This is a genomic window from Klebsiella sp. GL120222-02 (genome assembly GCF_003097195.1).
In the GTDB taxonomy this organism is placed as follows: Bacteria; Pseudomonadota; Gammaproteobacteria; order Enterobacterales; family Enterobacteriaceae; genus Klebsiella; species Klebsiella variicola.
The window spans coordinates 220,831-278,501 of the sequence record NZ_QEQO01000002.1 but is presented as its reverse complement, the minus strand read 5'-3'; the positions used below and the strand labels follow the sequence as shown (position 1 = coordinate 278,501).

Genomic DNA, 57,671 nt, shown 5'->3' with positions numbered 1-57,671 from the left:
CTCATTTTCTGCCCGCGCATCCCGGCGCTCCGGCCTTTTAACCTCAGCGACGAAGCCGCGTCATACTGGAGCCTGCGCCTGAGCGCGCTCAGCAGCCTGATTGGCTATGGCCTGATCGTCGCGGTGCCGATTATCTCCAATCAGGTGAATGTTCAGGTTGGCGCGCTGGCTAACGTCGTCATCATGCTGTGCATTACGCTGTGGGCGCTGTACCTGATTTTTCATAACAAGACCTTGATTACGCAGGGGCTAATCCATCTGGCCGACCGTTCGCTCTCCTTCTTTAGCCTGTTTATCCGCGCCTTCGCGCTGGTCTGGCACTGGCTGGCCTGCGCCTACTTTGTGGTGCTCTTTTTCTTCTCCCTGTTCGACCCGGGCAATAGCCTGAAATTCATGATGGGCGCCACCCTGCGCAGCCTGGCCATTATCGGCGGCGCGGCGCTGGTGTCCGGCATCCTGTCGCGCTGGATAGCCAAAACCATCACCCTGTCACCCGCCACCCAGCGCAATTATCCTGAGCTGCAAAAGCGGCTGAATGGCTGGATCTCCGCCTCGCTGAAGGCCGCGCGCATTCTCACCGTCTGCGTCGCCGTCATGCTGCTGCTGAGCGCCTGGGGCCTGTTTGACTTCCGCGAATGGCTGCATAACGATGCCGGGCAAAAAACGGTGGATGTGCTGATCCGCATCGCCCTCATCCTCTTCTTCTCTGCCATCGGCTGGACGGTGCTGGCCAGCCTGATCGAAAACCGGCTGGCCTCGGATATCCATGGTCGCCCGCTGCCCAGCGCGCGGGCCCGAACGCTGCTGACCCTGTTTCGCAACGCGCTGGCGGTGGTGATCAGCACCATCACGGTGATGATCCTGCTTTCGGAGATTGGGGTTAACATTGCGCCGCTGCTGGCGGGCGCCGGGGCGTTAGGGCTGGCGATTTCGTTTGGCGCGCAAACGCTGGTTAAAGATATTATCACCGGCATATTTATCCAGTTTGAGAACGGGATGAATACCGGCGACCTGGTCACCATCGGCCCTTTGACCGGCACCGTGGAACGAATGTCGATTCGCTCCGTGGGGGTACGGCAGGATACCGGCGCCTATCACATTATTCCCTGGTCCTCGATCACCACTTTTGCCAACTTCGTGCGCGGCATTGGCTCGGTAGTCGCCAACTATGATGTCGACCGTCATGAGGATCTGGATAAAGCCAGCCAGGCGCTGAAGGCGGCGGTGGACGATCTGCTGGCCCAGGAGGAGATCCGCGGCCTGATCATTGGCGAACCGTCGTTCGCCGGGCTGGTGGGGCTGAGCAATACCGCCTTTACGCTACGCGTCAGCTTCACCACCCTGCCGCTGAAGCAGTGGACGGTGCGCTTTGCCCTCGACACTCAGGTGAAAAAGCACTTCGATCGCGCCGGGGTTCGCGCCCCGGTACAGACCTGGCAACAGCTGCCGATGCCGGGCTCAGACAGCCCGGCCGCCGAGTAGTTAGAACGGACGGCGGCGTTTGGCGTCGTCCATAAAGCTCCAGGCGATAAAGCGGCTCTGCTTTTGACCCTGGGCCATCTCTTTTTTCACCACTTTCACGGCCCCAACCTCGGTCAGCAGGCGGTAGAGCGGCGGCAGATTATCGCCGCGCGACACCAGCGAGGTAAACCATTTCACCTGGCGGGCGAAGGCCTGACTTTCGCGGATCATCTGCGAGATAAAGGCCACTTCGCCTCCTTCGCACCACAGCTCCTGCTGCTGACCGCCAAAGTTAAGCGCGCTGTCGGCGCCGAGTCCGAGATTGCGGCGCTTGCGCTCACCGCCCGCCCGGGCGCTCTCTGCGGAGTCATGGAACGGCGGATTACACAGCGTGGCGTCATAGGTCTCGTTTTTGTGGATGACGCCGTGGAAGATGGCCTGGCTCTCTTTTTGCCGACGCAGACGGATCTGCCGGGTCAATCCGGGGTTGCCATTGACAATCGCCTGCGCGCTGGCGAAGGCTTCCGGGCTGATTTCGCTGCCGGTAAAGCGCCAGCCGTACTCGTGAACGCCGATCAGGGGATAGATGAGGTTGGCGCCGGTGCCAATATCAAGGATCGTGGCTTGCTTCGGCACCTCGCCACTATCCTGCGCCAGCAGATCCGCCAGATGATGAATATAATCGGCACGCCCGGGCACCGGCGGACAGAGAAAACCGTCAGGAATGTCCCAGTGTTTGACCGCGTAGAAATGCGCCAGCAGCGCTTTATTCAACGCCTTTACTGCCTGCGGATTGGCAAAATCAATGGTCTGCTCACCCAGCGGATTGAGCGTAATGTATCCCTGCAGGTCAGGATGCGCCTGGCAGAGCGCAGGCAGGTCGTAGCGTTGATGGTGGCGGTTACGCGGGTGTAACCCCGGTTTCTGGGCTTTCATGACAATCTCCTTTGAACAGCCGCGTAAGATACCCGTTGACGGCGGCGCGGTAAATAAGGGAGTCTGGATATCTCCTTTATCCGTGACAGGTGCAGCATGTACTTTTATCAACCTTCGCAGGGCCACGGCCTGCCGCACGACCCGCTGAACGCGATAATCGGGCCTCGCCCGATAGGCTGGATCGCCTCGCAGGACGCCGAGGGCCAGCGAAATCTGGCGCCATACAGCTTTTTTAACTGCTTTAACTATCGCCCGCCGATCATTGGTTTCGCCAGCAGCGGCTGGAAAGACAGCGTGCGAAATATCGTCGAAACAAAGGAGTTCGTCTGGAACCTGGCGACGCGACCGCTGGCCGTGGCGATGAATGAAACGTCTGCCTCGATCCCGCACCATGAGGACGAATTCGTGCGCGCCGGTCTCACCGCCGCCGCCAGCCGCCTGGTCAGCGCCCCCCGAGTCGCGGAGAGTCCGGTGAACTTTGAGTGCCGTCTGTCGCAGTGTATTCAACTCACCACCGCCGACGGTAACCCTGTTGATACGTGGCTGGTGCTCGGCGAAGTGGTCGCCGTGCATATTGATGAATCACTGCTGGACAACGGCATCTATCAAACCGCCCGCGCCCAGCCGATCCTGCGCGCCGGAGGTCCGAGCGCCTATTACAGTATTGATGATAGTCTGCGTTTTGACATGATCCGCCCTGACGCCCGCTAAATAATCTACCGGCCAGAGTACCGCTGCCCTGCGCCGGTAGCCTACAAAACGCCTTGTTTTGCATTAAAAATCCCCTATCGCACGGTCTGGAAAGACCTACACTTAAGCTATGTCCCATGCTGTTTATGAGGATATGCTGATGAAAATCATCTCGCTGCTATTCGCCGCTGCGCTCACCGCTCATGCCGCCGCAGCCTCTCCCCTGCCACCGACACCCGTACTGCCCTATGCCGGGCCGCTCCGCCCTGTCGGTACCGTCTCCGCCTCCGGTGCCAGCACCCTTGATGATCTGGTGGCCGCCCTCGCGGATAAGGCCCACCGCCAGGGGGCGATAGCCTGGCGGGTCAATGCCGCCAGCAGCGGTAACCGACTGCACGGTTCAGCTATAATTTATCAATAACCTTTCACAGGAGGCAGACGATGGCATCAGGTTGGGCAGGCGATGGGGCCGTTCAGGATCAGATCGACAGCACCATTGACGATGCGGTGGCTCGCGCGCGCCGTGAGCTTCCGCGCGGCGAAAGCAACAAATTTTGTGATGAATGTGGAGAGCCGATTCCGGAGGCCCGTCGACAGGCCATCCCAGGGGTCAGATATTGCGTGAAGTGCCAGCAGGAGAAAGATTTACATAACAATACATTTTCAGGATATAATCGCCGCGGATCCAAGGATAGCCAGCTACGCTGACTTTCCTTTACCGTTCATGACAGCCTTTCGCATTATCTTTTCGCGCACATTTTTTGGCGGAAAAAGTCGCAATATGTGCCCTTAAACGCGTCGGTCTTCCTCGCTACGCTTCGTGACGAAAAGAATGAGAAATAATTTATTAATAATCAGTAAATTATTAATCATTCAAAAAATTCGATGAAGACTGTGAATTTCCTTCGATTTTATCTCCCGCAAAAAAGCGTGATACTTATCACATCGACGGAACATCGTCCCCTGAACAGAACAACCTGCGAGAGATTAACTATGAAAAACATCAAATATGCTGCCGCTGCCATCGCTCTGACCGCCCTTTCCTTCGGCGCCTTTGCCGCCGAACCGGTCACCCCCGCTCAGGCAGAAAGCATGAATAAAATCGGTGTGGTGTCTGCGCAAGGCGCAACCACTTTAGATGGTCTGGAAGCAAAACTGGCTGCTAAAGCCGAAGCCGCTGGCGCGACCGGCTACAGCATTACTTCCGCTAACACCAACAACAAACTGAGCGGTACTGCGGTTATCTATAAATAATCGCTGTTCCCTCTGTAAGCCACTGAATTAACCCTGAAAAGACCTTTAATACCCTTGCCTTGCCCGTCCGAGCCACCGGACGGGCTTTTTTTTATCCTGCAGATCCGATCACCAGCAGTCGTTGACGCGGCTGAGGCCCTGCTCCAGGGTGGTGACTTCCCCGCTGGCCAGCAGACAACAGGCAAGCTGAATTTTCAACGAGTGGGGCACCGGTTCGACGCCGGCGACGCAGCGCTCGATCCAGCGCGCCGTGACCTCGGGATCTTTCGAGGCCGGCAGGACCACCGCCTCCGCTGCCGTCTCAGTCTGGCGTTCGTACAGCACCCGCACGCCCTGCTCATCGATCAGGCTGATCTGCGGGCAGCGCTGCGGGTTGGCATACACTTCGCCCTCGGTACCGTGCATCAACAGCGCGCGGCCACCGGTCTCACGAAAGAAGTTCGCCACCCGCGGAACATATTCCGGATGCGACACGCTGGAGAGACGCAATGCCTCCGCTTCGCCAAACGGTGTAGCCAGCTTGGCCAGGGTATGGGCGCTGTTGCGCACGCCCATCCGCCAGCGCATCGCCAGCTGTTTCTCCAGCGGCGGACAGAAAGCCCCCACCGGGATATACACCGGTTCATGGCCCTCCAGCTGCGCCTGAGCCTGTCCGGCGTGCCGGGTGGCCGGAATATCCAGCAGGGTAAAAATGGTCTCGGTCAGCACCCGGGTGGGATCGTGACTGACGCCGTGAACCACCACCGGAAACCCCAGCTTGTGCAGAAGCATCGCCAGCAGCGGCGTCAGGTTCGCCTGCTTGCGCGCGCCGTTGTAGCTGGGGATGACAATCGGCATCGGCTTGCCGGCCGGCGGGGTCAGGCGCAGCGTATGCTGCTGCATCGCCGCGTAAAACCCTTTCATCTCCGCTTCGCCTTCGCCTTTGATGCGCAGGGCGATTAATATTCCCCCCAGCTCCAGCTCCGGCACCTCGCCGTCCAGCATCCGCGCATAGAGCGCACGGGCGGTCTCTTCATCGAGGTCGCGGGCATGATTCTTACCGCGACCCACCTCTTTTATAATTTTGCTGTACTCCATGGCTCCCCCTGGTGCATCACGCGCCGGCGTCAGCGACGTTTGCGGCCTGACTGTTTTGCTGTCTGTTTTGCTTTCCGTTTTACTATAACCTCCGGGACGCCCGGCTGCTCTATGGGAAAAACAGGTAACGCGTTCAGTAGACGCGCGCCATAGTTTTTGGTCAACAGACGCTTATCGTAAATCACCACCTCTCCCCAGCAGTGATGGCTGCGGATCAGACGCCCCACCTGCTGAATAAGATTAAAGGAGGCGCTGGGCAAACTCTGTACCTCGAAAGGGTAACGATTAAGGCTTTTCAGCCATTCGCCTTCGGTGATCACCACCGGGCTGTCGATGGGCGGAAAGGCGATTTTATGGATATGTACCTGGCTTAGCAGATCACCCTTTAAATCCAGCCCTTCGGCAAAGGACTGCAGACCCACCAGCACGCTGCGCTCGCCGCTTTCCACCCGTTTGCGATGCAGCTCCACCAGCCGATAGCGCGGCTGGTCGCCCTGCACCAGCAGCATCAGGCGCAGATCGGTCACATGCTCCAGGAAGCGGTTCATCGCCCGCCCGCTGGCAAACAGCACCAGCATCCCGAGATGTTTCTTGCTCTCTACCTGCTGGCGAAAATAGGCCGCCATCTCGGCAATGTGCTGCTCTTCGTTATCCATCAGCGGTTCATAGCGCATTTGAGGAATAATAATTTTCCCCTGCTCCACGTGGTTGAACGGCGAATCCAGCGCCACGAAGCGGTCACCCGCTTTCTCCTTCAGACCACTCATCTCCTGCAGGCGCGAGAAGCTGTTTAGCGAGCGCAGCGTCGCTGACGTCACGACGATATGCGGTACGCTGCGCCACAGCAGCCGTTCCAGCTGATCGCTGACGCGGATGCCGACACAGTGGAACCAGACATGGATCTGGCCGTCGCGCACCACTCGCGTCGCCCATTTGGTTACCGGCGCGCCTGAGGATTGCGCCAGCGACGCCAGGCGCCATAGCTTGCTTTGGCTTTCAAACATGCCGAGCGCGCGGTTCATCTGCAGCAGCACCCGATGCAGGCGCACCACGTCATGGCTGCCGGTCTTTTCGCTGAGATCGTTAAGAAACAGCTCCGCCAGCCCGCGCAGCATCTCGGTGAGCTTCGCCAGCCGCTGGCAGATCTCCATCACCTCCTGCGGCAGTTCGCCCATCGGGAAGCGATGCTCCGCTTCCTGACCGGCGGGCATGTAGAGATTGAGAATATTATTCAACGACGCAATCAGCTCGAACAGCTCTTCGCAATGGCCGGTGAGCCGCTCCGGATTGGCCAGCGGCGGTGTGGTTTTCGGACGAAACTGCTCCATGCAGGTGGCGACCAGCTTGCAGAACAGATCCAGCTGCAGGCGAAACCAGGGGGCGGTGATCTCAGCGCTCATCTCCAGCGCGTCGCGGGCGACGTCCGGCAGATGATGGCCTTCATCGAGGACCAACAGCAGGTTTTTCGGCTCCGGCAGCACTGCCTCGCTCTCCATCGCCGCCATCACCAGCGCATGGTTGGCCACCACCACTTCCGCCTCCTGAATTTCCCGCCGTGCCACGAAGAACGGGCACTCGCGATAGTAGTGGCAGTTGCGGTTCAGGCAGCTGGCCTTATCGGTGCTCAGCCGGCTCCACAGCGCGTCATCGATGGCTTTATCGGTATGATCGCGCAGGCCGTCCCAGCGGTAGCTGTCGAGGTCCTGCTTCAGGGTCGCACACAGCTTCTGCTCGGCCTGGTTGTTCGGGGTGAGATCGTCATCGAGGAAGGCCAGCAGATCCTGCTGCGACGGCTCGGTGCTGGCCAGCGCCGTCAGGTTACGCGGACAGACGTAGCGCCCACGACCGAAGGCGGCGGTAAAGCGCAGGTCGGGAATAATTTTACGCAGCAGCGGCAGGTCTTTACTGTAGATTTGATCCTGCAGGGCGACGTTGGCGGTGCTGACCACCAGCGTTTTTTGTTCCTCCCGGGCGATGGCGATGCCCGGGATCAGGTATGACAGCGTTTTACCGACGCCGGTCGGCGCTTCGATAGCCAGATGCCTGCCCTCTTCCCCGGCGAGGGTTTTCGCCACATCGGCGATCATCTGCCGCTGCGGGGGGCGGGGAATAAAGTCCGGGATCTGTTCCTGAAGCGCCTTATACCAGGCGGCGATTTGCGCTTTCAGCGCAGCGGTCAAAGCCATGAGAAAACCTGAATACTGTATAAACAGCCACTATTGTGCCATTTTTGCCCGCCTGGAGGTATTGCTTTCTGCTGAGTGTGGAAGCGTGCTCGACAAATAGTGTAATGGAAAGAAAAAGGCCCGCCGCCGCGTAGCGGACAGACGGGCCTGAGCCGGGCCGCGTTATCGCGGCCGGGGCATCAGCGTGTTATTCGCCAGCCGGTTTACGCGGACGACGGCGGCGCGGCGGTTTGCCGTCCTGCGTACGCGCTTTCGGCGCCTCGCCGTCCTGACGGCGCGGGGCGCTGTTCTGGCTGCGCGGCTGTCCGCTGCGTCCCTGACCCTGGCCACCGCGTCCCTGACCTTGCCCACGACCGCCGCCGCGCTGCTGGCGACCGTTCTGGATAGGTTCGGCTTTAATGGACGGATCCGGCTCATAGCCGGCAATCGCGATGCGCGGGATCTCTTTTTTCAGCAGGCGCTCGATATCGCGCAGCAGCTTATGCTCATCCACGCACACCAGCGACAAGGCTTCACCGGTGGCCGCCGCGCGGCCGGTACGGCCGATACGGTGGACGTAATCTTCCGGTACGTTTGGCAGCTCGTAGTTCACCACGTGCGGCAGCTCTTCGATATCCAGACCACGGGCGGCGATATCGGTCGCCACCAGCACGCGAATGCCGCCGGATTTAAAGTCGGCCAGCGCGCGGGTACGCGCTCCCTGGCTCTTGTTGCCATGGATCGCCGCGCTGCGGATGCCGTCTTTATTAAGCTGCTCCGCGAGGTGGTTGGCGCCATGCTTGGTGCGGGTAAACACCAGCACCTGCTGCCAGTTGCCTTCGCCGATCAGCTGCGACAACAGTTCGCGCTTGCGGTTCTTATCAACGAAATGGACGTGCTGGGTGATCTGCTCGGACGCGGTGTTGCGACGCGCCACTTCCACTTCCAGCGGGTTGTGCAGCAGTTTCTCGGCCAGGCCCTTGATCTCGTCGGAGAAGGTCGCCGAGAACAGCAGGTTCTGTCGACGCGCCGGCAGTTTAGCCAGTACGCGACGGATGTCATGGATAAAGCCCATATCCAGCATGCGGTCCGCTTCGTCCAGCACAAGGATTTCCACGCTATCAAGGCTGACCGCGTTCTGATGTTCGAGGTCCAGCAGACGGCCCGGGGTGGCAACGAGGATGTCGACGCCACCGCGCAGCTTCATCATCTGCGGGTTGATGCTCACGCCGCCGAATACCACCAGCGAGCGAATATTCAGGTACTTGCTGTAATCGCGGACGTTCTCGCCCACCTGCGCCGCCAGCTCACGGGTCGGGGTCAGGATCAGCGCGCGCACCGGGCGGCGACCCTTTGCGTGCGGCTCTTTGTCAATCAGGCGCTGCAGCAGCGGCAGGGTAAAGCCCGCCGTCTTACCGGTACCGGTCTGGGCGCTGGCCATCAGGTCGCGCCCCTGCATTACTGCCGGGATCGCCTGCTGTTGGATAGGGGTCGGCTCAACGTAGCCCTGCTCAGCGACAGCGCGCAGGATATCGGGATTCAGGCCAAGGGAATCAAAAGACATAACAACTCCGAACCGCCCCGGCCCGGTGAAGGGCGTAGTTTTCAGGGAGATTATTGCGATAAGAGATGGCAAAAACCACAATGCCATGAAGGGGCGCAGTCTAGCAGATTTTGTGACAGGCCGCATAAAATCTGCAAAAGAATACCGCGCCTGGCTGGCGGGCATGAGAAGGCCGCTGAGCGCGCTCAGCGGCCTGGTGCGTCATGGCAAAGCGATTAACGCAGACGATACTTAAGTTTTTCAACGATCTTCGCGGTGGAGATGCCATAACGATCGTGAAGGGTCGGCAGCGCGCCGGCTAACAGGAACGCGTCGGGCAGCCCCACAGTATCCAGCTCACAGCGCACACCCTTACGCATCAACAGCGCGGCCACCGCCTCCCCCAGGCCGCCGACCGCGGTGTGGTTTTCCGCAGTCACCACCAGACGACCTGGCTTCGACGCCTGTTCAATAATCGCTTTTTCATCCAGCGGTTTGATGGTCGGCACGTGCAGGACTGCCACGCTGATGTTATCGGCCCGCAGCTTTTCAACCGCCTCCAGCGCGCGCATGGTCATCAGCCCGGAGGAGATGATCAGCACATCGTTGCCGTCCTCCAGCAGCTTTGCTTTACCCAGTTCGAACTGATAGTCGTATTTATCCAGCACCAGCGGCACCTTACCGCGCAGCAGGCGCATATACACCGGCCCCTGGTGATCGGCAATGGCCGGCACCGCCTGCTCTATCTCCAGCGCATCGCAAGGATCGACGATGACCATGCCGGGGATACCGCGCATAATCGCCAGATCTTCAGTGGCCTGATGGCTGGGGCCATAACCGGTCGTCAGGCCCGGCAGCGCCGCGCAGATCTTCACGTTCAGATGCTCTTCAGCGATGACCTGATGAATAAAATCATAGGCGCGACGGGTTGCAAAGGCGGCATAGGTGGTGGCGAAAGGAATAAATCCCTCCTTCGCCATTCCCCCCGCCGCCGCCATCAGCAGCTGCTCGGCCATGCCCATCTGGAAGAAACGATCCGGGAAGGCCTGGGCGAAAATATGCAGATCGGTATATTTTGACAGGTCCGCGGTCATGCCGACGATTTCCGGACGCTGCGCCGCCAGTTTTGACAGCGCGACGCCGAAGGGCGCAGAGATGGTCGCCTGGCCCTCATCGGCAATCGAGGCGATCATCGCCGACGTTTTTAAACGGGGTTGACTCTGTCTCATTACAGCACTCCTTCTGGTTTGTTAGCGTCCAGCACCGCAATCGCTTTTTGCCATTCGTCGGCATCGACGCGAATAAAATGGTTTTTATCGCGGGTTTCGAGGAACGACACCCCTTTGCCCATCAGCGTGTCGCATAAAATGACCCGCGGCTGGTTGCCGGAATAACTTTTCGCGTTGTCAAAGGCGGCCATCACCGCCGGCAGATCGTTACCGTCCACGCGCTGTACGTACCAGCCGAAGGCGGCCCATTTATCCTGCAGCGGCTCAAAGCCGAGGATTTTGCGTGAATCGCCGTCGGCCTGCTGTTTGTTGACGTCGACAAGGTTAATCAGGTTGCTCAGGCCATAGTGAGCCGCCGACATCGCCGCTTCCCAGGTCGAACCTTCGTCCAGCTCCCCATCGGACATGGAGTTGTAGACCCAGGCCGTGCTCTGTTTCTGCCGCAGCCCAAGCGCCATGCCGACGGCAATGGACAGCCCCTGTCCCAGCGAACCGCCGGACATCTCCATGCCTGGGGTGTAGGTCGCCATGCCGGACATCGGCAGGCGGCTGTCGTCGGAGCCGTAAGTTTCCAGCTCGGCTTCCGGGATAATGCCCGCCTCCAGCAGCGCGGCATAATAAGCGATAGCGTAATGGCCATGAGAGAGCAGGAAGCGATCGCGCCCCTCCCACTCGGGATCTTCCGGACGATAGGTCATGGCGTGGCTGAAGGCGGTGGCCAGCACATCGGCATAGCCCAGCGCCTGGCCGATATAGCCCTGCCCCTGCACTTCCCCCATTTGCAGGGCGTAACGGCGAATACGCCACGCCGCCGCGGCGACTTTTTGTGATTCGGTCATCTTCATCTGTTGCCTCGCTTAGTGAATTAACATGCCGCCGTTAACGTCCAGGGTGATACCGGTGGAGTAGGAAGAGAGGTCGCTGCCGAGGAACAGCGCAGCGCGCGCGATGTCTACCGCATCGCCGAGGCGGTTCATCGGGATCCCGGCAAGAATGTTGGCCGTCATGTCGTCGGTCAGCTTGCCGGCGGTAATGTCGGTCTGAATCAGCCCCGGGGTGATGCAGTTAACGCGGACGTTATCCGGGCCAAGCTCGCGCGCCATCGCCCGCGCCAGGCCCAGCACCCCGGCTTTTGCCGCGCTGTAGTGCGGGCCGCCGAAGATACCGCCGCCGCGCTGGGCGGAAACGGACGAGATGCAGACAATGCTGCCGGATTTTTGCGCCCGCATGGTGGGAATAACCGCCTGCGACATCAGCAGCGTACCGCGCAGGCTGACATCAAGTACCGCGTCATAGTTGGCGCGCTTGATCTCCATCAGCTTCAGCGGCTGGGTAATCCCGGCGTTATTCACCAGCACATCAACCCGGCCATATTTCGCCAGAATTTGTTCGATGGCCGCCTGTACCTGCACTTCGTCGGCGACGTTCGCCGCCAGGCCGAGATGGCCTTCGCCTAATGCCGCCGCCGCGGTTTTGCTGGCTTCACCATTGAGGTCGATAATGACCACTTTCGCGCCGTTGTCGGCGAATAATTTCGCGGTGGCAAAGCCCAAGCCGCGTGCTGAGGCCGCGCCAGTAATAATGGCGACTTTATCTTTTAATAACATAGTTTCACTCCATGACATTACGTCATATTAATTAACAGGATATATTTCCGTTATTGTGGTTCATCGAGGAAAAGAATCACCACCAAACCAATGGCGGCGCAGATACCAAAATAGGTAAATACAGAATTAAAACTCCCGGTTTTATCAAGTAAGAAACCGGCTGCCATCGGCGCGACAAATCCACCGAGGTTGCCGCCGCTATTAATTATGGAAGAGGCGATTGGATAGGTTTTGCTGTCCGAAACGGCCATACCGTAGGCGGTAAAAGCCGGCCAGCCGATATTCAAACAAAAACCGACAAAAAATAATCCAATACAGACCGCCAGGGTGCTTGCCGGGATATTCAGCATAATTAACATCATGACCACCGTTGACACGGCAGTAAACATCATGGTGGGTTTACGTCGGCGGCCCAGGACTTTATCTGAAATCCACCCGCCGCCAATCGCGCCAATAAAGCCGCCGATGCACGGCATACTGGCCACGAAACCCATACTCATTACATCAAAGCCACGCTCTTTGACTAAGTACAGCGGGATCCAGGTTAATAATCCGTACAGCACGCTAACCATCATAAAATACGCCAGGCAGTCACCGAGAATATTTTTTGAGGTGAATAAGCCTTTCGCCGTATCAATTGGCGCCATCTTCTTTACCCGAATGATTTTATCCAGCCAGGTGAATCGATCGGCAATTAATATATTTTCGCGTACGCTATTATTATGACTTTCACGCCCGGCATTAATCTCTGCCAGTTCACTTTGTGAAACAAATCCGCTTTCTGATGGCTTTGACTTCACCAATAGATACCAGGCTATCGCTGCCACAATCCCGGGTATCGCGAAGGAGAAAAAGACCCACCGCCAGCCCCAGGTCACCGCAATCCACACCGCCAGCGGCGGGACAATAATCGGCGCAAACATGGTCGCCGCGATGTAAACGCCGGTTGCCGTGGCTTTCTCTTTTGGTGGAAACCAGTTATTTATGGTGGAAGCCAGCCCCACCGGGCAAGGCCCTTCGCTTAGCCCCAGTCCCAGACGCACCAGCTTCAGGCCAAACACGGAGCTCACCGTGCCCATCAGCCAGGTAAAGGCGGAGAAGCCGAAAATGGACAGCGAAACCAGCCCCCGGGTACCGCGTTTGGCGATGAAAAAACCGGCCGGGATCTGGCTTACCGCATAGCCGAGGAAAAACATACTGGCGATGGCCCCGGCTTCAAAATTATTGATATGAAACTCATCAATGATAAACGGCAGAACCGCGCCAATATTGGTTCTGTCGGCGTAATTGATGGCATACACCAGGAAAATCATCGTCAAAACCACGAAACGATATTTCGTTTTCCTGGCGTCAGTACAGACTAGTGTATCTATACGTGACATAGGGTTTCCTCATCTTATACCTCATCCACTTCGCTGCCCGTTGCCGCTTCGGATCACCGCGTTTTCACTTTCCATACAGCAGCAAAAGATAAATATCTTTTCGCTCAGCTAAATAGGTGGTTAGGTGTTTTATAATGGCGATCTCAACGCATCGCCGTTTGTGATCAAGCCTGTGAGAGGAATATAACAACCCCAAAATGAAACGGTATTCAAAAAACCTCAATTATGATTGAGAAAAATTGAGTTAGTGACTTCCCGCAAATTTTTAGTCTTTACTGACACGCGCGCTTTTAACGAGATAAATTGTTAAGCCCATCACAAATTAAAATCATTTTTTTCCTTTTCCCTATGCTGGCTATCACGACTGCGCCACGCTATTCGCTATTTTCTTTTAGAAACGCCCTGCCCAGGATGCTGCCATGATTCAACCGCTGCCCAATAAAAATTTGCCGATGCCCTCTTTACGCAATATCCAGGCCTTTATTGAAGTCGCCGCTACCGGCAGCCTCAACCTGGCCGCAGAGAATCTCAATATTACCGCCTCGGCGGTCAGCCATCAGATAGCCAGCCTGGAGCACTTTCTGGGGAAAAAACTGTTCTCCCGCAGCAGTAAAGGCGTCATGTTAACGGCGGTGGGAGAAAAATATCTCAAAGAGGTCTCCGGGGCGCTGAATAAGATTGGCCAGGCCACCAGCCAGGTGATCAATGATATCCATCAGGATTATTTACGTATTCACTCGGCGCCGAGCTTCGGCCTGCTGTGGTTGATGCCTCGCCTGGATAAATTTCGCCAGGCGTGGCCGGAGTTAAAAATCAGCCTGACCTGTTCCTACGAAAGCATCCAGTTCTCCCGGGATAATATTGATATCGATATTCGTCACGGGCTATCACAGTGGCCAACGCTGTTGGTCAGAACCATTAAAAATGAGTGCGTCTTGCCCTACAGCGCAGCGTCTTATTTAGCCAGCCATCCTGTGCATGCGGTGGAAGATCTGCTGGCCTGCGATCTGATCCACTCCGACAGCACCTTAATTAACTGGAGCAGTTGGCTGTCGTGGCACAAGGTCCGCGGCTGGCATAAAAACTTCATTTTTAATTTCGACCGGTCGTACATGAGCATCGAGGCGGCCAGAATGGGGATGGGCGTGATCCTCGAAAGCAATCTGCTGGCCGGCGGGCACGTGCGTCAGGGGCAGCTGACGCCGGTATTTGACGACGAGCGGAGTATGCCGGTCGGCGCGCACCACTTCGTTCTTCCCCATGCCAATGAACAGAAGGAGAAGGTCCAGCGTTTCTTCGCCTGGGTCGCCGGGGAGCTGAAGGAGGAAGGGTTCCATATTTGATCCCGGCTGGTGGACAAACCGCCGATCGAGGCCTAAAGTTAATCAATCGATTGATTAACTTTTACCGAGCGCGATGACCAGTAAAGGCGAACAGGCAAAAAATCAGCTTATCGCGGCCGCTATCGCCCAGTTTGGCGAGTATGGTCAGCATGCCACCACCCGCGATATCGCCGCCCAGGCCGGGCAGAATATCGCCGCTATCACCTATTATTTTGGCTCGAAAGACGACTTATATCTCGCCTGTGCCCAATGGATCGCCGATTTTATCGGCGACAATTTTCGCCCACAGGCCGAAGCGGCGGAGGCCCTGCTCGCCGGGAAGTCGCCGGATCGCCAGGCAATACGCGCCCTCATTCTCAACGCCTGCCACAACATGATCCTGCTGCTGACCCAGGATGATACGGTCAACTTAAGCAAATTCATTTCCCGTGAGCAGCTGGCGCCGACCGCCGCCTACCATCTGATCCACCAGCAGGTGATCGCCCCCCTGCACCACTATCTCACCCGGCTGATTGCCGCCTGGACAGGCCGCGATGCCGGTGATACGCAAATGATCCTCCACACCCACGCCCTGCTGGGCGAGGTGCTGGCTTTCCGTCTTGGGCGTGAAACCATCCTGCTACGCACCGGCTGGACGCAGTTTGACGCGCAAAAGACCGAACAGATTTTCGAGGTCATTACCTGTCATATCGATTTCATTCTGCATGGGTTATCGCAAAGGAGTTTGGGCTGATGAAAAAACCCGTCGTCGTCATTCTGCTGATCGTGATTCTTCTCGCCGCGCTGGGCGGCGGCTGGTGGTGGTACCAGAGCAGCCGGCAGCAGCCGCTGACCCTGTATGGCAATGTCGATATCCGCACCGTCAACATGAGCTTCCGCGTCGGCGGCAGACTGGCTTCGCTGACCGTCGACGAAGGCGACAGCATCCGCGCCGGGCAAACTCTCGGCGAGCTTGATCGCGCGCCGTATGAAAATGCCCTGCTGCAGGCCCAGGCCAACGTCTCCACCGCCCAGGCGCAGTATGACCTGATGATGGCCGGCTACCGCGCGGAAGAGATTGCCCAGGCCGCGGCGGCGGTGAAACAGGCGCAGGCCGCTTACGACTATGCGCAAAACTTTTATCAGCGCCAGCTCGGGCTGCGCGCCAGCAGCGCGATTTCCGCCAACGATCTGGAGAACGCCCGCTCCTCACGCGACCAGGCGCAGGCAACGCTCAAATCGGCGCAGGATAAACTGCGTCAGTATCGCGCCGGTAACCGCCCGCAGGAGATTGCCCAGGCCAAAGCCAGTCTGGAACAGGCGCAGGCGGCGCTGGCCCAGGCCAAACTGGACCTGCACGATACCGTGCTCACCGCCCCTTCCGACGGTACGCTGATGACCCGCGCCGTCGAGCCCGGCACCATGCTCAACGCCGGCGGCACCGTACTGACGCTGTCGTTAACCCATCCGGTATGGGTCCGCGCCTATGTTGACGAAAAAAACCTTGGTCAGGCGCAGCCGGGACGTGAAGTGCTGCTGTATACCGACAGCCGGCCGGATAAGCCCTATCACGGCAAAATCGGCTTTGTCTCGCCAAGCGCTGAATTCACGCCGAAGACCGTTGAAACGCCGGATCTGCGTACCGACCTCGTTTATCGTCTGCGTATTGTGGTGAACGATGCCGACGGCGCCCTGCGCCAGGGGATGCCGGTGACCGTCTCCTTTAACCACGGGAACGGACATGAGTGAGGCCATCATTGCCTTAAACGGTCTGAGCCGCCGTTTTCCCGGAATGGACAGGCCAGCGGTGGCGCCGCTCACCTGCACGATCCACGCCGGCTACGTCACCGGGCTGGTGGGGCCCGACGGCGCGGGGAAAACCACCCTGATGCGAATGCTGGCCGGTTTGCTCAAGCCTGATGAGGGCCGCGCCAGCGTGATCGGCTTCGACCCGCTAAAAGACGACAGCGCCCTGCACGCGGTGCTCGGCTATATGCCGCAGAAGTTCGGCCTGTATGAAGATCTGACGGTGATGGAAAACCTGACCCTGTACGCCGACCTGCGCAGCGTCACCGGCGAGGCGCGGAAGAAAATTTTCGACCGTCTGCTGGAGTTCACCTCCCTTGGCCCGTTCACCGAACGGCTGGCAGGCAAGCTTTCCGGCGGCATGAAGCAAAAGCTGGGGCTCGCCTGTACCCTGGTGGGCGACCCGAAAGTACTGCTGCTGGATGAGCCCGGCGTCGGCGTCGACCCTATCTCGCGCCGCGAGCTGTGGCAGATGGTGCACGAGCTGGCCGGCGACGGCATGCTGATCCTGTGGAGCACCTCCTATCTCGATGAAGCGGAACAATGCCGCGACGTGCTGCTGATGAACGAAGGCAAACTGCTCTACCAGGGTGAGCCGACGGAGCTGACGCAAACCATGGCCGGGCGCAGTTTCCTCGTCTCCAGCCCACAGGAAAACAACCGCCGTCTGCTGCAGCGGGCGCTGAAACTGCCGCAGGTCAGCGATGGCGTGATCCAGGGCAAATCGGTGCGCCTGATCCTGAAAAAGGACGCCCGCATTGAGGAAGTCCAGCAGCATGGCGACATGCCGCCGCTGCAGGTGGCCGACACCGCACCGCGCTTTGAAGATGCGTTTATCGATCTGCTCGGCGGAGCGGGAACCGCCGAATCGCCGTTGGGAGCGATTATCCATCGTGTTGACGGCAGCAAAGACGAAACGGTCATTGAAGCCCAGTCGTTAACGAAAAAGTTTGGTGATTTCGCCGCTACCGACCACGTCGATTTCCAGGTTAAGCGCGGTGAAATTTTCGGCCTGCTCGGCCCCAACGGCGCCGGGAAATCCACCACCTTCAAAATGATGTGCGGCCTGCTGGTGCCCACCTCCGGCAAAGCGCTGGTGCTGGGGATGGATCTTAAGGTCAGCTCTGGCAAGGCGCGCCAGCATCTGGGCTATATGGCGCAAAAATTTTCGCTGTACGGCAACCTCAGCGTCGAGCAGAACCTGCGCTTTTTCTCCGGCGTCTATGGCCTGCGCGGCCGGGCGCAAAATGAAAAAATCGCCCGAATGAGCGATGCCTTTGGCCTGAAAAGTATCGCCCGTCACGCCGCCGACGAGCTGCCGCTCGGCTACAAGCAGCGGCTGGCGCTGGCCTGCTCGCTGATGCATGAGCCCGATATTCTGTTTCTCGATGAACCGACCTCCGGCGTCGACCCCCTCACCCGCCGCGAGTTCTGGCTGCATATCAACAGCATGGTCGATAAAGGGGTGACGGTGATGGTGACCACCCACTTTATGGATGAGGCGGAATACTGCGACCGTATCGGGCTGGTTTACCACGGTAAACTTATCGCCAGCGGCACCCCGGACGCGCTGAAGGCCCAGGCGGCGGATGACAGCCAGACGGACCCGACCATGGAGCAGGCGTTCATTACCCTGATTAACCGCTGGGATAAGGAGAATAGCCATGAGCAATAGCATTCTCTCCTGGCGGCGGGTCCGCGCCCTGTGCGTGAAAGAGACCCGGCAGATCGTCCGCGATCCCAGCAGCTGGCTGATCGCGGTGGTGATCCCGCTACTCCTGCTGTTTATCTTCGGCTATGGCATTAACCTCGACTCCAGCAAACTGCGGGTCGGCGTATTACTGGAGCAACAGAGCGAAGAGGCGCTGGATTTCGTCCATACCATGACCGGCTCGCCCTATATCGACGCCACGGTCAGCGATAATCGCCAGCAACTGATTCAAATGATGCAGGCCGGGCGCATCCGCGCCATGGTGGTCATTCCGGTGGACTTCGACCGCCAGATGGCCCGCGCCGGCGCCGACGCACCGCTGCAGCTCATCACCGACGGCAGCGAGCCCAATACCGCCAACTTCGCTCAGGGCTACGTGGAAGGTATCTGGCAGATCTGGCAGCAGCAGCGGGCGGAAGACCGCGGCGAAACCTTTGAACCGCTGATCGACGTGCAGATGCGCTACTGGTTTAACCCGGCGGCTATTAGCCAGCACTTTATTATCCCCGGCGCAATTACCATCATCATGACCGTGGTCGGCGCGATCCTGACCTCGCTGGTGGTGGCGCGCGAATGGGAGCGCGGCACCATGGAGGCGCTGCTGTCGACGGAGATCACCCGCGCCGAACTGCTGCTGTGCAAGCTCATTCCCTACTATTTCCTCGGCATGCTGGCGATGTTGCTCTGTATGCTGGTGTCGGTATTTATTCTCGGCGTGCCCTATCGCGGCTCGCTGCCGATCCTGTTTGTCATCACCAGTCTGTTTTTGCTCAGCACCCTGGGGATGGGGCTGCTGATCTCAACCATTACCCGCAACCAGTTTAACGCCGCGCAGGTGGCGCTGAATGCCGCGTTTTTACCGTCGATTATGCTGTCCGGGTTTATTTTCCAGATAGACAGTATGCCGGCGGTGATCCGCGCGGTGACCTACGTGATCCCGGCGCGCTATTTCGTCAACACCCTGCAAAGCCTGTTTCTGGCGGGCAATATTCCGGTGGTGCTGCTGGTGAATGTGCTGTTTTTGATTGCGTCGGCGGTGATGTTTATCGGCCTGACGTGGTTAAAAACCAAGCGGCGTCTGGATTAGGTTTTGCCCGGTGGCGCTGCGCTGACCGGGCCTACGGTTTAACCAACATCGATTATACGGTTCGCCGATCCCCCAGGCCGGGCAAACGCAGTGCCGCCCGGCGTGGTTGAATGGGCCAAAGGAGCAATTATGTTTCACCGTTTATGGACATTGATCCGCAAAGAGCTGCAGTCGCTGCTGCGCGAGCCGCAAACGCGGGCAATTTTAATCATGCCGGTGCTGATTCAGGTATTGTTGTTTCCCTTTGCCGCGACGCTGGAGGTGACCAACGCCACCATCGCCATCTACAACGAAGACAGCGGCCGCCACGCGGTGGAACTCACTCAGCGCTTCGCCCGCGCCAAAGCCTTTACCCACGTCCTGTTGCTGAAAAGCCCGCAGGCGATCCAGCCGACCATCGATGAACAAAAAGCCCTGCTGGTGGTACGCTTCCCGGCGGATTTCTCGCGTAATCTCGACAACTATCAAACCGCCCCGCTGCAGCTCCTGCTCGACGGGCGCAACTCCAACAGCGCGCAAATCGCCGCCAACTACCTGCAGCAGATCGTAAAAAACTATCAGCAGGAGCTGCTGGAGGGGAAAGCGAAGCCGAACAACAGCGAACTGGTGGTGCGCAACTGGTACAACCCGAATCTCGACTATAAGTGGTTCGTGGTGCCGTCGCTTATCGCCATGATCACCACCATCGGAGTGATGATCGTGACGTCGTTGTCGGTGGCCCGTGAGCGCGAACAGGGTACCCTCGATCAGCTGCTGGTCTCGCCCCTCGCCACCTGGCAAATCTTCGTTGGCAAAGCAGTGCCGGCGCTGATCGTCGCCACCCTGCAGGCGACTATCGTGCTGGCGATTGGTATCTGGGCCTATCAGATCCCGTTTGCCGGCTCGCTGCTGCTGTTCTATTTCACGATGGTGATTTATGGCTTATCGCTGGTGGGCTTCGGTTTATTGATTTCATCGCTGTGCGCCACCCAGCAGCAGGCGTTTATCGGCGTGTTCGTCTTTATGATGCCGGCGATCCTGCTTTCGGGCTACGTTTCACCGGTGGAAAATATGCCGCAGTGGCTGCAGGATCTGACCTGGATAAACCCGATCCGCCATTTTACCGATATCACCAAGCAAATTTATCTGAAGGATGCGAGTCTGAAGATTGTGTGGGGAAGTTTGTGGCCGCTACTGGTCATAGCGGCCACCACCGGCTCAGCGGCGTATGCGATGTTCCGAAGAAAGATTGCGTAGTTTTTTATCTTTCGCCAGCAGCGAGACCACCGCCGGGCCTGCCAGTATCACCAGCCCGGCGAGGGCCAGCAGCAGGTTGTTGTGCAGCACGCGCGACAGCAGCCACAGCGCTATCATGGCCGCGCCAAAGTACCAGGTGGTGGTGAGCTCCTCAAGGAAGTCTCCCACATCGCGCCAGCGCGCCTCGTGGTGACGCTGCAAAAACAGCATCGCCAGCAGCGTGACGCTATAGAGGACGCACAGCCCCAATCCGACGCGCACCAGCGCGCCGCTCATCCATCCCATCACCAGCACTGCCACGACCAGTAGATGCAACATAATCTGCCAGCAACTAAGACCTGTTGCGACGCGTACACGTTGTTGCCACTTCATGGCTTCTCTCCTGAAGGATTTTTCTCTGCTACTCAGAGTACCGCACTTTACGGAAAATTCCGTAACACCGCATCTTTTTGTGACGTCTACTACACTATTTTATTCAGGAAAGTGACATTTACTGGAGAATTATGGCTGAGCCAACGTCGGGATTTTCGTTGAACGTGCTGACAATTAACACCCATAAAGGCTTTACGGCGTTTAATCGGCGTTTTATTTTGCCCGAGTTGCGCGACGCCGTGCGCAGCGTCAGCGCGGATATTGTTTGCCTGCAGGAAGTGATGGGCGCTCACGAGGTTCACCCGCTGCACATCGAGAACTGGCCAGATACCACCCATTATGAATTTCTCGCCGACACCATGTGGAGCGATTACGCCTACGGGCGCAACGCAGTCTATCCGGAAGGCCACCACGGCAATGCCGTACTGTCGCGCTTTCCCATTGAATACTATGAAAATCGGGATATTTCAGTCGGCAACGGCGAGAAACGCGGTCTGCTTTACTGCCGCATCGTGCCGCCAGAGAGCGGCGTGACGATCCATGTGATCTGCGTTCACCTGGGTTTACGCGCCGACCAACGGCAGGCGCAGTTGACCATGCTGGCAGAATGGGTCAATACCCTCCCCGCCGGTGAGCCGGTGGTGGTGGCCGGGGATTTTAACGACTGGCGTCAGCAGGCGAATCAGCCGTTAAAAGCGCAAGCCGGGCTGGAAGAGATCTTTACCCGCGCCCGCGGACGGCCGGCGCGTACGTTTCCGGTCAGTTTTCCGCTGCTGCGCCTCGATCGTATTTATGTCAAAAACGCCCACGCCAGCCACCCGAAGGCGCTGGCCCTCAAACAATGGCGGCATCTGTCCGATCATGCGCCCCTTAGCGTGGAGATACACTTGTGAAATGTCGTTGGCAGGAAGGCAACCGCATTACGCTACTGGAGAACGGCGACCAGTACTATCCGGCGCTGTTTGCGGCTATTGGTCGCGCCAGCCGGCGGGTGATCCTCGAATCCTTTATCTGGTTTGAAGATGAGGTGGGCTGGCGGCTGCACGCGGTGCTGCTGAAAGCCGCCCGCCGCGGTATTCAGGTGGAGGTGCTGCTTGACGGCTACGGCTCGCCGGATCTCAGCGATGAGTTTGTCGGCGAACTGACCGCCGCCGGGGTGATTTTTCGCTACTACGATCCGCGCCCTAAGCTGATGGGGATGCGCACCAACCTGTTCCGTCGGATGCACCGTAAAATCGTGGTGATTGACGACACCACCGCCTTTGTCGGCGGCATCAACTACTCCGCCGAGCATATGAGCGACTACGGCCCGGAGGCGAAACAGGATTATGCGGTGCAGGTCGAGGGGCCGGTGGTGCTTGATATTCTCCAGTTCGAGCTGGAGAACCTGCCCAACAGCGAAACCGCCCGCCGCTGGTGGCGCCGCCGTCGCCACCAGCCAGAGATCAACCAGACTCCCGGCGAGGCGCAGGCGCTGTTCATCTGGCGCGATAACCAGGATCATCGCGACGATATCGAACGCCACTACCTGAAGATGCTCACCAGCGCCCGCCGGGAGGTGATCATTGCCAACGCCTATTTCTTTCCCGGCTACCGCCTGCTGCATGCGATGCGCAACGCTGCGCGGCGCGGCGTGCGGGTCAAGCTGATCGTCCAGGGCGAGCCGGATATTCCGATTGTGAAGTTTGGCGCCCACCTGCTCTATCACTATCTCGTTAAGGGCGGGGTGCAGATCTACGAATATCGCCGCCGTCCGCTGCATGGCAAGGTCGCCCTGGCGGATGACCACTGGGCCACCGTCGGGTCGAGCAACCTGGATCCATTGAGCCTGTCGCTGAATCTGGAAGCCAATCTGATTATCCACGACCGGGTGTTTAACCAGACGCTGCGCGATAACCTTAACGGGCTTATCGCCAGGGATTGCCAGCGGATCGATAAAACGATGCTGCCGAAACGCAACTGGTGGCGGCTGGGCGTCAGCGTGATGGCCTTCCACTTTCTGCGCCACTTCCCGGCGTGGGTCGGCTGGCTACCAGCCCATACGCCGCGGCTGGCCAGGGTCAGCCCGCCGGTGCAGCCGGAGATTGAAACCCAGGATCGTGTCGACTCACAAACCAGGGATAATCCGCTATGAGCAAATCGCATCCCCGCTGGCGGATGGCGAAAAGAGTACTTACCGTGCTCTTTTTTATCGCGGTGATCGTCCTGCTGGTGATTTACGCGCAAAAAGTCGACTGGCAGGACGTGTGGAAGGTGATCCGCGGCTACGATCGGCTGGCCTTGTTTAGCGCCATTGCGCTGGTCATCGTCAGCTATCTGATCTACGGCTGCTACGATCTGCTTGGCCGGGCCTATTGTGGGCATAAGCTGGCGAAACGCCAGGTGATGCTGGTGTCGTTTATCTGCTATGCCTTTAACCTGACGCTCAGCACCTGGGTCGGCGGGATCGGCATGCGCTACCGGCTGTACTCGCGGCTGGGGCTCAACGGCGGCACCATCACCCGTATTTTTTCATTAAGCATTACCACCAACTGGCTGGGCTATATCCTGCTCGGTGGGGTGATATTTACGGCGGATCTGGTGAAGCTGCCGCCGCACTGGTACATCAGCCAGACCACTCTGCGCATTATCGGCGGGGTGATGCTGATCCTTACGCTTTGCTATCTGTTCGGTTGCGCGTTTGCCAAACGCCGTCACCTGACGATTAAAGGCCAGCGGCTGGTGCTGCCCTCCTGGCGCTTCGCGTTGCTGCAGATGGGGATTTCGGCGGCGAACTGGATGGCGATGGGGGCGATAATCTGGCTGCTGTTGGGCAGCGAAATTAACTATTTCCTGGTATTAGGGGTGCTGCTGGTGAGCAGTATCGCCGGGGTGATCGTTCATATTCCGGCCGGTATCGGCGTGCTGGAGGCGGTGTTTATCGCCATGCTCTCCGGAGAGGAGATTTCGAAGGGCGCGATTATCGCCGCCCTGCTCGCCTGGCGCGCGCTCTATTATTTCCTGCCGCTGCTGCTGGCGACGGTGGCTTATCTGCTGCTGGAGAGTCGGGCGAAAAAGCTGCGGCAAAAGAACCAGCGTAAGCTGGCCCGCGAATGACACGGCCAGGTCGCGCTGCGCTTGCCGGGCCTGCGGGGTGTGAGCCTGTGAGAGGATCCTGTAGTCCGGGTAAGGCGCCAGCCGCCACCCGGCAATACCAGGGGTACCGTGCCTGATATCTTGCCCGGCGGCGCTGCGCTTGGCAGGTCTAAACGCCAGCCGGACGGTTCCCTCTCCCTCCGGGAGAGGGACAGGGTGAGGGGAAGCACTGCGGTGTGGTTGTTTATATTATTTGTGGCTTCAGCGTAGTTTGCGCTCCCGGTTAGTCTTCTGCGTTATGTCATTCATGGCGCAGGGAGCGCATAGGGGGCGGCCAGCAAAATCGCCACTTCGTGGTGCCTTCGACTTATCCCTGCAGGCTTCGGGTCGGGCCGAGGCAGCGTCCCTGCAAAACTCGGCCCTCAGCCCGCATCCATGCGGGCTGCCCCGGCCTTCCGGGAACGTCTCAGCGATTTTGAGGCCGTCAGCACCGGCAGTTTCAGCAAGAAAGGTGAATAAATTAACGACAGGTCGCACGCACCGTAGGCCGGATAAGGCGCCAGCCGCCACCCGGCAACATCACGGGTACCGTGCCTGAAATCTCGCCCGGCGGCGCTGCGGCTTGCACGGGCCTACGGGGTGTGAGCCTGTGAGAGGCTCCTGTAGGCCGGGTCAGGCGCCAGCCGCCACCCGGCAATACCAGGGGTACCGTGCCTGATATCTTGCCCGGCGGCGCTGCGCTTGGCAGGTCTAAACGCCAGCCGGACGGTTCCCTCTCCCTCCGGGAGAGGGACAGGGTGAGGGGAAGCACTGCGGTGTGGTTGTTTATATTATTTGTGGCTTCAGCGTAGTTTGCGCTCCCGGTTAGTCTTCTGCGTTATGTCATTCATGGCGCAGGGAGCGCATAGGGGGCGGCCAGCAAAATCGCCACTTCGTGGTGCCTTCGACTTATCCCTGCAGGCTTCGGGTCGGGCCGAGGCAGCGTCCCTGCAAAACTCGGCCCTCAGCCCGCATCCATGCGGGCTGCCCCGGCCTTCCGGGAACGTCTCAGCGATTTTGAGGCCGTCAGCACCGGCAGTTTCAGCAAGAAAGGTGAATAAATTAACGACAGGTCGCACGCACCGTAGGCCGGGTAAGGCGTAGCCGCCACCCGGCAAAATCACGGGTACCGTGCCTGATATATCGCCCGGCGGCGCTGCGCTTGCCGGGCGTTAGGAGATGCAACCCTCTGATATTAAGAGGTTAGCGGCGATTGCCCATAATACGCAGCAGCATCAGGAACAGGTTGATAAAGTCCAGGTACAGCGTTAAGGCCCCGAGGATCGAGTATTTACGCAGCGTGGCGCTGTCGCGGGTGTCAATCTGCTCGCCGATGTTTTTCAGCTTCTGGGTGTCATACGCCGTCAGGCCGACAAACAGCACCACCCCAATGTAGGTCACCGCCCACATCAGCGCCTCGCTCTTCAGCCACAAGTTGACCAGTGATGCCAGCACGATGCCAATCAGCCCCATAAACAGCATGCTGCCGAAGCCGCTCAGATCGCGCTTCGTGGTGTAACCATACAAGCTCATCGCCCCGAACATCCCGCCGGTGACCACAAAGGTGCTGGCGATCGATGAGTAGGTATAGGCGATAAAAATGCTCGACAGCGTCAGCCCGGTCAGCGCCGAGTAGAGCATAAACAGCGTGGTGGCCATCCCGGCGCTCAGTCGCTGCACCATTCCCGACAGCACAAACACCAGCGCCAGCTGGGCAATAATCAGCCCAAAGAAAGTGATTTTGCTCGAAAAGACGAACATCATCACCGCCGGGGTATTCGCCGCAAACCACGCGATAAACGCCGTCAGCAGCAGGCCAACCGTCATCCAGCCGTATACCTGCGCCATGTAAGTCTGCAGGCCGCTACGGCCCTGCACGATTGAATCGGAACGCGGATATCTGTCCATGACTCTCTCCTGATTAACAAAGTTTCACCCTGTAAGCGTATCACACTACCAGCGCTCTGCCGCCTGACGATCGCTGTCGCGGGCGTCGACCCAGCGTTCGCCTTCCGGCGTCGTCTCACGCTTCCAGAACGGCGCGCGGGTTTTCAGGTAGTCCATAATAAACTCGCCGGCGGCGAAGGCGCTGCCGCGGTGGGCGCTGGTGACGCCGACAAACACAATCTCTTCCCCCGGCCACATTTCGCCGATGCGGTGGATAACCGTCACCCGGCCCAGCGGCCAGCGCTCGCGCGCCAGGTTGACAATTTCCGCCAGTGATTTCTCGGTCATCCCCGGATAGTGCTCGAGGGTCAGCGCTTTTACGCTGTCGCCAAGATTGTGATTGCGCACTTTACCGGTGAAGGTAACCACCGCACCGTCTTCATCGCGCTCGGCCAGCCACGGATACTCATCGCCGACGCTAAAGCGTGCCGGGCTAACCACGATACGAGTTTGCGTCATCTTAGCCTCCGGTCACTGGCGGGAAGAACGCCACTTCGTCGCCGCTGGCGACCGGATGGTCAAACGCGGTCAGCGTCTGGTTGACTGCCGCCAGCAGCTTGCCCTCTTCCAGGGCCAGCGCCCAGCGGTCGCCGCGCGCGGCAAGCTGCTGGCGCACGGCCTCGACGGTTGCCAGGTCGCTGGCGTCGAGTGTCAGGGCATCGGTGCCGACCAGTTCGCGCACCTGGGCGAAAAACAGAACCTTAATCATGGCGTTCGTCCACCTTAAAATCGCCGGACTTGCCGCCGCTTTTCGCCAGCAGGCGCACCGGGCCAATGACCATATCTTTTTGCACCGCCTTGCACATGTCGTAGATGGTCAGCGCGGCAACGGAGGCGGCGGTCAATGCTTCCATCTCAACGCCGGTTTTACCGGTCAGACGGCAAAGTGACTCAATGCGCACCCGGTTATGCTCCGGCTGCGCCTGCAGATTGACTTCCACTTTGCTCAGCATCAGCGGATGACACAGCGGGATCAGCTCCCAGGTACGTTTTGCCGCCTGGATCCCGGCGATACGCGCGGTGGCGAACACATCGCCTTTGTGGTGGCTGCCGTCGATAATCATCGCCAGCGTCGCCGCCTGCATTTCGACGTAAGCCTCGGCGCGCGCTTCGCGCACCGTTTCCGCTTTGCCGGAGACATCCACCATATGGGCTTCGCCCGCGGCGTTAATATGGGTCAGTTGTGACATAGATTATTTCTTCAGGTGAGGAATGAAGTTACACGGACGGGTGCGAGCATCCAGCTGCGGGGCAATGATGTTGTCCCACGCCGTGCGGCAGGCTTTGGTCGAGCCCGGCATGGCAAAAATCAGCGTGCGGTTGGCAACGCCGGCCACGGCCCGGGACTGCAGCGTCGAGGTGCCGATCTCTTCGAACGACAGCATGCGGAACACTTCGCCAAAGCCTTCGACCTCACGGTCAAACAGCGGCAGCAGCGCTTCCGGCGCCTGGTCACCCTCGGTGAACCCGGTCCCGCCGGTGATCAGCACCACCTGCACGTCATCGCTGGCGATCCACGCCGACACCTGGGCGCGGATGGCGTAGCGGTTTTCTTTCACAATCGCCTTATCGACGACATGGTGTCCCGCCTCCTGCGCCGCCTCGCGCAGCCAGTGGCCGGAGGTATCATCCTCTTCGCCACGGCGGCTGGAAACAGTAAGAATAGCAATACGGGTCGGAATAAACTCAGCGCTAGCCTGGCTCATCTGAATGCTCCTTTCGAAAACGATTAACCGCCAATATAGGACAGGTTCTGCGTAATACCGGTGTTGCCCTGATGCAGGAAATGGGTCTGCTTTTTATGGGTCAAGGCTTCGGCTATCCGCGCTTCCAGCTCGGCCTGTTGCTCGTCCTCAGCCATCAGGTCGCGCAGGTCGACGCCGCCTTCGCCAAACAGACACAGGTGCAGTTTGCCAACGGATGAGACGCGCAGACGGTTGCAGGTGGCGCAGAAGTCTTTTTCATACGGCATGATGAGGCCGATTTCACCGGCGTAATCCGGGTGACAAAAGACCTGCGCCGGGCCATCGCTGCGCTGGCGGATCTGGTGGATCCAGCCGCGGCGCAGCAGCTCGTCGCGCAGCACCATGCCGGAGAGATGGTGACGGCGGAACAGATCGCTGCCCTCTCCAGTTTCCATCAGCTCAATAAAACGCAGCTGAATACGACGGGGTTGGATCCACGCGAGAAAGGTATCGAGCTGGTGATGATTAACATCACGCATCAGCACGGTATTGACCTTCACCTTGTCAAAGCCCGCGGCGAAAGCAGCATCAATGCCGTCCATCACCTGGTGGAACTTGTCCTGGCCGGTGATGGCCTGAAATTGACGGGCGTCGAGGCTATCAACGCTGACGTTAATCGCCGTCAGCCCGGCATCGCGCCAGCGTTCGACATCGCGCGCCAGGCGGTAACCGTTGGTGGTAACCGCAATCTGACGGATCGCCGGGTTTTCACGCACCGCGGCAATGATTTCGGTGAAGTCGCGACGCAGAGAGGGTTCCCCACCGGTGAGGCGAACTTTTTCGGTGCCCAGCGCGGAGAAAGCGCGCGTGACGCGGCGCACTTCGTCTACGCTAAGAAAGCCGTTGTTATTGACGGCGCCGGGTTTGTAGCCGTCCGGCAGGCAGTAGGTGCAACGGAAGTTGCACACATCGGTAATCGACAGACGCAGGTAAAAAAACTTACGCGCGAATGCATCGGTAAGCTGTGAGGCCATATACACCTTTCCAAATACGGGAGGCGCGGTCATTTCTTCCCACGCCCTGGCGACACCCGGAGGGGTCGCGGCCAAACCGCCATATCTTTTGACACAGGCGAAGAGGCTAGAGTGTTAACAGGTTATGCCGATAGTAGCGCGTTACGGACGGTTTCGCCATTTGCGATTTCGTTATATAACATTGTATATATCGCTACCTTCGTGCATTTTCGCTACAGAATAGCCATAAATCATTTTTTTGCCTTGATGTCGGTCAGTTTGTCGGGCTCCTCCCATCGTCTTTTAGGGGTAGATCGGGTAGTGTGTGGCCGTTTATGTGAAATAAGGAATTTCTATGCGCAATCGTACATTCGCTGACCTCGATCGGGTGGTCGCGCTCGGCGGCGGGCATGGTCTGGGCCGGGTGATGTCCTCCCTCTCCTCGCTCGGCTCGCGGCTGACCGGCATTGTCACCACCACCGACAACGGGGGCTCCACCGGGCGGATCCGCCGCTCGGAAGGCGGCATTGCCTGGGGCGATATGCGCAACTGCATCAATCAGTTAATTGCCGAGCCCAGCGTGGCGTCGGCGATGTTTGAGTATCGTTTTAGCGGTAATGGCGAACTTTCCGGGCATAACCTCGGAAATCTGATGTTAAAGGCGCTGGACCACCTGAGCGTGCGGCCTTTAGAAGCTATCAATTTAATCAGAAACCTGCTCAAAGTAGACGCGTTTCTTATCCCGATGTCGGAACAACCGGTGGATTTGATGGCGCTCGATCATGAAGGCCATGAAGTTTACGGCGAAGTAAATATCGATCAGCTCGACAACCTACCGCAGGAGCTGATGCTTACCCCACCGGTACCCGCCACCCGCGAGGCGGTGGAAGCGATCGCCGAAGCCGATCTGATCCTCATCGGCCCGGGCAGCTTTTACACCAGCCTGCTGCCGATCCTGCTGCTCGACGAGATGGCCCAGGCGCTGCGCCGCACCCCGGCGCCGATGGTGTTTATCGATAATCTGGGTAAAGAGCACAGCCCGGCGGCGAGGCTGTCGCTGGCGGAGCGCATTGCGATTATGGAGCGCTACGTGGGTAAGCGGGTGGTGGATGCGGTGATCGCCGGGCCAAAAGCCGATATCCGCGGCATCAACGACCGGCTGGTGATCCAGACGCCGCTGGAGGCCAGTGACGTGCCCTATCGCCATGATCGGGCGCTGCTCCGCGGCGCGCTGGAAAAGGCGATTCAGCTTCCTGGCTGACGCTGCGCGCCGGAGGGCCAACCTTCGGTGCACCTTAAAATCTTAAGGTTGTCTTAAAATAGGGCTGGCACTATACGCTTATCTCTTTCTGTGGGTAGGTATTATGTCGTTATTGCCTCTGCGTCGGCCGCTCTTCAGCCGCACGACTTATTTGATTCTCTTTGCTTGCTATATCGGTATCTTTCTCAACCTGGCTTTTTATCGCCAGGTTTTCCCGTTACTGCCGGTAAACAGCCTGCATAACTGGCTGGTATTCCTCAGTATGCCGATCGTGGCCATTAGCGTGATGAATATCATCACCACCCTCGCCTCGTTCCTGAAGCTCGATCGGGTGGTCATCAGCCTGTTTATTCTGCTCAGCGCGTCGGCGCAGTACTTTATCTGGAACTTCGGGGTAGTGATCGACCGCAGCATGATCACCAATATCCTCGACACCACTCCGGCGGAGAGCTTTGCTCTGCTCTCCGGCCAAATGATCGCCGTCCTCGGCCTCTCGGGGGTTTTAGCGGTATTCGTCGCCTGGTGGGTGAAAATCCGTAAGCCCGCCACACGGTGGCGCGGCGCGGCGATGCGCCTGCTCAATATCGCCGTTTCGGCGCTGCTGATTATTCTGGTGGCCGCGCTGTTCTACAAAGATTACGCCTCGGTGTTCCGTAACAACAAAGAGCTGGTGAAATCCCTGAGTCCCTCCAACAGCATTGTGGCGCTGAACTCGTGGTATGCGCACAACCGCATGGACAATCTGCCGCTGGTGAAGATTGGCGAAGATGCCAGGCAGAAACCGGTGATGCATAGCGGCCCCCGCAAAAACCTGACGATTGTGGTGCTGGGCGAAACCTCGCGCGCCGGGAACTTTTCGCTGGGCGGCTACGATCGGGAGACTAACCCACGCCTGCAACAGGACGACGTGGTGTACTTCCCGAAAACCACCTCCTGCGGCACGGCAACTGCGGTTTCCGTCCCCTGTATGTTCTCCAATATGCCGCGCGCGCATTACGATGAAGAACTGGCGCACCATCAGGAAGGCGTCCTGGATATTCTGCAGCGCGCCGGTGTTCAGGTGCTGTGGAACGACAATGACGGTGGCTGTAAGGGCGCCTGTGACCGTGTACCGCACCAGAACGTCACCGATCTGCACCTCAGCGGTCAGTGCATCGACGGCGAGTGCTACGATGAGGTCCTGTTCCATAATCTGGACAGTTACATCGACAACCTGAAACAGGATGGCATTATCGTACTGCATACTATCGGCAGCCACGGCCCGACCTATTACAACCGCTATCCGGCTGAATTCAAAAAATTCACCCCGACCTGCGATACCAATGAAATCCAAAGTTGTACGCAACAACAGTTGACCAATACCTACGACAACACCATTCTGTATGTCGACTATGTTGTTGATAAAGCGATAAAATTACTGCAATCCAAACAGGATAAATTTACCACTAGTCTGGTTTATTTGTCAGACCACGGCGAATCGCTGGGTGAAGATGGCGTCTATTTGCATGGTCTGCCGTACTCAATTGCGCCGGATACGCAAAAACACGTGCCCATGCTGCTGTGGCTGTCGCCGGATTACCAGCAACGTTACGGTGTCTCCAGCCAGTGTTTGCAACAACAGGCTAAGACGAAGGATTATTCACAAGATAATCTGTTCTCCACCCTGCTCGGCCTGCTCGGCGTCAGCACCCACGAGTACCAGGCAGCAGATGATATTTTAACGCCATGTAGAGAGGCTGGTTGATGAAAATCTTAGTCATTGAAGACGATGCGCTGCTGTTGCAGGGGTTGATTCTGGCGATGCAAAGTGAAGGATACGTATGCGACGGCGTCTCCACAGCGCACGAAGCGGCGCTATCGTTGGCCAGCAATCACTACAGCCTGATCGTACTCGACCTCGGCCTGCCGGATGAAGACGGTCTGCATTTTCTCACCCGTATGCGGCGGGAGAAGATGACCCAGCCGGTGCTGATCCTCACCGCCCGCGATACGCTTGAGGATCGCATTAGCGGTCTCGATACCGGCGCGGATGACTATCTGGTGAAACCCTTTGCCCTGGAAGAGCTGAATGCGCGCATTCGCGCCCTGCTCCGCCGGCATAATAACCAGGGCGATAACGAAATCAGCGTCGGCGATCTGCGCCTCAACGTCACCCGCCGCCTGGTGTGGCTGGGTGAGACGGCGCTGGAATTGACGCCAAAAGAGTATGCCCTGCTGTCGCGGCTGATGATGAAAGCCGGTAGCCCGGTGCATCGTGAAATCCTCTACAACGACATCTACAGCTGGGACAACGAGCCGGCGACCAATACCCTTGAGGTGCATATTCATAACCTGCGCGAAAAGATTGGCAAATCGCGGATCCGCACCGTCAGGGGTTTTGGCTATATGCTGGCTAACCACATCGACACGGAATAGACCATGGCTCTGTTTGCAACCGAAACCTGGACCATGCGCCACCGGCTGCTGCTGACCATTGGCGCCATCCTGGTGGTCTGCCAGCTGATCAGCGTCTTCTGGCTATGGCATGAGAGCAAAGAGCAGATCCAGCTGCTGGTGGCCAGCGCCATCGAAGGCCACAATAACCAGAAACATGTGGAGCATGAGGTACGGGAAGCGGTCGCCAGCCTGCTGGTGCCGAGCCTGTTGATCGTTGGCCTGGCGCTGTATATCAGCATGCTGGCGGTGCGCAAGATCACCCGCCCGCTCTCCCGACTGCAAAGCGAGCTGGAGAGCCGCACGCCGGACAACCTCACCCCCATCGTGCTCAGCGAATCGGTGCCCGAAGTCACGGCGGTGACCACCGCCCTGAATCAGCTGGTTTCCCGTCTCAATCTGACCCTCGACCGTGAGCGGCTGTTTACCGCCGACGTGGCGCATGAGCTACGTACCCCGCTGGCCGGCCTGCGGTTGCACCTCGAACTACTGTCGAAAGTGCACGGCGTGGGCGTCGACCCGCTGATCCAGCGCCTCGACCAGATGACCACCAGCATTTCGCAGCTGCTGCAGCTGGCGCGCGTCGGACAGTCTTTTTCCGCCGGCAGCTATCAGCAGGTGCTGCTGCTGGATGACGTGGTCAAACCGCTGCAGGATGAGCTGGAGACCATGCTGGCGCAGCGTCAGCAGCGGCTGCTGCTGACGGATGTCGAAAGCGAGGCCATCGTCTCTGGCGACGCGACGTTAATCCGTGTGATCCTGCGCAATCTGGTGGAGAATGCTCACCGCTACAGCCCGGAAGGGTCAACTATCCGCGTGTCGGTGAAAGCGGGCCTGATGCCGGTGATGGCGGTGGAAGATGAAGGCCCAGGGATTGATGAGGCGAAAAGCGGCGAACTCAGTAAAGCGTTTGTGCGCATGGACAGTCGCTACGGCGGCATAGGCCTCGGACTGAGCATCGTCACGCGCATTGCTCAGCTGCATGACGCCCAGTTCTTCCTGCACAACCGCCAGCCGGGGCCCGGCGTCCGCGCGTGGGTGTTATTCCCGCGGCGCGCGGGTCAGAACGTCAGTACCCACTGATGGAAAAAGGCAACAATAATAACCAGGGCGGTCGCAACCGCCAGATATTCACGGAAGTTGATTTTTTGCATGGGCGCTATCCTCATCATGGGGAGGTTAGTGTCGCCTGGCGAGATTAAGCAAACATTAAGAAGGCCGCAATGCGGCCTTTTTCTTCTCAGGAATTTGACTGGCGGGCGGCGAGACTCGGAAAACAGACCTTTCATCCGAACGTCCGGGAGTACGCCCCTGCCCATCAGGAGGCCGCGATAAACAGCTCGCGCAGCTGATGCAACTGGTCGCGAATTTGCGCCGCCTCTTCGAACTCGAGGTTCTGGGCGTGCTGCATCATCTGCCCTTCCAGCTCGTGGATCTTCTGCTGCAGCGCTTTTGGCGTCATCTCCACGGCGCTAAGCCCGGCAGGCTCAACGGCCTTCGCTTTACCGCGCCCTTTGGCTTTAGTTTTCGCCAGGCCCTGGCCCAACTGCAGGATATCCACCACTTTCTTGTTGAGGCCCTGCGGTACGATGCCATGCTCTTCGTTATAACGCTGCTGTTTCTCCCGTCGACGCTCGGTCTCGCCAATGGCTTTGGCCATGGAAGGGGTGATCTTATCGCCGTAAAGGATGGCCTTGCCGTTGATGTTTCGCGCCGCGCGGCCGATGGTCTGGATAAGCGAGCGTTCGGAGCGCAGGAAGCCCTCTTTATCGGCATCCAGGATCGCCACCAGCGACACCTCCGGCATATCCAGCCCCTCACGCAGCAGGTTGATCCCTACCAGCACGTCAAACTCGCCAAGGCGCAGGTCGCGGATAATCTCCATGCGCTCGACGGTGTCGATATCCGAGTGCAGATAGCGCACCCGCTCGCCGTGCTCCTCAAGATACTCGGTTAAATCCTCCGCCATCCGCTTAGTGAGGGTGGTCACCAGCACGCGCTCGTTGATGGCCGTGCGCAGGCGGATCTCTGACAACAGATCGTCTACCTGGGTGGCTACCGGCCGCACTTCGATGATCGGGTCAAGCAGACCGGTCGGCCGCACCACCTGATCCACCACTTCGCCGCCGGATTTATCCAGCTCGTAGGCGCCGGGGGTTGCCGAGACGTAGATGGTTTGCGGGGCCAGCGCTTCAAATTCTTCAAACTTCATCGGCCGGTTATCCAGCGCCGACGGCAGGCGGAAACCGTACTCCACCAGCGTCTCTTTGCGCGCCCGGTCGCCCCGGTACATACCGCCGATCTGCGGCACCGTAACGTGGGATTCGTCTATCACCAGCAGACCGTCTGCCGGCAGATAGTCAAACAGAGTGGGCGGCGGCTCGCCGGGCCCGCGACCGGAAAGGAAGCGCGAGTAGTTTTCAATGCCCGAGCAGTAGCCCAGTTCGTTCATCATTTCGAGGTCGAACTGGGTACGCTGGGTTAAGCGCTGCTCTTCCAGAAGCTTGTTGTTGGCCAGCAGAACCTTGCGCCGCTCCGCCAGCTCCAGCTTGATCTCTTCCATCGCCTGGACGATGCGTTCCCGCGGCGTCACGTAGTGGGTCTTGGGATAAATGGTGTAGCGCGGCACCGTCGATTCCACGTGGCCGGTGAGCGGGTCGAACAGCGACAGGCGCTCGACCTCTTCATCAAACAGCTCAATGCGCAGCGCGATATCGTCGGATTCCGCCGGGAAGACGTCGATCACCTCGCCGCGCACGCGAAAGGTGCCGCGCTGGAAGGCCTGATCGTTGCGGGTATACTGCAGTTCGGCCAGACGGCGCAGGATAGCGCGCTGGTCAATCAGCATCCCGACCGTCAGGTGCAGCATCATCTTCAGGTACAGGTCCGGGTCGCCGAGGCCGTAGATAGCCGAGACTGACGCCACCACCACCACGTCGCGCCGCTCGAGCAGCGCTTTGGTCGCCGACAAGCGCATCTGCTCGATATGTTCGTTTACCGAGGCGTCCTTCTCAATGAAGGTATCTGAGCTGGGGACGTAGGCTTCCGGCTGATAGTAATCGTAGTAGGAGACGAAATACTCGACGGCATTCTCCGGGAAAAACTCTTTCATCTCGCCGTAGAGCTGGGCCGCCAGGGTTTTGTTTGGCGCCAGCACCATCGTCGGCCGCTGCAGGTCGGCAATCACGTTGGCGATGGTGAAGGTTTTACCGGAGCCGGTGACCCCCAGCAGCGTTTGATGCGCGAGCCCATCCTCCAGCCCCTCTTCCAGGCGGCGGATGGCTTCCGGTTGGTCTCCGGAGGGGCGAAAGGCGGAATGCAGAACAAACGATTTACTCATTGATCAAAACCTGAAGATGGATTTAGCGGCCGGTGTTTAATTCTACCCTCCGGGCCATTTTTTGCCAACAAATTATACTGGATATTTAAACAGTACATCACTATGATAGCGTCAGCAAACGGCTTATTTCGCCGCCATGGTGCGCATAAAACGCGCGCCGGGTGGAATAATCCTCCGGCCGGCAGGGTTATCCCCAGAAATTTTTACCTTTTAACATTTGTCAAGCGGACGGGTGAAAGTTTTATGGCAGTAGATGACGCTTTTCTTACACCCATTGATTTTATCTAACAAACTGATATTTAATGAATTTAAAGAAAAGACGCCTTTCGCGCCAATTCAGCCGCAGGCCGCGTACGCTCTAGCTTACCGCAGGTTTTCTAACTCTAATACACAAGGTTATCCACAGGAATAGTGGATAACTGTCTGCAGCCCAAGACCGCCGCCGCCCGGCGCAAATCGACTTTCGCCGTAAACCGTGCGGCGAAAAATTTTTATCGAACTATTTTTGATAACTATCCGTTTAAAGCCGCTCGATTTTTGCTGCTTTTTGCACCACCCTTTAGCGTCGGGCACCGGAAAAGTGCAGCGCCCGCGCTGACTGTGCCCGATGGTGTCGGCGTTTCGCGGTTTTTTCCGAGCGTTCTTTTTCCTGGCAAGAGTTTTGCAGCATCTTTCTGTCGCCCTGACGCCAGGATAAGGAGAAAACGTCCATGTTGAATTTACAGGCAGTAAATCATTTTTACGGTAATCAGCACTCGCTGTGGAATGTCGATCTTGAACTACGCCCCGGAGAGTGCATTGGCGTACTGGGACGCGAGGGAATGGGAAAAACCACCCTGGTCAACTGCATTGCCGGCCATCTGCCGGTGGCCAGCGGTCGGATGACCTGGCATGACATTGGCGCCCCGCCGTGCGATCTCACCCCCCTGTCCGCTCAGTCGCGCAGCGCCATCGGCATCGGCTACGTGCCGCAGGATAAACGCATCTTTTCCCAGCTCAGCGTGGAAGAGAACCTGCATATTGCCCTGGCGGCCGGGAAACCCGGGGCTAACGCCAGCGGCGGCGAAATTTATGACCATTTTCCCGAACTCTATGCGCTACGGCAGCGCAAAGGCGCTTCGCTAAGCGCCGACGATCAGTACCAGCTGGCGCTGGCCAGGGCGCTGATCGTCCAGCCACGACTGCTGATCCTTGACGAACCCTCACGCGGCGCAGGGCCGCGCTGCCTGCAAAAGCTGGCGGAATTGCTGCTGCGGTTAAATCGCGATATCGGTCTGACGGTGCTGCTCGCCGAGCAGCACCTGCCCTTTATCCGCCGGGTGGCGGATCGGTTCTGTGTCCTTCACCGGGGGCGTAATGTCGCCGAGGGCGATATTATGGCGCTGGATGAACCGCTGCTGGCGCAGTGGATGACGCCAGATCCAGCGCGCTGAGATCCAGATACTGGCCGAGATCGTCGCGCTGCGCGATATCGACAAGCCACGGTATTTCACCAAGAAACGGCGCGGCCAACCGGTTTTTCAGCGTCGCCAGATATTCGCCATGGCGCTTGCCCGGCGGCTGCACGTCATTGGCGATCCAGCCCGCCAGCGGCAGCCCCGCCTGGCGCACCGCCTGGGCGGTAAGCATCGCATGGTTGATACAGCCGAGCTTGACCCCCACCACCAGAATCACCGGCAGCTGCTCCTGCTGCGCCCAGTCGGCGAAGGTCAGGGTGTCCGAGAGCGGCGTAAACCAGCCGCCGGCCCCTTCCACCAGTACCCAGTCTGCCAGGCGCTCCAGTTCGCGTAAGCCGCTGGAAAGCGTCGTCGCGGCAATCGGTCGCCCCTCATCGGCGCTAATAATATGCGGCGAGGTCGGTTCGGCAAAAGTATAAGGGTTGACCTGTTCATAGCTCAGCGCCACCCGGCTATTACGCTGCAGGGCCAGCGCATCTTCATTGCGTAACCCTTGTGCGGTCAGGTCGCTACCGGAAGCCACCGGTTTATAGCCGGCGGTGTTAAAACCCAACTGGTTCGCCGCCTGCAGCAGCGCGCTGCTGGCGACCGTTTTCCCGACTTCAGTATCGGTTCCGGTGACGAAAAAACGTTTAGTCACGTTCAATGACTCCTGTAAAAAGATAATACGTCAGCGGGCAGATACCCTGCTGTTGCGGCCAGGCCAGCTGCAGTTCGCGCAGTTTGCCGCGGCCAAGCGGGGCGGATGCCCTCCCCTGGTGCAAATGGGTAGCGCCGATGCCCTTCAGGGAGCGCATAGCGCTCAGCGCATCGGCGAACGGCAGGCTAATCTGATGAACGACGCCTTCGGCGCGCAGGCCGCTCAGTGCGGCCCTTACCGCCGGTTCGCTGAGAAAACGGTTGGCATGTGGCCGGTCGTCGATAGCCTGCCACGCCTGATTGAGCTCCGGCAGCGATCCGGCCAGCAGCGTGGTAAACGCCACCCGCCCGCCGGGCCGCACCACCCGGCACAGCTCGCCGATCGCCGCGCGCAGATCGTCGCACCACTGCACCGCCAGGTTGCTCCATGCCAGATCGACGCAGCCATCCGGCAGCGGCAGCGCTTCGATATCGCCCTGCAGATAATGCTGTGCGGCGTTGTGGCGCTGCGCCTGGGCCAGCATGCCGGCGGAGAGATCCAGCGCGGTCACCACGCTGCCCGCCTCACGCCAGTAGCGGCTCATGCTGCCGGGGCCGCAGCCGGCATCCAGCACCTGAGCAAAATCGCGGCGCGCCAGCTGGCGCAGCAGCAGATCGGCGCTACGCCGTTGCAATTCATCATGTTGCGTATAGCCGCTGGCCGCCCGGCCAAACGCCGCGGCCACCGCCTGCTTATTCACCGTGACCATGCAGCGCCTCCAGTAAACGGTTAATGTCCTCAGCCTGATGAGCGGCGGTCAGGGTCAGACGCAGGCGAGCGCTGCCGACCGGCACCGTCGGTGGTCGGATCGCCGTCGCCCAGCAGCCGGCCTCGCGCAGACGGCAGGCCAGGCTCAGCGCTCGCGCGTTATCGCCGACGATCAGCGGCTGGATCGCGCTGACGGAATCGGTCAGCCCCAGCGACACATCGCCCATCCCTGCACGGAACTGACGGATGCGGGCGGCCAGAGTTTCCCGCCGCTGCTGGCCCTCATCGCTACGAATGACCCGCAGCGCCGCGCTCAGCGCCACCGCCTGGGCGGGCGGCATGGCGGTGCTGTAGATCAGATGACGGGCAAACTGCAGCAGATAATCGGCCATCGATTCGCTGCACAGTACCGCCGCGCCGCTCACCCCAAACGCCTTACCGAAGGTGACCACCAGCAGCTCCGGGCGCACCCCCTGCGCGGCGCAGCTTCCACGCCCTTCCTCACCAACCACGCCGATGCCGTGGGCGTCATCCGCCAGCAATACCGCCCCGGCGGTCTGCGCTGCGGCATGAATGGCCGCCAGCGGCGCGCTGTCGCCGTCCATACTGAAAATGCCTTCAGTCACCACTAACTGCAGACCGTCCAGCGGTTTCGCCAGCAGTTGCGCGAGCTGCTGCGGATCGTTGTGGGCAAAGCGCCGCAGCTGGGCCGGGCTGAGGCTCGCCGCTTCCAGCAGGGAGGCGTGGCTCAGGCGGTCGGCGACAATCCGATCCTCTTTTTCCGCCAGCGCGGCAACCAGCGCCTGATTGGCGGCAAAGCCGGAGATAAACAGTAGCGCGCGCGGGTAACCGAGCCAGTCGGCAAGTTCCTCTTCCAGCGCGCGGTGGGCCTCACTATAGCCGCTTACGTGGCCCGATCCGCCGGAGCCGACGCCATAACGTTCCGCCCCCTGCTGCCAGGCGGCGATAATGCCGGCATGCTGGCTCAGGCCCAGGTAGTCATTACTGGAGAAGTTGAGCCAGCGCTCCCCTTCACGCTCCAGCCAGCGTCCGGCGCCGTGGCTTACCGGCAGGCGACGGCGAAACGCCTCCGCCGCCCGCCGCTCGTCCAGCGCCCGCTCGATTCGTTGCTGCCAGGTCATAGCGCCGCCGCGTTGTAATATTCCTCAGTGTCGGGGGTGAGTAAGGCCTGCTCCAGGCGCTGCTGCTGCTCATTATCGCCTTCCAGCACCGCCGTCTGCTGCGGGTTGATTCCCAGCTTGCGGAACAACTGCAGGTCTTTGTCCTCTTCCGGGTTCGGCGTGGTGAGCAGCTTGCAGCCGTAGAAAATCGAGTTCGCCCCGGCCATAAAGCACATCGCCTGGGTCTGCTCGTTCATCTGTTCGCGGCCGGCGGAGAGACGCACGTAAGAGGTGGGCATCATGATGCGTGCGATGGCGATGGTGCGGATGAAATCGAAAGCGTCGACATCGTCGTTATCCGCCAGCGGCGTGCCTTTAACTTTCACCAGCATGTTGATCGGCACACTCTCCGGCGGCGTCGGCAGATTAGCCAGCTGCAGCAGCAGCCCGGCGCGATCTTTTACGGTCTCTCCCAGCCCGACGATGCCGCCGGAGCAGACTTTGATCCCGGCATCGCGCACTTTATCCAGCGTATCCAGACGCTCCTGATAGGTACGGGTGGTGATGATGTTGCCGTAAAATTCCGGCGAGGTGTCGAGGTTATGGTTGTAGTAATCAAGCCCCGCGCCGGCCAGGCGCTGCGCCTGGCTATCGGTAAGGGTACCGAGCGTCATACAGGACTCCAGCCCCAGCGCCTTGACGCCTTTCACCATCTGCTCCAGATAGGGCATATCGCGGTCATTGGGGTTCTTCCACGCCGCGCCCATGCAGAAGCGGGTGGAGCCGGCGTTTTTCGCCTGACGTGCCGACTCCAGCACCTGCTCGACCTCCATCAGGCGCTCGGATTCAAGACCGGTTTTGTAGCGTGCGCTTTGCGGGCAATATTTACAGTCTTCCGGACAAGCGCCGGTTTTAATCGACAGCAACGTACTGACCTGCACCTGACGCGGGTCAAAATGCTGGCGGTGGATTTGCTGCGCTTCGAATAACAGATCGATGAGTGGTTTATTAAATAACTCAGTAACTTGCGACATTGTCCAGCGGGGGTGGTGAGCCATTTTCCTCTCCAAAGGTCGTACACTTCCTATTTCACACAGCCTCTTTGTTGGCTGCACTCGCGCACCCCAGTCACATAGTGAACTATGCTCCTGGGGATGTTCTCGCTTGCCGCCTCGATGCTGCGCGAAATATTTTGTGTACGTTTCATTGTAAGTAAGTTCAGTGTAGACTTGTAAACCTAAATGTTTTCAAAATGGTTTACAAGTCGCTTATGACACTGGACGATCTCGCCTTCGATCGGCGCCACATCTGGCACCCCTACACCTCTATGACTTCTCCCCTGCCGGTCTACCCGGTGGTTTCCGCCCACGGGTGCGAGCTGTCCCTCGCCGGCGGTGAACAACTGGTTGACGGCATGTCCTCCTGGTGGGCGGCGATCCACGGCTACAATCACCCGCGCCTCAATGCGGCGATGAAAGCGCAGATCGATCAGATGTCGCACGTGATGTTTGGCGGGATCACCCATCCGTCGGCGGTGGCGCTGTGCCGCCAACTGGTGGCGATGACCCCGGAATCGCTGGAGTGCGTTTTCCTCGCCGATTCCGGTTCGGTGGCGGTAGAGGTGGCGATGAAAATGGCGCTGCAGTACTGGCAGGCCAAAGGCCAGCCGCGTCGTCGTTTCCTGACCTTCCGCAACGGCTATCATGGCGACACGTTCGGCGCGATGTCGGTCTGCGATCCGCAGAATTCAATGCACAGCCTGTGGCAGGGCTATCTGCCGGATAACCTGTTTGCCCCCGCGCCGCAAAGCCGCTTCGACGGCGAGTGGGATGAGCTGGATATGGTGCCGTTTGCCCGCCTGATGGCCGCGCATCGCCACGACATCGCCGCGGTGATCCTCGAACCGATCGTCCAGGGCGCCGGCGGAATGCGGATGTACCATCCGGAGTGGCTGAGGCGGGTGCGTAAAATGTGCGACCGGGAAGGGATTTTGCTGATCGCCGATGAGATTGCTACCGGCTTTGGCCGCACCGGCAAACTGTTCGCCTGCGAACACGCTGGTATCGCCGCCGATATTCTGTGTCTGGGTAAAGCGCTGACCGGCGGCACCATGACTCTTTCCGCCGCACTGACCACCCGCGAGATCGCGGAAACCATCAGCAATGGCGAAGCCGGCTGCTTTATGCACGGCCCCACCTTTATGGGCAATCCGCTGGCCTGCGCGGTGGCAAGCGAAAGCCTGCGCCTGCTGGAGAGCGGCGAGTGGCAACAGCAGGTGGCGGCGATTGAAGCCCAACTACAGGCCGAGCTGGCTTCGGCGCGGGGATCTGCGCTGGTCGCCGATGTGCGCGTGCTGGGCGCGATTGGCGTGGTTGAAACCCGGCGTCCGGTAAATATGGCCGCCCTGCAGCGCTTTTTCGTCGAACAAGGGGTGTGGATCCGCCCGTTTGGCCGTCTGATTTATCTGATGCCCCCGTACATCATCACGCCCAAACAGCTGACCCGCCTGACCCGTGCGGTCAACCTGGCCGTGCAGGACGAAACATTTTTTAGCGAATAAACAGCGGATTTGCGCCGCCGGGAAGGCTACACTTCTTTGTTAATCTGCACATTATCAATGAGGATGAAGCATGAAATTGATCAGTCACGATCTCCAGGACGGCGGCAAGCTGCCCAATCGTCACGTCTTCAACGGCATGGGCTATGATGGCGACAATATTTCGCCGCACCTGATGTGGGATGATGTGCCCGCGGGCACCAAAAGCTTTGTCGTCACCTGCTACGACCCGGATGCACCGACCGGCTCCGGCTGGTGGCACTGGGTGGTAGTCAACCTGCCTGCCGATACTCGGGTGCTACCGCAGGGTGCCGGCTCCGGTCAGGCGGAGCTACCGGAAGAGGCCGTTCAGACCCGCACCGATTTTGGTAAGGCAGGCTACGGCGGCGCGGCACCGCCGAAGGGCGAAACCCACCGCTACATTTTTACCGTCCACGCGCTGGATATCGATAAGATTGATGTCGATGCCGAGGCCAGCGGCGCGATGGTCGGCTTTAACGTCCATTTCCATTCGCTCGCCAGCGCTTCCATCACCGCCCTGTTCAGTTAATTATCCCCCCGGATAGCGGCTTACGCCTTATCCGGGCTACTCGCTACAGTCAGTGCCATTTGTAGCCCCGGTAAGCGCAGCGCCACCGGGGAGATTGACCTTACTGTTCAGTGGCCACCTGCAGCGCGGTTTTACGCACCCGCGCGTACCACACCACCGTCAGCAGCCCCAACCAGACCAACCCGGCTAACAGCGCCACGCGCGTCTCTTCCACCATTCCCAGCACGGCGATCACCAGCCCCATAAACAGTAGCGTCAACAGCGGACCAACCGGCCAGAAGGGGATCGGGAATTCGATCTTACTGCGCTCTTCGGCCGACAAACCGCGGCGCATCGAGAAATGAGAGAGCAGGATCATCAGCCACACCCAGACGGTGGCGAACGCCGCCAGCGAGGCAATCAGGACAAAGACCTGTTCCGGCATCAGATAGTTAAGCACCACCGCCACCAGCAGCGCCACGCCCATCACCACCACCGTCATCCAGGGTACGCCGTTGCTGGCAATCCGCTGGAAGCACTTCGGCGCCAGCCCCTCTTTCGACATGCCGTACATCATGCGCCCGGCGCCAAAAATATCGCTGTTAATCGCCGAGATACTGGCGCTAATCACGATGATATTCAGCACGGTCGCCGCCGCCGGGATCCCGAGGCCATCGAAGATCAGCACAAACGGACTGCCCTGCTCGCCAAAGCTGTTCCACGGGAAGATCGCCATCAGCACCGCCAGGGTGCAGACGTAAAACAGAATAATACGCAGCGGAATGGTGTTGATGGCCTGTGGGATGACCTTCTTCGGGTTCTGCGCTTCCGCCGCGGTGACGCCGATAATTTCCACGCCGCCGAAAGCGAACATCACGATGCCAAGCGAGGCGATGATCCCCTGCCAGCCATGTGGCGCAAAGCCGCCGTGGCTCCACAAATTTTCCAGCCCGGTGGCCGGGAAACTATGGCCAAAGCCAAAGAAGATGATCCCCGCGCCCGCCGCCATCATGGCGATAATCGCCACCACTTTAATCAGCGACAGCCAGAACTCCATCTCGCCAAACACCCGCACGTTGCACAGGTTCATCGCGCCAATAAAGAAGATGATGCTGAGGATCCAGATCCAGCGCGGCACATCGGGATACCACAGTCCCATATAGATACCGAACGCGGTGACGTCGGCCAGCGCCACGATCACCATTTCAAAGGTGTAGGTCCAGCCGGTAATAAATCCGGCCAGCGGCCCGAGATACTGGCGAGCATAGCTGCCAAAGGAGCCGGAAACCGGATTGCGCACCGCCATTTCACCCAGCGCGCGCATGACCATAAAGACCGCCGCGCCGCCAATCAGGTAGGCCAGCAGCACCGCCGGACCCGCCGCCTTAATGGCGGAGGCCGAACCATAGAATAGCCCGGTGCCGATAGCGGAACCGAGCGCAATAAAACGAATGTGTCGGGCATTCAGCCCGCGCAGCAGATGCGGTTTGTGTTGTTGTTGCATATACAGGTGTCCTGATTTTTTTATATGACGACAAATATGCGATGTAGGTCGGCCGGGGGAATGACTTCCCCCGACGCGGGTACAGAGAACAACGGTGATTAATGCAGTACGGCAGGCAGCAGACGCGTCAGGTGACGTGCAGCCAAAAGTGCAATGGCATTTTCAATATCAGGGGCGAAGAAGCGATCCTGCGTATAGTGCGGCACGCGTTCGCGCAGCAGATGACGCGCCTCTTCCAGCAGCGGACTGGTAGTCAGCCCTTCGCGCATATCCAGGCCCTGCGCCGCCGCCAGCCACTCAACGGCCAGCACTCCGCGGGTGTTTTCCGCCATCGCCCACAGGCGACGACCGGCAGCCGGCGCCATCGAGACGTGGTCTTCCTGGTTGGCGGACGTCGGCAGGCTGTCAACGCTATGCGGGTGTGACAGCGCTTTGTTTTCACTGGCCAAAGCCGCCGCTGTGACCTGGGCAATCATAAACCCGGAGTTGACGCCGCCATTTTTCACGAGGAACGGCGGCAGCTGCGACATATGGCTGTCCATCATCAGCGCGATACGACGCTCGGAGAGCGAGCCGATTTCGGCGATCGCCAGCGCGATATTATCCGCCGCCATCGCCACCGGTTCGGCGTGGAAGTTACCGCCGGAGATGACGTCATTTTCGGCGGCAAAGACCAGCGGGTTATCGGAGACCGCATTCGCTTCGGCTAACAGTACTTCCGCCGCCTGGCGGATCTGCGTCAGGCAGGCGCCCATCACTTGCGGCTGGCAGCGCAGTGAGTACGGATCCTGAACCTTGGTGCAATTATGATGCGACCGCGAGATCGCGCTGTCATCGGTCAACAGGTGACGATACAGTGCCGCCGCATCAATCTGCCCGCGCTGGCCGCGCACCTCGTGAATACGCGCGTCGAACGGACGACGCGAACCCAGCGCCGCTTCAGTGGTTAACGCCCCGCAGACGACCGCGGAGGCGAACAGATCTTCGGCTTCGAACAGACCGCGCAGGGCAAAAGCGGTTGAGGCCTGGGTGCCGTTGAGTAGCGCCAGGCCCTCTTTCGCCGCCAGGGTTATCGGCTCCAGCCCCGCCTGACGCAGCGCGTCGGTCGCTGGCAGCCATTCGCCGCCGCGTACCCGCGCTTTGCCTTCGCCCAGCAGCGTCAGCGACATATGCGCCAGCGGCGCGAGGTCGCCGGAGGCGCCGACGGAACCTTTCGTCGGGATCCACGGCGTCACGCCGGCATTCACCAGGCCAATCAGCGCCTGGATCACGCTCAGGCGGATCCCGGAGAAACCGCGGGACAGGCTGTTAATCTTCAACACCATAATCAGCCGCGCCAGGTCGTCGTCCAGCGGCTCACCCACGCCCGCCGCATGGGACAGCACCAGCGAACGCTGCAGGTTCTCCAGATCGTCCGTCGAGATACGGGTCTGCGCCAGCAGGCCAAAGCCGGTGTTGATGCCGTAGGCGGTACGCCCTTCGGCAAGGATGGCGTTGACGCAGGCCACGCTCTCATCAATGGCGGCAAACGCGCTGCTGTCGAGGGTAATGTTCAGCGGGTGGCTGTAAACCTCGCGGAGCTGCGACAGGCTCAGTTTCCCCGGAATGAGCGTTAACGATTTCATTTAGCGTTCCCCTGCGTTGCTGCCACCATCGGAAGATTCAGACCCTGTTCTGCTGCGCATTCAATAGCAATATCGTAACCCGCATCGGCATGACGCATCACGCCGGTCGCCGGGTCGTTGCGCAGGACGCGAGCGATACGCGCCGCCGCTTCATCGGTACCGTCACAGACGATAACCATCCCGGAGTGCTGCGAGAAGCCCATACCTACGCCGCCGCCGTGGTGCAGCGACACCCAGGTCGCGCCGCTGGCGGTGTTAAGCAAGGCGTTCAGTAGCGGCCAGTCGGATACCGCATCTGAGCCGTCGCGCATGGCTTCGGTTTCGCGGTTCGGGCTGGCGACGGAGCCGGAATCAAGGTGATCGCGGCCAATTACGATCGGCGCGGAGACTTCGCCGCTGCGCACCATTTCGTTAAACGCCAGACCGAGCTTCTGACGCCACTCCAGACCTACCCAGCAGATACGCGCCGGCAGTCCCTGGAAGCTGATGCGCTCGCGCGCCATATCCAGCCAGTGGTGCAGATGCTTATCATCTTTAATGATCTCTTTCACTTTCGCGTCGGTTTTGTAGATATCCTGCGGATCGCCGGACAGCGCTACCCAACGGAACGGGCCGATACCCCGGCAGAACAGCGGGCGGATATACGCCGGCACGAAGCCCGGGAAATCGAAGGCATTGCTGACGCCCACTTCCTGCGCCATCTGACGGATGTTGTTGCCGTAGTCGAAGGTCGGCACCCCCATCTCGTGGAAGGCCAGCATCGCCTGCACGTGATCGGCCATTGAGCGTTTCGCCGCCAGAATAGTACCTTGCGGGTCGGATTCGGCTTTCTGCTGATACTCCTCCCAGCTCCAGCCTTTCGGCAGATAGCCATGCAGCGGATCGTGGGCGCTGGTCTGATCGGTAACCATATCCGGGCGCACGCCGCGTTTCACTAGCTCTGGCACGATATCCGCGGCGTTGCCGCACAGCGCGATGGAGATGGCGCGGCCTTCGGCGGTGTATTTCTTGATACGCGCCAGGGCGTCATCCAGAGAAGTGGCTTGTTCATCCACGTAGCGGGTACGCAGACGGAAATCGATGCGGCTCTGCTGACATTCGATGTTCAGCGAGCAGGCGCCTGCCAGCGTCGCGGCCAGCGGCTGCGCACCGCCCATGCCGCCCAGACCGGCGGTTAACACCCAGCGCCCTTTCAGGCTGCCCTGATAGTGCTGGCGACCGGCTTCGACGAAGGTTTCGTAGGTGCCCTGCACGATGCCCTGGCTACCGATGTAGATCCAGCTGCCGGCGGTCATCTGGCCGTACATCGCCAGCCCTTTGGCATCCAGTTCGTTGAAGTGTTCCCAGGTGGCCCAGTGCGGAACCAGGTTGGAGTTAGCGATCAGCACGCGCGGCGAGTTTTCATGCGTTTTAAAGACGCCGACCGGTTTGCCGGACTGCACCAGCAGAGTCTCGTCGCTTTCCAGGTTTTTCAGCGCCTTCACGATAGCGTCATAGCATTCCCAGTTGCGCGCAGCGCGACCAATACCGCCATAGACCACCAGCTCATGCGGGTTTTCAGCGACATCGGGATCGAGGTTGTTCATTAACATACGCAGCGGCGCTTCGGTCAACCAGCTCCTGGCGGTCAGCGTCGTGCCTCTCGGGGCACGGACGTCCAGCTGGCGATATTTGCTTTGCGACATCGGGGTTTCTCCTGACAATTAACGTTGTGTACGTAGATACATATACTTGTCTATACAACTCTGCGCAAGCCAGGATTTAACAGAAATGATACAATTTTGTTATATTGCGTCAGCAATCACGTTTTGCTGACGCCAGGGAAAATTACGAGCTGAAATGGCCCTGCAGACGGTAGCGCGCGCCGGGGAACAGCAGGCGAGCGTGAGAGACAATATGCGTCTTCGACCAGGTGCGACGGCGAATGAGCAGGCAGGGATCGTGCTGCAGAATGCGCAGCAGCGCGCACTCCTCTGACGTCGCCTGCACCGCCTCGACAATATGTTCGCCTTCGGTTAATGGCGCGATCAGCGACAGATAATCATGCGGCGTGGTAGTGGTGTAATCCTGTAACAAGTAATCCGGCACCACCGCAGCATTCACGCAGCGATCTTCGATTTGTACCGGAACCTCGTTTTCGAAATGCACCATCCGTGAATGAAAGATACGCGTGCCTTCGGCGACGGTGAGCGCCTCCGCCTGAATGAGATCGGCTTCGGTCTCCTCCAGCAGCAGCACTTCACAGCGGTGCTGATGGCGACGAGAGACAATTTCATCGGCAATGCTGCGCACTTCAAACAGCGCCGACTGCCCTTTCGGCTCGGCGACGAAGGTCCCGACCCCCTGCAGCCTGACCAGCAGGCCTTCATCCGTCAGCTCGCGCAGCGCGCGGTTGATGGTCATCCGGCTGAAGCCGAACTGGGCAACCAGTTCAGCCTCCGAGGGAATTCGGTCGTGCGGACGCCACTCGCCGCGGTAGATTTTTTCGCTAATCGCCTGCTTCACCTTTTCATAGAAAGGCGCGGGCGCGGAACGAGGTTGTTGTGCAAACATGGCCTGGCTTTCCTTATGCATAATAAGCGGAGCGGCGAAGCGAAAATAATAGCGCGGATCGCTAGCGCCACCAATGGGCGATTTGCCATGCCAGACGGGCCGCCGCGCGGGCACCCTGTCCGTCGATGTCAAATTGCGGATTAAACTCGACCAAATCCACCGCCTGCAGCTTTCCGCTGCGGCACAACGGCTCAACGATGCGCAGCAGGATTGCCAGCGGCACGCCCAGCGCAGCCGGCGCGGAAACCGCCGGCATTTCGCGCGCCGGCAGCACGTCGAGATCGATGGTCAGATACAGACGATCGTACTGCGCGATATTGCGCTCCAGCTCCGGCAACACGTGAGTGTCGAAGTCCGCCAGCACCGCCAGATCTTCAACGACAGCCACCTGGCGGCGCGCTGCTTCATCCCATAGCGCCTGGGTGTTCGCCGCCCGGCTGACGCCGATGCAGGTATAGTGAAAACCGCGCTGCTGGGCGTCACACTCCAGCGCCAGCTGGCGGAACGGCGTCCCGGAGCTGGCGCATTCGGCAAAGCGTAAATCCAGATGCGCATCGAGATTAATAATGCCCACTTTTTCGCCCGGGAAGGCATCCAGAACCCCAGCGCCATGGCCGAAGGCCGTCTCATGACCGCCGCCCAGGACCAGCGTGCGTTTGCCGGCACGCTGGCAGGCGGCCACCGCCTCGCGCAGCGCCTGATGCGCGGCTTCTAACTGTTCGCCATCGACGCTAATCGTGCCCATATCCACGCAGCGGTCGTGGCCCTGATGGCTGGCCATATTGGCCAGCGCCCGGCGCAGCGCTTCCGGACCATGCCCGGCGCCGGTACGCCCTTTGTTACGCCGGACGCCTTCGTCACAGGCGAAGCCGAGCAGCGCGATATCGCCGGGCATCTCCTGCGGCGCGAAGCGTTCCGCGCGGGCGATAGTCTGGAACAGGCGCAGCGCATTAGGCGCTTCCGCGCTATCATCGCGTCCCTGCCAGAGACTGGCGGGCGTAGCTTGCCACAGCATCATTGCCGTTCTCCTCGTACCACGCGTCCCCAGAGCGGCGCGCGCCCCGGCTCATACACCATCTCGACCGGATGCTCGGCATCCCAGATGGCAAAGTTAGCCACAAAGCCCGCCGCCAACTGACCGTGGCTGTCCTGCCGCCCCAGCGCCCGCGCGGCATGGCGCGTTACCCCGGCCCAGGCCTCTTCCGGCGTTAAACCAAACTTGACGCAGGCCATGTTCATCGCCAGATGCAGGCTGGCGAAGGGGCTGGTGCCGGGGTTGAAATCGGTCGCCACCGCCATCGGCACCTGGTATTTGCGCAGCAGTTCCACCGGCGGTTTGCGGGTTTCATTAAGGAAGTAGAACGCGCCGGGGAGCAGAGCTGCCACGGTGCCGCTTTCGCGCATCGCCGCCACGCCCTCTTCCGTCAGATACTCGATATGGTCGGCGGACAGTCCGTGATAGCGGCTCACCAGCTGCGCACCGCCCAGCGACGAGAGCTGCTCAACGTGGCCTTTTACCGGAATGCCCAGCGCCTGCGCCGCCTGAAATACGCGCTCGGTTTGCTGCGGGCTGAAGCCAACGTTTTCACAGAAGACGTCAACGCTTTCAAACAGTCCCTCCTGCCACAGCGTCGGCAGTATGGTCTCGCAGACCAGCGAGATATAGCCATCGGCGTCGCCATGATATTCCGGCGGCGTGGCGTGAGCGGAGAGCAACGTCGCCGACAGTTCCACGCCATTGTCGTCGGCCAGCTGGCGGGCGACCCGCAGCATTTTGCGTTCGTTTTGCAGATCGAGACCGTAGCCTGATTTAATCTCCAGGGTGGTCACCCCTTCACGCAGCAGGCGCGCCAGACGCGGCTGCGCCAGCGCCAGTAGTTCCGCTTCGCTGCTGTCGCGCGTGGCGTGCACGGTGGAATTAATCCCACCGCCGTTAGCGCTGATGGTTTGATAGGAGACGCCGTTCAGCCGCTGCTCCCACTCCTGCGCCCGGCTGCCGCCAAAGATCAGGTGGGTATGGCAGTCGATTAAACCCGGCGTAACCAGCCGGCCTTCGAGATCGATACTGCGCCCGCCGGGGGCGTCAGCGTCGGCGACAATTGCCTCAATGCGGCCATTGCGCACCAGCAGCGCATGGCGCTCCAGCAGACCGTAGGGTTGAGAGTAATCAGGGTTCAGGGTGGCGAGACGCGCGTTTCGCCAGATAACGCGTTCAGAGGTGGCTTGAGTCATAGCGCTTAACTTGTCATGGGTTGTATAGACATTTATTTTCATAACGCCGATAAAGTCAACAATAGCGCGGGGAAATGTTATTTTTTTGTGACTAAAGACCATCCAGCAGGACTGAACGTTGCGTAAAGACGGTAAGTTTTTCCGCCCATGTCTTCCCGTTTCGTTCAAGTTAGTATAAAACAGCAGGTTTTAAAGGACTTATACCCTGGCGTCTCAGCCGGGGTATTTCACTACGCTTAATTTTGCCCGGAGCAACATGAACACATATTCCGTTTCCCGTCTGGCGCTGGCGCTGGCCTTCGGCGTGACGCTGTCCGCCTGTAGCTCGACGCCTGCCGATCAACAGCCCTCTACGCAGACTGCACCGGGCACCACCGCGCGTCCCATTCTGAACGCCGATGAAGCGAAAAACTTTACCCCGGCGGCCTATTTCCAGTCGCTGACTCCCAATGCCGCGGCCTGGACGCCATCTGCCATCAGCCTGCCGGCGCAGCCTGACTTTATCGTTGGCCCGGCGGGAACCCAGGGCGTGACCCATACCACCGTCCAGGCGGCGGTCGATGCGGCGATTGCCCGTCATTCAAATCGCCGTCTGTTTATTGCCATCATGCCTGGCGAGTACCCGGGAACGGTTTACGTACCGGCGGCGCCTGGCGCCCTGACCCTGTATGGTACCGGCGATAAACCGATTGACGTGAAAATCAGCGAAGCCATTGATTCTGAAATGGATCGCAACACCTGGCGCCGTCTGGTCAATCCGGGCGGTAAATATATGCCGGGCAAACCGGCATGGTATATGTTCGATAGCTGCCAGAATAAATCCGCGGCCACCGTCGGCGTGATGTGCTCTGCGGTCTTCTGGTCGCAGAATAACGGCCTGCAGCTGCAGAACCTGACCATCGCCAACAACCTTGGCGACAGCGTCGACGCCGGTACTCACCAGGCCGTCGCCCTGCGCACCGATGGCGATCAGGTGCAGATCAACAAGGTCAATATTCTTGGCCGTCAGAACACCTTCTTTGTGACCAACAGCGGCGTGCAGAACCGTCTGCAGGATAACCGCCAGACCCGCACCCTGGTGACCAACAGCTACATTGAAGGCGATGTGGATATCGTGTCCGGTCGCGGCGCGGTGGTATTTGATAACACCGATTTCCGCGTGGTGAACTCGCGTACCCAGAAAGAAGCCTATGTTTTCGCGCCGGCTACCCTGAAGAGCGTGACCTACGGCTTCCTGGCGACCAACAGCCGCTTTACCGCGTCCGGCGATAACGTCGCGCAGCTGGGCCGCGCGCTGGACGTTGACGGCAACAGCAATGGCCAGGTCGTGATCCGCGACAGCGTCATCAATGAAGGCTTTAACATCGCCCAGCCGTGGGCGGCAGCGGTCGGTTCAAACCGTGCCTTTAGCGGTAACGTTGGCGCAGTAGATGCCAAAGGCAATCTGCAGCGCAACCTCAACGACAATAGCGTCAATCGCATGTGGGAATATAACAACCGCGGCGTGGGAAGCACTGTGGTCGCCGAGCCGAAACAGTAACGCGCAACAAGCGTGAACCATAATAAAAGAGAGGGCGATGCCCTCTCTCAGACTGCTGACAACGTGCAATCTTCAGGAATTGCCCGGCGGCGCTGCGCTTGCGCGGGCCTACAGCTAACTGCATAACGGTTTGATATTGAAGTCTTTCGTAGGCCGGGTAAGGCGAATGCCGCCACCCGGCAGAAATGCGAGCACAATGACGAAACAGGTTTGTCGTCAGCCAGAGAGGGGGCGATGCCCCCTCTTCTCTTTTGCGTGTTCTCTTTTGCGTACTGCACGTCACGCCGTCAGGCGGTTCGCCATTTGCGGGTCAGCGGTTTTTCCAGTTCAACGATCAGGAACATCGCGAAGCCGATGATGAAGGTGATCACCCAGTAGCGGAACGGCAGCCCGGTGGTACCGAACAGCATCTGCATAAACGGCGCATAGATAATCAGCAGCTGCAGCACCAGCAGCACGCCGCTGACAATCCAGATCCCTTTGTTAGCCAGCAGACTTTTCGTCAACGAGAAACCATCCGACACGCGGCAGTTCAGCATATAGAACCATTGGGCGGTGACCAGGGTCTGCAACAGCACGGTACGGATAAACTCCGGCGAATAGCCGCGCGGCTGCAGCCAGGCTTCGAGAATAAATGCGCTGACCGCAATCATCGACCCCACAAACGCCACGCGCCAGATGGCAAAGCCGTCCATGACGTGAATTTTCGGATCACGCGGCGGCCGCCGCATAATATTTTTCTCACCGGCTTCAAACGCCAGACCAAACGACAGCGTGGCGGAAGTGGCCATGTTCATCCACAGGATCAGCACCGGCGTCAGCGGCAGTACGTTGCCCGCCAGCAGCGCGATCACGATCAGTAACCCCTGCGCAAGGTTGGTCGGCATGACAAAGAGAATGGTTTTCTTCAGGTTGTCATACACCCGACGCCCCTCGCGGACCGCGCTGGCGATGGTGGCGAAGTTATCATCGGTCAGCACCATATCGGCGGCTTCCTTGGTCACCTCGGTCCCCTTGATCCCCATCGCCACGCCGACGTCAGCCTGCTTCAGCGCCGGAGCATCGTTCACCCCGTCGCCGGTCATCCCGACAATCTCTTTCTTGCTCTGCAGGGCCTGCACCAGGCGGAACTTATCTTCCGGGCTGGTTCGGGCAAAGATATCATACTGCTGCGCGGCCACGCTCAGCTGCGCGTCGTCCATCACCTCCAGTTCGCGCCCGGTAATGGCATTCCCCGCATTGCCAATCCCCAGCATCTTGCCGATACTCATCGCCGTTTGCGGATGGTCGCCGGTGATCATCTTCACGCGGATCCCGGCCTGCAGGCAGTCGGCAATCGCCGTGATGGCCTCCGGACGCGGCGGATCCATCATCCCGGCAACCCCTAACAAAATCACCCCCTGCTGCAGATCCTGATGGGTTAGTTCCGTCTGGCCTGCGGAAGCCGGCTTCCAGGCCGCGGCCACCATCCGTAGCCCTTCCCGGGCGTACTCTTCAATTTTGCCTTCCCAGTACGGTAGATCCAGCGGCTGCAATCCGCTGTCGCTCTGCTGATATTGACACAGGCGGAACAGGACATCCGGCGCGCCAGTGACCAGCACCACCTCCTCTTCACCCAGCCGGTAGAGGGTCGACATGTATTTATATTGCGAATCAAAAGGAATTTTACTGCGCAGCTCGCTGGTCAGCGGCGGCAGAGTAACCTTCGCCGCCAATACCTTCAGCGCCCCCTCGGTCGGGCCACCGGTGATTTTCCACAACCCGCTCTCATCTTTAATAAGCTGACTGTCGTTACACAGATCGATGGTACGCAGATAGCGTTCGAACAGCGTGCCAGGCGCGACCGCGACCGGCGTCGGGTCATCAATGGCGTGGATCTTACCGACCGGCTCATAGCTATCCCCTTCCACCCGATAGACGCTGTCCGCGGTGATCACCGCCTTCACCGTCATTTCGTTCATGGTGAGGGTCCCGGTTTTATCCGAACAGATAACCGTCATCGCACCGAGGGTTTCCACCGTCGGCAGCTTGCGGATAATCGCTTTCTGGCGCGCCATCGCCTGCACACCGAGCGACAGAATAATCGAGATAATCGCCGGCAAGCCTTCCGGGACTGACGCCACCGCGAGGCTAATCAGCGACAGCATCAGTTCGGAGACCGGCATATCGCGGAACAGCAGGCTAAAGACGAACAGCGCCGCCATCATCACCAGAATGAGGATAAAGATGGCTTTGCCCAGCTTGTCCATTTGCACCAGCAGCGGCGTACGGTGTTTTTCAATGCCCGCCATCATCTGGTTGATGTGACCCAGCTCGGTATCGCCGCCGGTCGCCACCACGATCCCTTTGCCCGCCCCTGAGCTGACGGTGGTACCGGAAAACAACAGGTTGCTGCGATCGCCGAGCGGTAAATCGCCGCTCAGCGGCTCGGTGGTTTTTTCCACCACCGTTGACTCCCCGGTGAGGATGGCCTCTTCCACCCGCAGGTTGTGCGCCTCAATCACCCGTAAATCAGCGGGGATACGGTCGCCGGCGCGGATCACCACGATATCGCCGGGTACCAGCGAGGTGGTGGGGATGGTTTCATGGTTACCCTGGCGGATCACTACCGCTTCGCTGGACAGCATATTGCGGATACTCTGCAGCGATTTCTCCGCATTACTTTCCTGGATGAAGCCAATCAGCGCATTGACGACCGCCACCGCGAGGATCACCGCCATGTCGATCCAATGGCCCATCACCGCCTTCAGCAGCGCCGCCGCCAGCAGCACGTAGATCAGTACATCGTTAAAATGCACGATAAAACGCAGCCAGGCTGGCTTACCCGGCTTCTGCGGCAGGGCGTTTTCGCCATACTGCTGCAGGCGTGTGGCCGCTTCTGTCCCGCTAATGCCCTCCGGCGTACTTTGCACGCTGGCGAGCGTCTCCTCGACGGAACGCTGATAGAAGGGCGCCCCCGGTTTATCTGTATTCATACTCTCTCCCTCGATTTCTGAAGCGGAAGTCAGGACGACATCCCGCCGTCATCAGCGCACAACGAAAACCGGTACATGGGCGTAGCGCACGATGTTTGCCGCTTCAGAGCCCAGAAGATGGGTCTGGATCCCCGGATTGCGCGAACCGACAATCACCACGTCCGCTTTCAGCTCATCGGCCAGGTCAATCACTTGATCGCGAATATTGCCACTGCGCACATAAAGATGGCTGGTCTCTTCCGCCAGGGCATTTTTCTTTACCAGATCGCTGAGTTTTTCCTTAGCGGTAGAAATCAAATGCTCTTCCATCTTTCGCGCATCAGAGATAAATCCACGTGTTAATACCGGTGAAAATGCCGGAATAACATGCACAAGATGAATTTGCCCGGCAGAGTGCTGGGCGAGGAATTTCGCATGAGAGAGGGCTTTGTCGGCCAGGCCTGCATCAAACACGTCAACGGGAACAACGATATTTTTATACATGAGATAATCCTTTTATTACCAATACAATGCGTAGTGATGAATAGCCCCATACTTGGGGAGGAAGCAAATCTCAACAACAGAAGCGGCAAGCGGAATCAATGTTATTAAACGTAGCACAGGAAAATTAACATTAGAAAATGAGCCATTAATAGACTGAAAAATATTATAAAAGCCCGCGAAAGCCCGCAGATCTCCTGCCCTTAACCCCTTGACGCCAACAGCGACGCGGTATTCTCTTTTTTAACACTTCATGTTTTCTCCGACTATGCTGATTACAAGCAGGAGTGCCGCACCGAATGTCCGACGGTCACACATTGTGCCGGGCGAAATGACATTCGCGGTTCGGGTGGGAGTTAAGGGAGAAAATCATGTTTGGTTATAGCCTGTTACGTCTGGGATTGTTTGTCGCGCTGGCCATTGTCGCCTGTACACTGGTAGGACTATTCACCTATCTGGTTGTCGCCGCCCTCGCAGAATAAGCGTGCGCCGCCTAATAAAAACGTAAAATAAATCATGAGTCTGAGGGGAATACTGTGAACCGTTATTTTTCTCTCATCCCGGTTGTTATTTTATTAACAACCGCTTGCGATCAGAAAGCGCCGTCCGTCGAAGCCGCTCCCCGGATGGTCAAGGTGGCGCAAGTCACCGCCGTGGGTAACACCCAGCAGCGGACGTTTCCAGCCCGCATCGAGTCTGGCGACTCCACCGAACTGTCGTTTAAACGGGGTGGTCAGGTGGAGTCACTGGATATTCGCCAGGGTGCAACCCTAACTCAGGGACAAACGCTGGCGCGTCTGAATGCCCGCGAAGCCCAGCAGCGGGTCAATGAGCGACAAACGGCGGCAACCCTCGCCCAGCGTCAGTTTGATCGTTTCCAGACCCTGGCAGGACGTCAGGCGATTTCCCAGGCGGAGATGGACGTGCAGCGCGCCAATCGCGATGCCGCCAACGCGGCCTTGAAAATTGCCCGTGAAGAGCTGGCGCAAATGAGTCTCACCGCCCCCTTCGGCGGGATTGCCGCCGGCGTGCATATCCGTAATCATCAGGTGGTCGCCGCTGGCCAGCCGGTGATTACCCTGACGCGTACCGACCTGCTCGATGTGGTCTTCAGCATTCCGGAAAATCTGTTCACCTCGCTCGATATCCGCAATACCGCCTACCGCCCCGTCGTCAGGATCAATACTCTGCCGGGCCGCGAGTTTACCGCGGAATACAAAGAGCATACCGGCAGCAGCGACAACAGCACCCTCACCTGGCAGATCATTTTAACCATGCCGCGACCAGATGATTTTCCCACCGTCGGCGGGGTTAGCGGCACCGTGACGGTCAATCTCGGCAATTTGCCGGCCAGCGCCGGACGGGAAACCCTCGTAGTGCCCGTGGAAGCAGTGTTTAACCCCGATAACCGACCGAAGAATGAACCGGTCGTCTGGGTGGTAAAAGGCGAAAACGCCCATCTGTATCTTGAGGAGCGCAGAGTCACGGTCGGGGAAGTGACCTCGCAGGGAGTGATGATCACCGAAGGGCTCCGTGCGGGCGAACAGGTGGTTGCAGCGGGGGTAAGCGAACTCCACGACCGGCAGCCGGTGCGGATCTGGACGCGTGAACGAGGATTATAAATGGACATTTCCCGTCAGTTTATTAACAACCCGACCCGCGTCTGGTTAGCCATTTTGCTGTTGGGGGTGGGTGGCCTGTTCGCCCTGCTCAATATTGGCCGCCTGGAAGATCCCGCCTTCACCATCAAAACGGCGGTGATCGTCACCCACTACCCTGGCGCGTCCGCTCAGCAGGTGGAGGAGGAGGTGACCCTGCCGCTGGAAAACGCGATTCAGCAGCTTCCCTCGCTGGATAACGTCAGCTCCATCTCCTCGAATGGCTTATCGCAAATTACAGTGAATATTGCTTCGCAGTACCATTCCAGCGAACTGCCGCAAATCTGGGATGAGCTGCGTCGCCGCGTCGGTGACGCCAGCCGGCTTTTTCCCCCGGGGGTAGTCCCCTCCTTCGTCAATGATGACTTTGGCGATGTGTTTG

General features: G+C 59.1%; 52 protein-coding genes, 1 pseudogene and 1 riboswitch (2 of these 54 only partly in view). Of the genes and pseudogenes, 25 read left to right on the top strand and 28 right to left on the bottom strand.

Going from position 1 to position 57,671, the window contains the following annotated elements; all coding sequences use genetic code 11:
• Nucleotides 1–1,482, top strand: partial view of a mechanosensitive channel protein gene (gene ybiO / locus N438_RS06640; protein ID WP_116696188.1) — the 3' portion only. Its footprint begins 714 nt before the window's first position; only the last 1,482 of its 2,196 coding nucleotides appear in the window; its start codon lies beyond the left edge, outside the window; the stop codon is at nt 1,480–1,482.
• Here the strand turns inward: ybiO and rlmF are convergent, their stop codons facing one another.
• Nucleotides 1,483–2,397 carry a 23S rRNA (adenine(1618)-N(6))-methyltransferase RlmF gene (gene rlmF / locus N438_RS06635; protein WP_008805773.1) on the bottom strand — a complete coding sequence of 305 codons (915 nt, stop codon included), beginning with the start codon at nt 2,395–2,397 and terminating at the stop codon, nt 1,483–1,485.
• A 96-nt stretch (nt 2,398–2,493) separates the two neighbouring features.
• Between rlmF and N438_RS06630 the strand changes: the two genes are divergently transcribed.
• The 4 genes from N438_RS06630 (at nt 2,494) to ybiJ (ending at nt 4,341) form a co-directional block, all read left to right on the top strand.
• Nucleotides 2,494–3,108 carry a flavin reductase family protein gene (locus tag N438_RS06630; RefSeq protein WP_012968656.1) on the top strand — a complete coding sequence of 205 codons (615 nt, stop codon included), beginning with the start codon at nt 2,494–2,496 and terminating at the stop codon, nt 3,106–3,108.
• Nucleotides 3,109–3,247: 139 nt separating this feature from the next.
• On the top strand, nt 3,248–3,508 hold the full coding sequence (locus tag N438_RS06625) for a DUF1471 domain-containing protein (protein WP_012968657.1): 261 nt from the start codon (nt 3,248–3,250) through the stop codon (nt 3,506–3,508).
• A gap of 20 nt (nt 3,509–3,528) precedes the next feature.
• Nucleotides 3,529–3,795, top strand: a complete 267-nt coding sequence (locus N438_RS06620) for a DksA/TraR family C4-type zinc finger protein (RefSeq protein WP_002895824.1) — start codon at nt 3,529–3,531, stop codon at nt 3,793–3,795.
• Between the two features lie 285 nt (nt 3,796–4,080).
• Nucleotides 4,081–4,341 carry a DUF1471 family protein YbiJ gene (gene ybiJ, locus N438_RS06615; RefSeq protein WP_004176772.1) on the top strand — a complete coding sequence of 87 codons (261 nt, stop codon included), beginning with the start codon at nt 4,081–4,083 and terminating at the stop codon, nt 4,339–4,341.
• Between the two features lie 108 nt (nt 4,342–4,449).
• On the opposite strand, the gene ybiB is transcribed toward ybiJ, so the two are convergent.
• From ybiB to N438_RS06580, 7 genes are all read right to left on the bottom strand, one after another.
• Nucleotides 4,450–5,418, bottom strand: coding sequence for a DNA-binding protein YbiB (gene ybiB / locus N438_RS06610; RefSeq protein WP_008805768.1), 969 nt, complete (start codon nt 5,416–5,418; stop codon nt 4,450–4,452).
• 29 nt (nt 5,419–5,447) lie between these two features.
• A complete protein-coding gene (dinG, locus tag N438_RS06605; protein ID WP_008805767.1) occupies nt 5,448–7,604 on the bottom strand; it encodes an ATP-dependent DNA helicase DinG in 2,157 nt (718 codons plus the stop codon).
• A 187-nt stretch (nt 7,605–7,791) separates the two neighbouring features.
• Nucleotides 7,792–9,147: an ATP-dependent RNA helicase RhlE gene (gene rhlE, locus N438_RS06600; RefSeq protein ID WP_008805766.1), complete on the bottom strand. Its 1,356-nt coding sequence runs from the start codon at nt 9,145–9,147 to the stop codon at nt 7,792–7,794.
• Nucleotides 9,148–9,362: 215 nt separating this feature from the next.
• Complete coding sequence (locus N438_RS06595; protein WP_012968660.1) at nt 9,363–10,355, bottom strand: transketolase family protein; 993 nt, start codon at nt 10,353–10,355, stop codon at nt 9,363–9,365.
• Nucleotides 10,355–11,200, bottom strand: coding sequence for a transketolase (locus tag N438_RS06590; protein WP_012968661.1), 846 nt, complete (start codon nt 11,198–11,200; stop codon nt 10,355–10,357). Before N438_RS06590 ends, N438_RS06595 begins: the two co-directional genes overlap by 1 nt.
• A 12-nt stretch (nt 11,201–11,212) precedes the next feature.
• Nucleotides 11,213–11,962 (bottom strand): glucose 1-dehydrogenase, encoded by a 750-nt coding sequence (locus N438_RS06585; RefSeq protein WP_008805763.1) that lies wholly within the window; start codon nt 11,960–11,962, stop codon nt 11,213–11,215.
• 50 nt (nt 11,963–12,012) lie between these two features.
• Entirely contained in the window at nt 12,013–13,344 is a 1,332-nt protein-coding gene (locus N438_RS06580; RefSeq protein WP_012542385.1) for an MFS transporter, read from the bottom strand.
• A gap of 419 nt (nt 13,345–13,763) precedes the next feature.
• Here N438_RS06580 and N438_RS06575 point away from each other — a divergent pair, with 419 nt between their 5' ends.
• The 6 genes from N438_RS06575 (at nt 13,764) to N438_RS06550 (ending at nt 20,506) form a co-directional block, all read left to right on the top strand.
• Nucleotides 13,764–14,687: a LysR substrate-binding domain-containing protein gene (locus tag N438_RS06575; protein ID WP_012968662.1), complete on the top strand. Its 924-nt coding sequence runs from the start codon at nt 13,764–13,766 to the stop codon at nt 14,685–14,687.
• Between the two features lie 73 nt (nt 14,688–14,760).
• A complete protein-coding gene (gene cecR, locus N438_RS06570) occupies nt 14,761–15,420 on the top strand; it encodes a transcriptional regulator CecR (RefSeq protein ID WP_008805760.1) in 660 nt (219 codons plus the stop codon).
• Nucleotides 15,420–16,415: a secretion protein HlyD gene (gene hlyD / locus N438_RS06565; protein ID WP_008805759.1), complete on the top strand. Its 996-nt coding sequence runs from the start codon at nt 15,420–15,422 to the stop codon at nt 16,413–16,415. Before cecR ends, hlyD begins: the two co-directional genes overlap by 1 nt.
• Nucleotides 16,408–18,147: an ATP-binding cassette domain-containing protein gene (locus N438_RS06560; RefSeq protein WP_116696187.1), complete on the top strand. Its 1,740-nt coding sequence runs from the start codon at nt 16,408–16,410 to the stop codon at nt 18,145–18,147. The genes hlyD and N438_RS06560 overlap by 8 nt, the downstream gene beginning before the upstream one ends.
• Complete coding sequence (locus N438_RS06555) at nt 18,137–19,270, top strand: ABC transporter permease (protein ID WP_008805757.1); 1,134 nt, start codon at nt 18,137–18,139, stop codon at nt 19,268–19,270. Before N438_RS06560 ends, N438_RS06555 begins: the two co-directional genes overlap by 11 nt.
• A 129-nt stretch (nt 19,271–19,399) precedes the next feature.
• Nucleotides 19,400–20,506, top strand: a complete 1,107-nt coding sequence (locus N438_RS06550) for an ABC transporter permease (protein ID WP_012542389.1) — start codon at nt 19,400–19,402, stop codon at nt 20,504–20,506.
• On the opposite strand, the gene N438_RS06545 is transcribed toward N438_RS06550, so the two are convergent.
• Entirely contained in the window at nt 20,468–20,878 is a 411-nt protein-coding gene (locus N438_RS06545) for a YbhQ family protein (protein WP_012542390.1), read from the bottom strand. The genes N438_RS06550 and N438_RS06545 overlap by 39 nt on opposite strands.
• Before the next feature lie 131 nt (nt 20,879–21,009).
• Here N438_RS06545 and N438_RS06540 point away from each other — a divergent pair, with 131 nt between their 5' ends.
• From N438_RS06540 to N438_RS06530, 3 genes are read left to right on the top strand one after another with little or no spacing between them, the layout of a single operon-like run.
• A complete protein-coding gene (locus N438_RS06540; RefSeq protein ID WP_008805754.1) occupies nt 21,010–21,771 on the top strand; it encodes an endonuclease/exonuclease/phosphatase family protein in 762 nt (253 codons plus the stop codon).
• A complete protein-coding gene (clsB, locus tag N438_RS06535) occupies nt 21,768–23,012 on the top strand; it encodes a cardiolipin synthase ClsB (RefSeq protein ID WP_008805753.1) in 1,245 nt (414 codons plus the stop codon). Before N438_RS06540 ends, clsB begins: the two co-directional genes overlap by 4 nt.
• Nucleotides 23,009–23,974: a YbhN family protein gene (locus N438_RS06530; protein ID WP_023322254.1), complete on the top strand. Its 966-nt coding sequence runs from the start codon at nt 23,009–23,011 to the stop codon at nt 23,972–23,974. The genes clsB and N438_RS06530 overlap by 4 nt, the downstream gene beginning before the upstream one ends.
• A gap of 1,221 nt (nt 23,975–25,195) precedes the next feature.
• Here N438_RS06530 and N438_RS06515 read toward each other — a convergent pair.
• The 6 genes from N438_RS06515 to moaA form a co-directional block, all read right to left on the bottom strand.
• Nucleotides 25,196–25,900: a Bax inhibitor-1/YccA family protein gene (locus tag N438_RS06515; RefSeq protein WP_032455204.1), complete on the bottom strand. Its 705-nt coding sequence runs from the start codon at nt 25,898–25,900 to the stop codon at nt 25,196–25,198.
• Between the two features lie 45 nt (nt 25,901–25,945).
• A complete protein-coding gene (gene moaE, locus N438_RS06510; protein ID WP_116696186.1) occupies nt 25,946–26,398 on the bottom strand; it encodes a molybdopterin synthase catalytic subunit MoaE in 453 nt (150 codons plus the stop codon).
• A gap of 1 nt (nt 26,399) precedes the next feature.
• Nucleotides 26,400–26,648, bottom strand: a complete 249-nt coding sequence (gene moaD, locus N438_RS06505) for a molybdopterin synthase sulfur carrier subunit (protein ID WP_008805749.1) — start codon at nt 26,646–26,648, stop codon at nt 26,400–26,402.
• Complete coding sequence (gene moaC / locus N438_RS06500; RefSeq protein ID WP_012968666.1) at nt 26,641–27,129, bottom strand: cyclic pyranopterin monophosphate synthase MoaC; 489 nt, start codon at nt 27,127–27,129, stop codon at nt 26,641–26,643. Before moaC ends, moaD begins: the two co-directional genes overlap by 8 nt.
• 3 nt (nt 27,130–27,132) lie before the next feature.
• Nucleotides 27,133–27,645: a molybdenum cofactor biosynthesis protein B gene (gene moaB / locus N438_RS06495; RefSeq protein ID WP_008805747.1), complete on the bottom strand. Its 513-nt coding sequence runs from the start codon at nt 27,643–27,645 to the stop codon at nt 27,133–27,135.
• Between the two features lie 23 nt (nt 27,646–27,668).
• Nucleotides 27,669–28,658: a GTP 3',8-cyclase MoaA gene (gene moaA, locus N438_RS06490; protein WP_012968667.1), complete on the bottom strand. Its 990-nt coding sequence runs from the start codon at nt 28,656–28,658 to the stop codon at nt 27,669–27,671.
• Nucleotides 28,646–28,784, bottom strand: a riboswitch (molybdenum cofactor riboswitch). It overlaps the preceding gene by 13 nt.
• Nucleotides 28,785–28,992: 208 nt before the next feature.
• On the opposite strand from moaA, the gene yvcK reads away from it, so the two are divergent.
• The 4 genes from yvcK (at nt 28,993) to pmrB (ending at nt 33,414) form a co-directional block, all read left to right on the top strand.
• Entirely contained in the window at nt 28,993–29,898 is a 906-nt protein-coding gene (gene yvcK, locus N438_RS06480; RefSeq protein WP_008805745.1) for a uridine diphosphate-N-acetylglucosamine-binding protein YvcK, read from the top strand.
• 103 nt (nt 29,899–30,001) lie between these two features.
• The gene (eptA, locus tag N438_RS06475; protein WP_043875597.1) at nt 30,002–31,642 is read left to right on the top strand and encodes a phosphoethanolamine transferase EptA; all 1,641 of its coding nucleotides are present in this window, start codon (nt 30,002–30,004) and stop codon (nt 31,640–31,642) included.
• Nucleotides 31,642–32,313 carry a two-component system response regulator PmrA gene (gene pmrA / locus N438_RS06470; protein ID WP_008805743.1) on the top strand — a complete coding sequence of 224 codons (672 nt, stop codon included), beginning with the start codon at nt 31,642–31,644 and terminating at the stop codon, nt 32,311–32,313. The genes eptA and pmrA overlap by 1 nt, the downstream gene beginning before the upstream one ends.
• A gap of 3 nt (nt 32,314–32,316) precedes the next feature.
• The gene (gene pmrB, locus N438_RS06465) at nt 32,317–33,414 is read left to right on the top strand and encodes a two-component system sensor histidine kinase PmrB (protein ID WP_012542394.1); all 1,098 of its coding nucleotides are present in this window, start codon (nt 32,317–32,319) and stop codon (nt 33,412–33,414) included.
• Nucleotides 33,415–33,649: 235 nt separating this feature from the next.
• Here the strand turns inward: pmrB and uvrB are convergent, their stop codons facing one another.
• Complete coding sequence (gene uvrB / locus N438_RS06455; protein WP_008805740.1) at nt 33,650–35,671, bottom strand: excinuclease ABC subunit UvrB; 2,022 nt, start codon at nt 35,669–35,671, stop codon at nt 33,650–33,652.
• Nucleotides 35,672–36,082: 411 nt separating this feature from the next.
• On the opposite strand from uvrB, the pseudogene N438_RS06450 reads away from it, so the two are divergent.
• Nucleotides 36,083–36,292 (top strand): annotated as a pseudogene (locus N438_RS06450) (hypothetical protein); the annotation flags it as partial.
• 89 nt (nt 36,293–36,381) lie between these two features.
• Nucleotides 36,382–37,104 (top strand): ATP-binding cassette domain-containing protein, encoded by a 723-nt coding sequence (locus N438_RS06445; protein WP_008805739.1) that lies wholly within the window; start codon nt 36,382–36,384, stop codon nt 37,102–37,104.
• Here N438_RS06445 and bioD read toward each other — a convergent pair.
• From bioD to bioB, 4 genes are read right to left on the bottom strand one after another with little or no spacing between them, the layout of a single operon-like run.
• Nucleotides 37,046–37,768: a dethiobiotin synthase gene (bioD, locus tag N438_RS06440; protein ID WP_008805737.1), complete on the bottom strand. Its 723-nt coding sequence runs from the start codon at nt 37,766–37,768 to the stop codon at nt 37,046–37,048. The genes N438_RS06445 and bioD overlap by 59 nt on opposite strands.
• Complete coding sequence (gene bioC / locus N438_RS06435) at nt 37,761–38,516, bottom strand: malonyl-ACP O-methyltransferase BioC (protein WP_023339815.1); 756 nt, start codon at nt 38,514–38,516, stop codon at nt 37,761–37,763. The genes bioD and bioC overlap by 8 nt, the downstream gene beginning before the upstream one ends.
• Nucleotides 38,500–39,657 carry an 8-amino-7-oxononanoate synthase gene (bioF, locus tag N438_RS06430; protein WP_023339814.1) on the bottom strand — a complete coding sequence of 386 codons (1,158 nt, stop codon included), beginning with the start codon at nt 39,655–39,657 and terminating at the stop codon, nt 38,500–38,502. The genes bioC and bioF overlap by 17 nt, the downstream gene beginning before the upstream one ends.
• Nucleotides 39,654–40,694, bottom strand: a complete 1,041-nt coding sequence (gene bioB / locus N438_RS06425; protein ID WP_104458533.1) for a biotin synthase BioB — start codon at nt 40,692–40,694, stop codon at nt 39,654–39,656. The genes bioF and bioB overlap by 4 nt, the downstream gene beginning before the upstream one ends.
• A gap of 212 nt (nt 40,695–40,906) precedes the next feature.
• Between bioB and bioA the strand changes: the two genes are divergently transcribed.
• Both bioA and N438_RS06410 read left to right on the top strand, forming a co-directional pair.
• The gene (gene bioA / locus N438_RS06415) at nt 40,907–42,196 is read left to right on the top strand and encodes an adenosylmethionine--8-amino-7-oxononanoate transaminase (protein WP_012542401.1); all 1,290 of its coding nucleotides are present in this window, start codon (nt 40,907–40,909) and stop codon (nt 42,194–42,196) included.
• A gap of 70 nt (nt 42,197–42,266) precedes the next feature.
• A complete protein-coding gene (locus N438_RS06410; protein ID WP_012542402.1) occupies nt 42,267–42,743 on the top strand; it encodes a kinase inhibitor in 477 nt (158 codons plus the stop codon).
• Between the two features lie 100 nt (nt 42,744–42,843).
• On the opposite strand, the gene N438_RS06405 is transcribed toward N438_RS06410, so the two are convergent.
• The 6 genes from N438_RS06405 to hutI all read right to left on the bottom strand — a co-directional run bounded on the left by N438_RS06405 (nt 42,844) and on the right by hutI (nt 50,738).
• Complete coding sequence (locus tag N438_RS06405) at nt 42,844–44,226, bottom strand: amino acid permease (protein WP_022065242.1); 1,383 nt, start codon at nt 44,224–44,226, stop codon at nt 42,844–42,846.
• A gap of 98 nt (nt 44,227–44,324) precedes the next feature.
• Complete coding sequence (gene hutH, locus N438_RS06400) at nt 44,325–45,851, bottom strand: histidine ammonia-lyase (protein WP_110196038.1); 1,527 nt, start codon at nt 45,849–45,851, stop codon at nt 44,325–44,327.
• A complete protein-coding gene (gene hutU, locus N438_RS28730) occupies nt 45,848–47,536 on the bottom strand; it encodes a urocanate hydratase (RefSeq protein ID WP_008805729.1) in 1,689 nt (562 codons plus the stop codon). Before hutU ends, hutH begins: the two co-directional genes overlap by 4 nt.
• A gap of 142 nt (nt 47,537–47,678) precedes the next feature.
• On the bottom strand, nt 47,679–48,404 hold the full coding sequence (locus N438_RS06390) for a histidine utilization repressor (RefSeq protein WP_044612711.1): 726 nt from the start codon (nt 48,402–48,404) through the stop codon (nt 47,679–47,681).
• A 61-nt stretch (nt 48,405–48,465) separates the two neighbouring features.
• Entirely contained in the window at nt 48,466–49,422 is a 957-nt protein-coding gene (gene hutG, locus N438_RS06385; protein ID WP_008805727.1) for a formimidoylglutamase, read from the bottom strand.
• Entirely contained in the window at nt 49,419–50,738 is a 1,320-nt protein-coding gene (hutI, locus tag N438_RS06380; RefSeq protein ID WP_162550400.1) for an imidazolonepropionase, read from the bottom strand. The genes hutG and hutI overlap by 4 nt, the downstream gene beginning before the upstream one ends.
• Nucleotides 50,739–50,892: 154 nt before the next feature.
• Between hutI and N438_RS06375 the strand changes: the two genes are divergently transcribed.
• On the top strand, nt 50,893–52,176 hold the full coding sequence (locus N438_RS06375; protein WP_008805725.1) for a putative acyl-CoA thioester hydrolase: 1,284 nt from the start codon (nt 50,893–50,895) through the stop codon (nt 52,174–52,176).
• A gap of 287 nt (nt 52,177–52,463) precedes the next feature.
• Here N438_RS06375 and N438_RS06370 read toward each other — a convergent pair whose 3' ends face one another.
• Nucleotides 52,464–55,151, bottom strand: coding sequence for a cation-transporting P-type ATPase (locus N438_RS06370; protein ID WP_008805724.1), 2,688 nt, complete (start codon nt 55,149–55,151; stop codon nt 52,464–52,466).
• Nucleotides 55,152–55,202: 51 nt separating this feature from the next.
• A complete protein-coding gene (locus N438_RS06365; protein WP_023339810.1) occupies nt 55,203–55,634 on the bottom strand; it encodes a universal stress protein in 432 nt (143 codons plus the stop codon).
• A gap of 533 nt (nt 55,635–56,167) precedes the next feature.
• On the opposite strand from N438_RS06365, the gene N438_RS06360 reads away from it, so the two are divergent.
• Together N438_RS06360 and N438_RS06355 are read left to right on the top strand one after the other, a co-directional pair.
• Nucleotides 56,168–57,253 (top strand): efflux RND transporter periplasmic adaptor subunit, encoded by a 1,086-nt coding sequence (locus N438_RS06360; protein WP_012542406.1) that lies wholly within the window; start codon nt 56,168–56,170, stop codon nt 57,251–57,253.
• Nucleotides 57,254–57,671 carry the 5' portion of an efflux RND transporter permease subunit gene (locus tag N438_RS06355; RefSeq protein ID WP_116696185.1) on the top strand. It continues 2,648 nt past the right edge of the window, so only the first 418 of its 3,066 coding nucleotides appear in the window; it begins with the start codon at nt 57,254–57,256; its stop codon lies off the right edge, out of view.

Bases quoted from the DNA above. Each gene is read 5' to 3' on its own strand.
- ybiJ (WP_004176772.1), top strand. From the start codon at position 4,081: ATGAAAAACATCAAATATGCTGCCGCTGCCATCGCTCTGACCGCCCTT.
- moaB (WP_008805747.1), bottom strand. From the start codon at position 27,645: ATGAGCCAGGCTAGCGCTGAGTTTATTCCGACCCGTATTGCTATTCTT.
- N438_RS06555 (WP_008805757.1), top strand. From the start codon at position 18,137: ATGAGCAATAGCATTCTCTCCTGGCGGCGGGTCCGCGCCCTGTGCGTG.
- yvcK (WP_008805745.1), top strand. From the start codon at position 28,993: ATGCGCAATCGTACATTCGCTGACCTCGATCGGGTGGTCGCGCTCGGC.
- pmrA (WP_008805743.1), top strand. From the start codon at position 31,642: ATGAAAATCTTAGTCATTGAAGACGATGCGCTGCTGTTGCAGGGGTTG.
- N438_RS06445 (WP_008805739.1), top strand. From the start codon at position 36,382: ATGTTGAATTTACAGGCAGTAAATCATTTTTACGGTAATCAGCACTCG.
- hutU (WP_008805729.1), bottom strand. From the start codon at position 47,536: ATGTCGCAAAGCAAATATCGCCAGCTGGACGTCCGTGCCCCGAGAGGC.
- dinG (WP_008805767.1), bottom strand. From the start codon at position 7,604: ATGGCTTTGACCGCTGCGCTGAAAGCGCAAATCGCCGCCTGGTATAAG.
- N438_RS06370 (WP_008805724.1), bottom strand. From the start codon at position 55,151: ATGAATACAGATAAACCGGGGGCGCCCTTCTATCAGCGTTCCGTCGAG.
- N438_RS06405 (WP_022065242.1), bottom strand. From the start codon at position 44,226: ATGCAACAACAACACAAACCGCATCTGCTGCGCGGGCTGAATGCCCGA.
- N438_RS06390 (WP_044612711.1), bottom strand. From the start codon at position 48,404: ATGTTTGCACAACAACCTCGTTCCGCGCCCGCGCCTTTCTATGAAAAG.
- moaE (WP_116696186.1), bottom strand. From the start codon at position 26,398: ATGACGCAAACTCGTATCGTGGTTAGCCCGGCACGCTTTAGCGTCGGC.
- N438_RS06580 (WP_012542385.1), bottom strand. From the start codon at position 13,344: ATGTCACGTATAGATACACTAGTCTGTACTGACGCCAGGAAAACGAAA.
- hlyD (WP_008805759.1), top strand. From the start codon at position 15,420: ATGAAAAAACCCGTCGTCGTCATTCTGCTGATCGTGATTCTTCTCGCC.
- hutI (WP_162550400.1), bottom strand. From the start codon at position 50,738: ATGGTCTTTAGTCACAAAAAAATAACATTTCCCCGCGCTATTGTTGAC.
- N438_RS06530 (WP_023322254.1), top strand. From the start codon at position 23,009: ATGAGCAAATCGCATCCCCGCTGGCGGATGGCGAAAAGAGTACTTACC.
- cecR (WP_008805760.1), top strand. From the start codon at position 14,761: ATGACCAGTAAAGGCGAACAGGCAAAAAATCAGCTTATCGCGGCCGCT.
- N438_RS06620 (WP_002895824.1), top strand. From the start codon at position 3,529: ATGGCATCAGGTTGGGCAGGCGATGGGGCCGTTCAGGATCAGATCGAC.
- hutH (WP_110196038.1), bottom strand. From the start codon at position 45,851: ATGAAATCGTTAACGCTCATTCCGGGGAAACTGAGCCTGTCGCAGCTC.
- N438_RS06410 (WP_012542402.1), top strand. From the start codon at position 42,267: ATGAAATTGATCAGTCACGATCTCCAGGACGGCGGCAAGCTGCCCAAT.
- N438_RS06365 (WP_023339810.1), bottom strand. From the start codon at position 55,634: ATGTATAAAAATATCGTTGTTCCCGTTGACGTGTTTGATGCAGGCCTG.
- bioF (WP_023339814.1), bottom strand. From the start codon at position 39,657: ATGACCTGGCAGCAACGAATCGAGCGGGCGCTGGACGAGCGGCGGGCG.
- bioC (WP_023339815.1), bottom strand. From the start codon at position 38,516: ATGGTCACGGTGAATAAGCAGGCGGTGGCCGCGGCGTTTGGCCGGGCG.
- bioB (WP_104458533.1), bottom strand. From the start codon at position 40,694: ATGGCTCACCACCCCCGCTGGACAATGTCGCAAGTTACTGAGTTATTT.
- moaA (WP_012968667.1), bottom strand. From the start codon at position 28,658: ATGGCCTCACAGCTTACCGATGCATTCGCGCGTAAGTTTTTTTACCTG.
- N438_RS06560 (WP_116696187.1), top strand. From the start codon at position 16,408: ATGAGTGAGGCCATCATTGCCTTAAACGGTCTGAGCCGCCGTTTTCCC.
- N438_RS06540 (WP_008805754.1), top strand. From the start codon at position 21,010: ATGGCTGAGCCAACGTCGGGATTTTCGTTGAACGTGCTGACAATTAAC.
- bioA (WP_012542401.1), top strand. From the start codon at position 40,907: ATGACACTGGACGATCTCGCCTTCGATCGGCGCCACATCTGGCACCCC.
- N438_RS06375 (WP_008805725.1), top strand. From the start codon at position 50,893: ATGAACACATATTCCGTTTCCCGTCTGGCGCTGGCGCTGGCCTTCGGC.
- N438_RS06630 (WP_012968656.1), top strand. From the start codon at position 2,494: ATGTACTTTTATCAACCTTCGCAGGGCCACGGCCTGCCGCACGACCCG.
- pmrB (WP_012542394.1), top strand. From the start codon at position 32,317: ATGGCTCTGTTTGCAACCGAAACCTGGACCATGCGCCACCGGCTGCTG.
- N438_RS06575 (WP_012968662.1), top strand. From the start codon at position 13,764: ATGATTCAACCGCTGCCCAATAAAAATTTGCCGATGCCCTCTTTACGC.
- N438_RS06590 (WP_012968661.1), bottom strand. From the start codon at position 11,200: ATGAAGATGACCGAATCACAAAAAGTCGCCGCGGCGGCGTGGCGTATT.
- N438_RS06585 (WP_008805763.1), bottom strand. From the start codon at position 11,962: ATGTTATTAAAAGATAAAGTCGCCATTATTACTGGCGCGGCCTCAGCA.
- N438_RS06595 (WP_012968660.1), bottom strand. From the start codon at position 10,355: ATGAGACAGAGTCAACCCCGTTTAAAAACGTCGGCGATGATCGCCTCG.
- N438_RS06625 (WP_012968657.1), top strand. From the start codon at position 3,248: ATGAAAATCATCTCGCTGCTATTCGCCGCTGCGCTCACCGCTCATGCC.
- ybiB (WP_008805768.1), bottom strand. From the start codon at position 5,418: ATGGAGTACAGCAAAATTATAAAAGAGGTGGGTCGCGGTAAGAATCAT.
- rhlE (WP_008805766.1), bottom strand. From the start codon at position 9,147: ATGTCTTTTGATTCCCTTGGCCTGAATCCCGATATCCTGCGCGCTGTC.
- eptA (WP_043875597.1), top strand. From the start codon at position 30,002: ATGTCGTTATTGCCTCTGCGTCGGCCGCTCTTCAGCCGCACGACTTAT.
- hutG (WP_008805727.1), bottom strand. From the start codon at position 49,422: ATGATGCTGTGGCAAGCTACGCCCGCCAGTCTCTGGCAGGGACGCGAT.
- N438_RS06545 (WP_012542390.1), bottom strand. From the start codon at position 20,878: ATGAAGTGGCAACAACGTGTACGCGTCGCAACAGGTCTTAGTTGCTGG.
- moaD (WP_008805749.1), bottom strand. From the start codon at position 26,648: ATGATTAAGGTTCTGTTTTTCGCCCAGGTGCGCGAACTGGTCGGCACC.
- N438_RS06550 (WP_012542389.1), top strand. From the start codon at position 19,400: ATGTTTCACCGTTTATGGACATTGATCCGCAAAGAGCTGCAGTCGCTG.
- moaC (WP_012968666.1), bottom strand. From the start codon at position 27,129: ATGTCACAACTGACCCATATTAACGCCGCGGGCGAAGCCCATATGGTG.
- rlmF (WP_008805773.1), bottom strand. From the start codon at position 2,397: ATGAAAGCCCAGAAACCGGGGTTACACCCGCGTAACCGCCACCATCAA.
- N438_RS06515 (WP_032455204.1), bottom strand. From the start codon at position 25,900: ATGGACAGATATCCGCGTTCCGATTCAATCGTGCAGGGCCGTAGCGGC.
- uvrB (WP_008805740.1), bottom strand. From the start codon at position 35,671: ATGAGTAAATCGTTTGTTCTGCATTCCGCCTTTCGCCCCTCCGGAGAC.